The sequence below is a fragment of the Acinetobacter sp. NIPH 298 genome (assembly GCF_000369505.1).
Classification (GTDB): domain Bacteria; phylum Pseudomonadota; class Gammaproteobacteria; order Pseudomonadales; family Moraxellaceae; genus Acinetobacter.
The window spans coordinates 807,401-865,071 of the sequence record NZ_KB850055.1 but is presented as its reverse complement, the minus strand read 5'-3'; the positions used below and the strand labels follow the sequence as shown (position 1 = coordinate 865,071).

At 38.1% G+C, this 57,671-nt stretch carries 46 protein-coding genes and 7 pseudogenes (2 of these 53 running past the window's edge); 19 read left to right on the top strand and 34 right to left on the bottom strand.

Going from position 1 to position 57,671, the window contains the following annotated elements:
* The 5 genes from F903_RS09120 to F903_RS09100 form a co-directional block, all read right to left on the bottom strand.
* Positions 1-90 carry the start of a tetratricopeptide repeat protein gene (locus F903_RS09120; protein WP_005196472.1) on the bottom strand. It extends 870 nt beyond the left edge of the window, so only the first 90 of its 960 coding nucleotides appear in the window; the start codon lies at positions 88-90; the stop codon falls past the left edge of the window.
* A gap of 10 nt (positions 91-100) precedes the next feature.
* The gene (locus tag F903_RS09115) at positions 101-550 is read right to left on the bottom strand and encodes a hypothetical protein (protein WP_005196470.1); all 450 of its coding nucleotides are present in this window, start codon (positions 548-550) and stop codon (positions 101-103) included.
* A 6-nt stretch (positions 551-556) separates the two neighbouring features.
* Entirely contained in the window at positions 557-1,438 is an 882-nt protein-coding gene (locus tag F903_RS09110; RefSeq protein WP_005196468.1) for a tetratricopeptide repeat protein, read from the bottom strand.
* An 88-nt stretch (positions 1,439-1,526) separates the two neighbouring features.
* On the bottom strand, positions 1,527-6,209 hold the full coding sequence (locus tag F903_RS09105) for an RHS repeat-associated core domain-containing protein (RefSeq protein ID WP_005196466.1): 4,683 nt from the start codon (positions 6,207-6,209) through the stop codon (positions 1,527-1,529).
* Between the two features lie 72 nt (positions 6,210-6,281).
* Complete coding sequence (locus F903_RS09100; protein WP_005196464.1) at positions 6,282-9,488, bottom strand: type VI secretion system Vgr family protein; 3,207 nt, start codon at positions 9,486-9,488, stop codon at positions 6,282-6,284.
* 290 nt (positions 9,489-9,778) lie between these two features.
* Between F903_RS09100 and F903_RS09095 the strand changes: the two genes are divergently transcribed.
* Both F903_RS09095 and F903_RS09090 read left to right on the top strand, forming a co-directional pair.
* Positions 9,779-10,657: a homocysteine S-methyltransferase family protein gene (locus tag F903_RS09095; protein WP_005196462.1), complete on the top strand. Its 879-nt coding sequence runs from the start codon at positions 9,779-9,781 to the stop codon at positions 10,655-10,657.
* A 9-nt stretch (positions 10,658-10,666) separates the two neighbouring features.
* A complete protein-coding gene (locus F903_RS09090; RefSeq protein WP_005196460.1) occupies positions 10,667-11,995 on the top strand; it encodes a basic amino acid/polyamine antiporter in 1,329 nt (442 codons plus the stop codon).
* 134 nt (positions 11,996-12,129) lie between these two features.
* On the opposite strand, the gene F903_RS09085 is transcribed toward F903_RS09090, so the two are convergent.
* A complete protein-coding gene (locus tag F903_RS09085) occupies positions 12,130-14,475 on the bottom strand; it encodes a TonB-dependent hemoglobin/transferrin/lactoferrin family receptor (RefSeq protein ID WP_005196458.1) in 2,346 nt (781 codons plus the stop codon).
* A 375-nt stretch (positions 14,476-14,850) separates the two neighbouring features.
* Here F903_RS09085 and F903_RS16855 point away from each other — a divergent pair.
* Positions 14,851-15,001, top strand: a pseudogene (locus F903_RS16855) (integrase); the annotation flags it as partial.
* Between the two features lie 128 nt (positions 15,002-15,129).
* Here the strand turns inward: F903_RS16855 and F903_RS09080 are convergent.
* Together F903_RS09080 and F903_RS09075 are read right to left on the bottom strand one after the other, a co-directional pair.
* Entirely contained in the window at positions 15,130-16,305 is a 1,176-nt protein-coding gene (locus F903_RS09080; RefSeq protein ID WP_005196440.1) for an alkyl sulfatase dimerization domain-containing protein, read from the bottom strand.
* 39 nt (positions 16,306-16,344) lie between these two features.
* Entirely contained in the window at positions 16,345-17,277 is a 933-nt protein-coding gene (locus F903_RS09075; protein WP_051064200.1) for an IS5-like element ISAba12 family transposase, read from the bottom strand.
* Between F903_RS09075 and F903_RS09070 the strand changes: the two genes are divergently transcribed.
* The gene (locus F903_RS09070) at positions 17,278-17,805 is read left to right on the top strand and encodes a hypothetical protein (protein WP_005196438.1); all 528 of its coding nucleotides are present in this window, start codon (positions 17,278-17,280) and stop codon (positions 17,803-17,805) included. It abuts the gene before it with no gap.
* A 151-nt stretch (positions 17,806-17,956) separates the two neighbouring features.
* Here the strand turns inward: F903_RS09070 and F903_RS16850 are convergent.
* The 4 genes and pseudogenes from F903_RS16850 to F903_RS09055 all read right to left on the bottom strand — a co-directional run.
* Positions 17,957-18,246 (bottom strand): annotated as a pseudogene (locus tag F903_RS16850) (hypothetical protein); the annotation flags it as partial.
* A 131-nt stretch (positions 18,247-18,377) separates the two neighbouring features.
* Positions 18,378-19,880 carry a tripartite tricarboxylate transporter permease gene (locus tag F903_RS09065; protein ID WP_005196434.1) on the bottom strand — a complete coding sequence of 501 codons (1,503 nt, stop codon included), beginning with the start codon at positions 19,878-19,880 and terminating at the stop codon, positions 18,378-18,380.
* Positions 19,881-19,893: 13 nt separating this feature from the next.
* Complete coding sequence (locus tag F903_RS09060; protein ID WP_005196430.1) at positions 19,894-20,337, bottom strand: tripartite tricarboxylate transporter TctB family protein; 444 nt, start codon at positions 20,335-20,337, stop codon at positions 19,894-19,896.
* Positions 20,338-20,395: 58 nt separating this feature from the next.
* Positions 20,396-21,436, bottom strand: coding sequence for a Bug family tripartite tricarboxylate transporter substrate binding protein (locus tag F903_RS09055; RefSeq protein WP_005196427.1), 1,041 nt, complete (start codon positions 21,434-21,436; stop codon positions 20,396-20,398).
* Between the two features lie 688 nt (positions 21,437-22,124).
* Here F903_RS09055 and F903_RS09045 point away from each other — a divergent pair.
* Entirely contained in the window at positions 22,125-23,054 is a 930-nt protein-coding gene (locus F903_RS09045) for a LysR family transcriptional regulator (RefSeq protein ID WP_005196421.1), read from the top strand.
* 455 nt (positions 23,055-23,509) lie between these two features.
* Positions 23,510-24,301: a substrate-binding domain-containing protein gene (locus F903_RS09040; protein WP_005196420.1), complete on the top strand. Its 792-nt coding sequence runs from the start codon at positions 23,510-23,512 to the stop codon at positions 24,299-24,301.
* Positions 24,302-24,713: 412 nt separating this feature from the next.
* Here F903_RS09040 and F903_RS09035 read toward each other — a convergent pair whose 3' ends face one another.
* Genes F903_RS09035 through F903_RS09015 form a run of 5 tightly spaced genes read right to left on the bottom strand, consistent with a single transcriptional unit; the run spans position 24,714 to position 29,306 of the window.
* A complete protein-coding gene (locus F903_RS09035; RefSeq protein ID WP_005196416.1) occupies positions 24,714-25,583 on the bottom strand; it encodes a metal-dependent hydrolase in 870 nt (289 codons plus the stop codon).
* A gap of 32 nt (positions 25,584-25,615) precedes the next feature.
* On the bottom strand, positions 25,616-26,848 hold the full coding sequence (locus F903_RS09030; protein WP_005196415.1) for an NADH:flavin oxidoreductase/NADH oxidase family protein: 1,233 nt from the start codon (positions 26,846-26,848) through the stop codon (positions 25,616-25,618).
* A gap of 33 nt (positions 26,849-26,881) precedes the next feature.
* The gene (locus F903_RS09025) at positions 26,882-27,745 is read right to left on the bottom strand and encodes a metal-dependent hydrolase (RefSeq protein ID WP_005196412.1); all 864 of its coding nucleotides are present in this window, start codon (positions 27,743-27,745) and stop codon (positions 26,882-26,884) included.
* Between the two features lie 14 nt (positions 27,746-27,759).
* Positions 27,760-28,506: an acetoacetate decarboxylase family protein gene (locus tag F903_RS09020; RefSeq protein WP_005196410.1), complete on the bottom strand. Its 747-nt coding sequence runs from the start codon at positions 28,504-28,506 to the stop codon at positions 27,760-27,762.
* Positions 28,503-29,306 carry an SDR family NAD(P)-dependent oxidoreductase gene (locus F903_RS09015; RefSeq protein ID WP_034595003.1) on the bottom strand — a complete coding sequence of 268 codons (804 nt, stop codon included), beginning with the start codon at positions 29,304-29,306 and terminating at the stop codon, positions 28,503-28,505. The genes F903_RS09020 and F903_RS09015 overlap by 4 nt, the downstream gene beginning before the upstream one ends.
* A 110-nt stretch (positions 29,307-29,416) precedes the next feature.
* On the opposite strand from F903_RS09015, the gene F903_RS09010 reads away from it, so the two are divergent.
* From F903_RS09010 to F903_RS16960, 4 genes and pseudogenes are all read left to right on the top strand, one after another.
* Positions 29,417-30,466 (top strand): helix-turn-helix transcriptional regulator, encoded by a 1,050-nt coding sequence (locus F903_RS09010; RefSeq protein WP_005196407.1) that lies wholly within the window; start codon positions 29,417-29,419, stop codon positions 30,464-30,466.
* 150 nt (positions 30,467-30,616) lie between these two features.
* A pseudogene (locus F903_RS16425) lies at positions 30,617-30,856 on the top strand (LysR substrate-binding domain-containing protein); the annotation flags it as partial.
* A 342-nt stretch (positions 30,857-31,198) separates the two neighbouring features.
* Positions 31,199-31,561: a hypothetical protein gene (locus tag F903_RS09005; RefSeq protein ID WP_005196406.1), complete on the top strand. Its 363-nt coding sequence runs from the start codon at positions 31,199-31,201 to the stop codon at positions 31,559-31,561.
* A 520-nt stretch (positions 31,562-32,081) separates the two neighbouring features.
* Positions 32,082-32,221, top strand: a pseudogene (locus tag F903_RS16960) (integrase); the annotation flags it as partial.
* A gap of 136 nt (positions 32,222-32,357) precedes the next feature.
* Here the strand turns inward: F903_RS16960 and F903_RS16420 are convergent.
* Positions 32,358-32,553, bottom strand: a pseudogene (locus F903_RS16420) (KUP/HAK/KT family potassium transporter); the annotation flags it as partial.
* Between the two features lie 395 nt (positions 32,554-32,948).
* On the opposite strand from F903_RS16420, the gene F903_RS09000 reads away from it, so the two are divergent.
* Positions 32,949-33,728, top strand: coding sequence for a TorF family putative porin (locus F903_RS09000; protein ID WP_005089530.1), 780 nt, complete (start codon positions 32,949-32,951; stop codon positions 33,726-33,728).
* Between the two features lie 85 nt (positions 33,729-33,813).
* Here the strand turns inward: F903_RS09000 and F903_RS08995 are convergent, their stop codons facing one another.
* The 7 genes from F903_RS08995 to kdpA all read right to left on the bottom strand — a co-directional run bounded on the left by F903_RS08995 (position 33,814) and on the right by kdpA (position 43,295).
* Positions 33,814-34,038 (bottom strand): hypothetical protein, encoded by a 225-nt coding sequence (locus F903_RS08995; protein ID WP_005089529.1) that lies wholly within the window; start codon positions 34,036-34,038, stop codon positions 33,814-33,816.
* A gap of 9 nt (positions 34,039-34,047) precedes the next feature.
* Positions 34,048-35,451 (bottom strand): glutamine synthetase family protein, encoded by a 1,404-nt coding sequence (locus F903_RS08990; RefSeq protein WP_005089528.1) that lies wholly within the window; start codon positions 35,449-35,451, stop codon positions 34,048-34,050.
* A 112-nt stretch (positions 35,452-35,563) separates the two neighbouring features.
* The gene (locus F903_RS08985; protein ID WP_005196405.1) at positions 35,564-36,265 is read right to left on the bottom strand and encodes a response regulator; all 702 of its coding nucleotides are present in this window, start codon (positions 36,263-36,265) and stop codon (positions 35,564-35,566) included.
* An 11-nt stretch (positions 36,266-36,276) separates the two neighbouring features.
* Positions 36,277-38,925 carry a sensor histidine kinase gene (locus F903_RS08980; RefSeq protein ID WP_005196404.1) on the bottom strand — a complete coding sequence of 883 codons (2,649 nt, stop codon included), beginning with the start codon at positions 38,923-38,925 and terminating at the stop codon, positions 36,277-36,279.
* Between the two features lie 13 nt (positions 38,926-38,938).
* Positions 38,939-39,550 (bottom strand): potassium-transporting ATPase subunit KdpC, encoded by a 612-nt coding sequence (gene kdpC, locus F903_RS08975; RefSeq protein ID WP_005089524.1) that lies wholly within the window; start codon positions 39,548-39,550, stop codon positions 38,939-38,941.
* Positions 39,551-39,559: 9 nt separating this feature from the next.
* The gene (gene kdpB, locus F903_RS08970; protein ID WP_005089522.1) at positions 39,560-41,572 is read right to left on the bottom strand and encodes a potassium-transporting ATPase subunit KdpB; all 2,013 of its coding nucleotides are present in this window, start codon (positions 41,570-41,572) and stop codon (positions 39,560-39,562) included.
* A gap of 16 nt (positions 41,573-41,588) precedes the next feature.
* A complete protein-coding gene (gene kdpA / locus F903_RS08965) occupies positions 41,589-43,295 on the bottom strand; it encodes a potassium-transporting ATPase subunit KdpA (RefSeq protein WP_005089520.1) in 1,707 nt (568 codons plus the stop codon).
* 195 nt (positions 43,296-43,490) lie between these two features.
* Here kdpA and F903_RS08960 point away from each other — a divergent pair, with 195 nt between their 5' ends.
* The 3 genes and pseudogenes from F903_RS08960 to F903_RS16415 form a co-directional block, all read left to right on the top strand.
* On the top strand, positions 43,491-44,141 hold the full coding sequence (locus F903_RS08960; RefSeq protein ID WP_005089519.1) for a potassium channel family protein: 651 nt from the start codon (positions 43,491-43,493) through the stop codon (positions 44,139-44,141).
* 11 nt (positions 44,142-44,152) lie between these two features.
* Positions 44,153-45,487: a TrkH family potassium uptake protein gene (locus F903_RS08955; RefSeq protein WP_005196403.1), complete on the top strand. Its 1,335-nt coding sequence runs from the start codon at positions 44,153-44,155 to the stop codon at positions 45,485-45,487.
* Between the two features lie 107 nt (positions 45,488-45,594).
* Positions 45,595-45,861, top strand: a pseudogene (locus F903_RS16415) (transposase); the annotation flags it as partial.
* A gap of 143 nt (positions 45,862-46,004) precedes the next feature.
* Here the strand turns inward: F903_RS16415 and F903_RS08950 are convergent.
* The 6 genes and pseudogenes from F903_RS08950 to F903_RS16685 all read right to left on the bottom strand — a co-directional run bounded on the left by F903_RS08950 (position 46,005) and on the right by F903_RS16685 (position 50,642).
* Positions 46,005-46,232: pseudogene (locus tag F903_RS08950) on the bottom strand (helix-turn-helix transcriptional regulator).
* Positions 46,233-46,328: 96 nt separating this feature from the next.
* Positions 46,329-47,225 (bottom strand): recombination directionality factor, encoded by an 897-nt coding sequence (locus tag F903_RS08945; RefSeq protein ID WP_005089510.1) that lies wholly within the window; start codon positions 47,223-47,225, stop codon positions 46,329-46,331.
* Positions 47,226-47,339: 114 nt separating this feature from the next.
* On the bottom strand, positions 47,340-48,479 hold the full coding sequence (locus F903_RS08940) for a YqaJ viral recombinase family nuclease (protein WP_005089507.1): 1,140 nt from the start codon (positions 48,477-48,479) through the stop codon (positions 47,340-47,342).
* 164 nt (positions 48,480-48,643) lie between these two features.
* Positions 48,644-49,663 carry a DUF932 domain-containing protein gene (locus F903_RS08935; protein ID WP_005089506.1) on the bottom strand — a complete coding sequence of 340 codons (1,020 nt, stop codon included), beginning with the start codon at positions 49,661-49,663 and terminating at the stop codon, positions 48,644-48,646.
* Positions 49,664-49,702: 39 nt separating this feature from the next.
* Positions 49,703-49,936 carry a hypothetical protein gene (locus F903_RS08930; protein ID WP_005089505.1) on the bottom strand — a complete coding sequence of 78 codons (234 nt, stop codon included), beginning with the start codon at positions 49,934-49,936 and terminating at the stop codon, positions 49,703-49,705.
* Between the two features lie 544 nt (positions 49,937-50,480).
* Positions 50,481-50,642, bottom strand: a complete 162-nt coding sequence (locus tag F903_RS16685; protein WP_005089503.1) for a hypothetical protein — start codon at positions 50,640-50,642, stop codon at positions 50,481-50,483.
* 30 nt (positions 50,643-50,672) lie between these two features.
* Between F903_RS16685 and F903_RS08925 the strand changes: the two genes are divergently transcribed.
* From F903_RS08925 to F903_RS08910, 5 genes are all read left to right on the top strand, one after another.
* A complete protein-coding gene (locus tag F903_RS08925) occupies positions 50,673-50,951 on the top strand; it encodes a hypothetical protein (RefSeq protein ID WP_005089501.1) in 279 nt (92 codons plus the stop codon).
* Positions 50,952-50,960: 9 nt separating this feature from the next.
* Positions 50,961-51,110 carry a hypothetical protein gene (locus F903_RS16680; protein WP_005089499.1) on the top strand — a complete coding sequence of 50 codons (150 nt, stop codon included), beginning with the start codon at positions 50,961-50,963 and terminating at the stop codon, positions 51,108-51,110.
* Positions 51,111-51,161: 51 nt separating this feature from the next.
* Complete coding sequence (locus F903_RS08920) at positions 51,162-51,578, top strand: hypothetical protein (RefSeq protein WP_005089497.1); 417 nt, start codon at positions 51,162-51,164, stop codon at positions 51,576-51,578.
* A gap of 48 nt (positions 51,579-51,626) precedes the next feature.
* Positions 51,627-52,196, top strand: a complete 570-nt coding sequence (locus F903_RS08915; protein ID WP_005089495.1) for a hypothetical protein — start codon at positions 51,627-51,629, stop codon at positions 52,194-52,196.
* 165 nt (positions 52,197-52,361) lie between these two features.
* On the top strand, positions 52,362-53,120 hold the full coding sequence (locus F903_RS08910) for an NYN domain-containing protein (protein WP_005089494.1): 759 nt from the start codon (positions 52,362-52,364) through the stop codon (positions 53,118-53,120).
* Positions 53,121-53,237: 117 nt separating this feature from the next.
* On the opposite strand, the gene F903_RS08905 is transcribed toward F903_RS08910, so the two are convergent.
* The 3 genes from F903_RS08905 to F903_RS08895 form a co-directional block, all read right to left on the bottom strand.
* Positions 53,238-54,161: a YagK/YfjJ domain-containing protein gene (locus tag F903_RS08905; protein ID WP_005196402.1), complete on the bottom strand. Its 924-nt coding sequence runs from the start codon at positions 54,159-54,161 to the stop codon at positions 53,238-53,240.
* Positions 54,162-54,481: 320 nt separating this feature from the next.
* Positions 54,482-56,944, bottom strand: coding sequence for a hypothetical protein (locus tag F903_RS08900; RefSeq protein ID WP_005089486.1), 2,463 nt, complete (start codon positions 56,942-56,944; stop codon positions 54,482-54,484).
* Between the two features lie 246 nt (positions 56,945-57,190).
* Positions 57,191-57,671, bottom strand: the 3' portion of a protein-coding gene (locus F903_RS08895; protein ID WP_005089484.1) for a hypothetical protein. It continues 416 nt past the right edge of the window; the window shows 481 of its 897 coding nt (coding positions 417-897); its start codon lies beyond the right edge, outside the window — the gene reads right to left on this strand; the stop codon is at positions 57,191-57,193.

Below are 57,671 nucleotides of genomic sequence, written 5' to 3'. Positions count from 1 at the left end.
CTCGAGCGTAGGAAACCTATCCTGTTTTTTCAAATTTGTACAAGCAGAAATACATATAACTAGACTCACCAATAATTTCTTTTTCAGCATTTATATCAAATTATTCTTTATAATTATAGCATTTATATGAAGTTGTATTATTTGGCTTATAAAAAATTATATGCCAATCATTATTTAATTGCATTGCATTTGATCCCTCAACTAGATCTTTATTACCAACTAAAACCCTAGGTTTTATAATCTCCATTTGTCTCTTACTATCACAAAATATATAGCTTTGATTATATTTCAAATAATACTTCCAACCTATTTTATCTAATGCTTTTCTTTTGTCTTCAAAAAAAACATCAATATTAAAATCTTTCGAGGCAATTTTATAAGAGACCCTATTAGCAGTATAAGAGGAATAACTTCTCAAATCCCTCATTTTACCATTAAAGAGTATATTAGCTTCATCTACAAACTTTTGATTTACCTGATCTAAGTAAGATTTTTGTACATTATCATTCCCTACTAGAAGCAGTGAGGACATTAAAATAGATTTTTTCATAAATATCTATTTATTCCACTTACTCAATATTTGCTCACTAATCCAATCACCTTGACTATAAGCTTTCTCGTAATAATTATGTGCTTTAGTTTTATTATAAAACTCGTGATCTTCCATATAAAAATCAGCTAACCATCGATATCGCTGCGTATCACTTGAACTTAAAACAAGCCCATCTAATATTTTTTTCGCTTTCTCTGGATTATAACCTTCATAATCCTTATAACTCGAATACAACTCACTAAGCCCCAACTCATAATAATCAATATAGCCATCTGTTTTTAGTAAATTTAATTTATCTTTTGCAATGTCATATTTTTTCTCTTCTGCATAGATCTTAAACAAATAATAATTAGCCTCCTTATAACCACTTTTTATCGCGTCTTGACTATATTTCATAGCCAAATTAAGATCTTTTATCGAATTCTCTTCCACATAGATATCAGCCAATGTAACATTTGAATAAGTATAGTCATTTCCTAGACTTTCTTTTAAATAATATATAGCTTTATTTAAATCTTTATATTTTAATACATATGAATAAATCACACCTAATCTTTGCTGTGCCTCTCCATCATTATTACCAGCTGCAATATCTAAAAATTTTTTTGATTCATCAATATAATTATTAGTTAATAAAACATCTCCAGTAACAGCATAATCTTGAACTGTAAAATTATTAACATGTTTGTTTATGAGATCAAATGCCTCTTCACTTCTTCCACATTTTAATAAATCATTTAAGAGATATCCATTCATATCACTAATCTCATATCCATCTAATTTTTTTATATCACAAGAAACCTCAACACTATCTTTGTTTACATTAGCACAAGATAATTGGGTTATTACAATACTAAAAAAAACTACTAATACCTTGGAATTCATTTCACACCATATTTTCAAATTTATGTGATTCACATAATATAAAAATTTAACCCACTAAATTTATTAGAAAAAATATTTTAAAGGATATTTACTTTAATTCATTGGTTGGTACGCACATTGGTGCCACATGATTAGGAGGAACGACAAATTTTTTAGAATCGGTTATGAATATCTCAGTAATCATACACTCATCACCCTTACATTCAGAAGAATCATAACTTATACGGACATTTTTACATAAAAATTTGGATGTTCCTTTTCCCGCTAAAATTGCTTTTTCAACTTCAACTGCATAATTTGACATAAATTCTGATGCGCTATGTATTACTACACCTCTATCTTGTCGGTTAGGACTCATCCATCTAAAATATTGTGGCATAGACTCTCCATATATGTTCAAGATAGATGTACTACGACCATTAGATGGAGCAATCGGATAATTTAATAAATCCCTAAAACTTGATGGGGTCCTTACGTTTGAATTGTTTCTGGGTAAAGGATTCCTAGAAGTATGCATGCCTGTACCATAAGGTGATCCCCATCTTTGTTGAGCCCTTGTTGGCGGTACTCGAGCTCCTATTGCTCTTAATCCAAGCGGATCTATTTCCTCATGAGGATTATATACATAAATACTTGTATTAAATCCTCCCTCTAACCCAATCGGATCTTTACTCAGATATCTTGCACTATGGGGTTCATAATAACGATAACGGTTATAGTGCAATCCTGTTTCTTGATCGTAATATTGACCTTGGAATCTAAGATTACTCTGCTCAAATGGATTATCTTGATTTAAAGACTTAATCTCCAATGCAGTACCCCATGTATCTTGGGTAATTTCCCAAACACACTCACCTCTTGCATTGGTCATCGTTTGTGGCGTACCGACTTGATCGCAATGATAAAAAGTGATCTGCTCTAAATCAACTCGATTTTTACGGGTATCATTACGCCATACAGGATCCTTATAAACCGAATAAGGTTTGCTTTGATAGTCAGCATAATCAGGGGTTTCGATCAGTTGAATAAAACCTGTATATCCTGCTTGTAACAATGGAACGAAGCTATCAGGCTCATAGATATAGTGCTTGGTATAACTGTCTTGCTCTGATTTGAGGGATTCCCAAATCATCAAATCGCTATCCCAACCAAATAGGGTCAGCGCATCTACAGTTTTCTTGTAGAGTCTTCGTCCAAATACATCGTAACCATAGTCAGTGATTTTCCCATTATTGTCGCTTCGAATCAGTCGATTTTGGTTGTCCCATGTCAGTTTAAGCGTTTTGCCTGCTTGTTTAGCCTCTATGACATTGCCTTGTGCATCGTATTGGTAATGTTTTCCTTGATAGCTTCTAACCAGATTATTTTTAATTTGTGATGTACTGGATGCGGATACAGGGTCGATCAAATTACCCGCAGGATCAAAGCTAAAACTCTCTGTTTTATGTGCGCTTTGCGTTGTGATTAAACGTCCGATTGGATCGTATTGATAATTCAATTGTCCTAAACGGCTATCTTCGACTTGGCTTAGTAGATAGTTTTGGTCGTAATGGTAATGTCGATGCGCTTGGTATTGTAAATGCTCTTGTGTTTCTTGTTCAGGCTGTATCAGTTGTGAACTGAGTAAACCCACGTCATTATAATGTTTGGTTTGCATCAATCCATTTGCCAATAGGCGTGTTGTTTCTCGATGTAAGTCATCGCGTTGGAATGAAACCACGTCTTGTTTATTTAGGGCAATGGCATATAAATGTCCTGAGCCATAGCTTAAATTGGCTTGTTCCTGTCCATCTGGGCGGATTGTTTTAACCAAATTACCAAGTTCGTCATATTCATAACGTAAAACTGCTGTGAGTGGACCAAGCCCTGATATTTTGTAGTGCTGATGCTCTCTAACCAATTGCCCAAGTGCATTGCGATAAAAATCAATTTGGCTAACCTCATTACTGGCTCGGCTCAGTTGACTGTTCAGGTTGTAATCAAATTGTTCTGTTTGTTTCTTTCCCGTATTTAAATGGGTAAAGCTTTTCGATGCGATTTGTCCATCTGCGTAATAATCAAATTGGGTCAGAATGTTCGGTTGAAGGATTTGGAAGAGTCTGCCAATTTCATTGTAGCTGTAGTGTTTTTCTTCTCCATCAAAGGCTTGCTCTCTGACTAAGTATCCATATTGGTTATAGTCAAATAGATATTCCGCATTATTTTGATTGATCAGTTTTTGGATGCGCCCTTGTTTGTCCCATTGATAAGCTATGCGATGTCGATTGGCATCGATGCGTTGTTCCAGTAATCCTGTGGCATTGTATTGGTACTCAGTCACTAAACCTTTGCTATCTATATGTTTAAGTAAGCGTCCTTCTTGATCATGTTCAAAGTGTTCTTTTAGCCCATCAGGGTAAACAATACTTTGAAGTTGTCCTTTGTCTCGACCTTGAGTGCTGTAAAGGTACTGCACGACCTTATTATTTGCAGTTTGTTCGGCTGTTAATGCGCCATCCTCATCGTATTCCCAAGTACTGCTTTTGCCTGAACAATCGGTATAGGCGGTCATTTGTCCTAATTCATTGTATTGAATTTTTTTGCTGCCGCCTTTGGCATCAATCACTTCGATCAATTGATTGTCATTGTTATATTTATATTGAGTGATATGCCCCAAAGGATTTATTTCTTTGCTGATATTACCCTTGGCATCATATTCTCGTTTCCAAATATTGCCTTCAGGATCTTTTGTTTCGACCAAATTGCCTTGCTCATCGTAGGCAAAACGAATTACCCCACCATTGGGCTGTACGATTTTGATGAGTTGATCCTGATCATTGTATTCTTGTTGTGTCTCACGTCCTTCAAAATCAATTTGACGAGTAATACGTTTTTGACTATCACGGCTGTACCACGATTCACGTCCATCTGCTAAACGAGTACGGTAGGTAAATCCATTCAGATCGAAATAGTAATAGGTCGGGACATCGTAGGCATCATAAACCGCGACTTGGCGTAAACGTGGATGCCATTTGAGTTTGGTGTGGTAACTGCCATCATCCGCCCATTCTTCGATGGCTTTGGCTTTGACTTCAGTTGATTCATAACGAATATTTTGCCCACGTCCTGTACGATCTGTATAGCGTGTGAGTTGGTGGAAATGGTTGTATTCGTATTCACGGACATGTCCATTTTGGTCAATGGCTTTAATCAAGTTGCCTTGTGTATCGTAGTGATAACGCGCTAAAGGTTTGACTTGCTCATCGATAAATACCGCAATGATTTTCACTTGTTCGTTAAATGCAAATTTTAATTGGTGTTGGGCATGTTCCAATTGGAAATCAACATTTTGAAGATAGGCAACTCCATCAAATAGTAGGTAACTTAAAACGATCTTTTCCTGTGTTTTTTCATTAACCTGTTGAATCAGTTGATAGGGTTGACCAGCCGAAAACTGATGGAATTGGAAATACCATTCTCCACCGAAGTTTAGTATTAAATCACCATCTTCGAGTGGTTGTACCGTTATCCCTTCAAATGGCACTTCATAAGCTTCAAATGGGATTGAAGCAGGGAATTGATGTTTCCGCCCTTTACTGTCTATAAATAAATAGCCTTGAGCATTGGGTTGAATCATGTTGGAAAATGGCATCATCCAACGTGCGCCAATCATGCTTCGATCAAACTCACCCATTTGTGAGCTGTATTGGCGAATAAAGGAAAAACCGATTTTAGGTAAATAAAAATCTGAGTGTTGAACGCGTTCAGTACCGATTGAATAACTGATACTTTTTTTAGATTGCGAATCCTCACCCTCACATGGTGGGGCATTTAGGGCATCTGCTTGTAAGCTCACAAATTCATAGGTATTACCTTTGGTCTGCCTCTCATACTCCCCAGTTTGATTCATTGGCACACTGGCGCTGCCTTTATTTTCTAATGCCTTAATCGCACTCAAAGTTTCTTGTATTAACCATGCCAAGCTATATTTTTGGCTGGGATTTGCTTGTTGTTGTAACACTTGTGCGAGTGTAGTGATCGCCTGAGTTGCTGCTTGTTGCAATTGGCTTGTGATATTGGGTTGTATTTTAGGCGTTAAATCTGCTTGGCTCGGTGTCCCAATCAGATCGATCAATGGAACTGCCCAGTTGCTAAATTTAAGCTTGGGATCTCGTTTCTCCGCTGAAGCACCTGCTTGAGCTGCAACGCCTGTATTGAGACCTGCCGCTGGTGTAGCCATGCTCTGTAAAATACTCGTACCCATCGTCGCAGCTTGGGTCAGTAGTCCACTTAACTTCGCTTGGGTTTCTTTTAAAAATGTTTCTAAATCCCCTGCCACCATTGCATTGAGATGTAAGCCTAAACGTTTAATATCAGGTTCTTTGATTTTTCCATTTTTAGGATATAAGCTTTCTGCCATTAAGCCAAACATTGGTCGTAACGCCATTCGCGCATGTGCTTCATTATTCGGCTCAGGGAACAATCCGATTAAATTCGCCCCGAGTAAAGCACCACGCTGTATATCAGCATCGCCAGTCTGCGGTGTTGTTACATATAAGAGTAAATCTAAAACACTACCTGTTAATGCAAAAATATTAGCGACTGTTGGTACATTCGCGTTACTTTTGACTTGTTCGAGCGAGGTATTGCCACAGACCTGTAAATACAGTTGGATTTGATTTGCGATCACCTGCAAATCAGTGACATCCCGAGTACTTTCTAAGTTAAATACTGCGAGTTCAACAGCGGGTTGTTTTGTTGTTTCTGCCTGTTGTGTCTTTTCAGTAGCCATTAATATAAAACCTTTAATTCATTTAATTACATCAATACTTTGACTTAAACTCAGTATTTCTTTTCATCTGATTTACTTTTTAAGCTTTGTAAATGTATCCATAACACCATACTGAATCGGAGAATCGACTTTAGTGAATTGAGTGAGTTTTGCTGAGGCTTGGTCCTTAAAAAAATCCATTCCCTGCGCCTTAATCATTTCAACAGATTGGTTTGGGTTTTTCACAACCTGCCCAAGGCTTCTGATTTGATCTGGAGATACATTTAAATTAAGTTGATTTGAAATCGCACTAAAAGCTGTATCTGTCACTTTGCTTTTGATTTGCCCCACAGTTTGGTCAACTAAATTATTGACTGTGTTTTTTCCAAGGTTTTTTAAACTATTTTTGTCCAGTGAAAGAAGACTATCTTTTAACTGTGACATGGTATTTTGTCCCAATGAACCCAAAGCATTTTTCATCAACCCTGCAACACCAGAGACAGGCTCAGCCCATGTATAATCTCGGCTAAAATCGCTACTTTGTAACCATGCACTGTTGTCATCTTTATCAAAAATCACTTTCGCTGGACCAGGTGCAATGCCTGTCACTTGAGCAAAGCCACTTCCATCGAGCTTGCCTGTAATTTGCTTACCTAGTGAATCAATAACTTTATAACTATTTTGCTTAAAGAAGTTTTCACCGCCATAGCTTCTCAATAATTCCAATGCCCCTTTCATTGGTTTGGCCTTCGGTAACTGAGGAACATTAGCACTTGCACTCGCTCCCGCAGCAAACAAATGCTGCCCAGCTTTCACTTCAAACTTGCCGCCCGTGGACGGAAATACACCAGAGCCATTAATCTTGATCTGAGAACTGCCTGCTGTAATCACAATCTCCTTTGGACTGGTGATATAGATGGCATCTTCAGTCGAAATGATTTGTATATCTTTACGGGCAATGAAGTCAGCCCCATCATTTTGTGCCTGTATCTCAAACTTGCCTTTTGCTGCAACTTGTTTAATCCCGCCTTGCGCTGCAAATAGACTGATCTTTTGACTGGCTTGGGCAATCAGGTTCTTCTGGGTGCTCAGGTTAATGCTATCGCCTGCAAATTGGTTCAGTTGTCCATCCGCAGAAAGGTGTATGTCGTCTGTGGTACTGAGTCCAATGCCATTTGGCGAACTGAGTAGTAATAAGGCTTTGTTGAATTTGGCAATGTCCTGTTGGATGTCTTCTGCAAATGCTTTGAGTTGTTCTAAAGCTTCGAGTTCATCCGTTTGTTGGTTCTTTGCCACTTCACTCAGGGCTTTGGCATTGTTTTGGTTGCCTTCCAGTTGTTGTTTGGCTGTTTGCGCTTCGAGATGATCGCCTTCAGCTTGGTCTTGTGCATGGGTGGTGATCAGTAAGCCTTCGCCTGCTCGGATCGCTCCCCATTGGTCAGTGCGTAGTTCAAAGCCTTCACCTCGGTCTTCGCTTTCTGCTTGCGCTTTAGGATGGCTGAGTTTTCCGAGATTGAGTTGACTTGATGCATGGCTGCTTTGTAGTTGAGCGCTGATTTGTCCTGTGGTGTCGTCAAAGCGCAGTTGGTTATAACCTGAGCCTTGGTATTCTTTGGACTTAATCCCTGCGAGTTTCTTAGTGTCGGGCAGTTGTCCTTGGTTATCGAATTTTGTTGGACTGCGTTGTGCTTCGTGCAGTCGTCCTGTGACATAAGGGCGATCGATGTTACCGTCAAAGAAGTCAATGACGACGATTTCACCAATGCGTGGCAGGAAGCGTGCGCCATAGCCTTCGCCAGCCCAAGGAGTGAGTACATCAACCCAAGCTGAATCGGTGTCGTTGTCGTTGCTACCTGCACCACCATCATGACTGTGGTCATCATTTCGGGTGAACAGGAAGCGAACTTTAATTCTGCCCCATTCATCGACATGGATTTCTTCACCTGATGGCCCAACCACTTTGGCTCGTTGTGGGTGAGCTGCTGGGCGGTGTTGTAGGGGTTGGTATTCGGGTACAGTTTTGATGTTACGACGTTGTAGGGTCAGTTGGTTGGCTTGGCGTTCTGCTGTATTGGTTTGAATGTTGTTATTTTGCCATTGGCTTTGATCAATCAAGCTTTGGATTTGTTGGTTTAAGTCTTTGGGTAGGTTGTTTTGGTTGTAGTAGTTTTTGGCAGTGATCAGAAATTCTTGGTCTGATCCGCTGTGTTGGTCGATCTCTGGGTGTTCGTTCAGTTTAAACCAGTAGCCGACTTGGCTATCGCGTACTGTGGTATTGGCGATAAACTGTTTGGCTTGAGCGTCATGGTAATGACCGAGGTTTTGATTAAGTTTTTCAATTTGGTTGTTGCCTGATGCGGTTGCGCCATCTTCGCCTTTGAGGTCTTGCATCCATGCTGGGGTAAAGTGCCATGCATCTTCGAGTCCTAGACTGGCGTTGTCGTGTTGTCCGCTATGTTGATGTTTGCTTTGGACGCTGCCTGCACCGTCTTCTTGTTCTAGGGCATCGGCTTGCCAGCGTTGGATATGCACGGCTGTCGGTTGTAAAGAGCGTTCAGCAATGAGGCTGGTCATGCTGTCGTATTGTTCGGTAGCACTGCTGCGGTGGTAGCGAATCGTTCTTCGATTTAAGGCTTGGTATTGGTTGTTGTCATCGATCAAGCGGAGTTTTTGGGCTTGGATCGGGCTATTGCTGTTGGCAACAGTGAGTTGGGCTTCGTCGATGAGCCAGTTAATACCTTCGCTTCTGAGTAATCGGGTAATGAAATCGTAGTCGCTTTCATTGGCTTGCATCACAAAGGGTCGGATGTCGTAGTCTTGTGTCACGCCGCTGATATCAAGCGTAAGACTCGATGCGAATAAGGGACTGCGTTGTTGCCATTCTTTAAACAGGGTTTGAACAATATCCAGTATGGTTTTATTCATAAACACGCGGCTGTTACGGCGTTTATGCCACAGTGCAGTGGCATCTTGGAGTTTAAGTTTATATAGGGTCAGTGAACCGTCACTTTGTCCTTGTACGGCTTCGGTAATAATACCTGTGGTTCTAAATAAAGTGCCGGTGTCGGTCACTTGATCAACAGCAACTTGAGAGCCAATGAATTGTTTTAGTGGGATAGTGGCATTGGTTGATAGACAAATCAGTTCCGCAGTTACGCCCTGATTAATGGCATGCTGACCTTGTATTTTTTGTAGGAATACTTCTGTGTTGAGCGCTTGATTGGCAAATTGAATATGAATCGCGCGTTTCTGTGCGGTTAAGCCAAGTTGTTCTAAAGCAAACTGAATCGTGTTAAGCATACTTTTTATTGAGTTCTTTTAAACTTGACGCGCATTTTACAGAAAAAATTGCGCTTGTGCTCAGACAGTTTCGTCTATTTGTGACAAATTATGTTTCCTCGTCCATTATTCTATTAATGCTCACTGGTGTTTTTATCTTCAAGTTATTCATCTAACAAAAAGATATAGATCGAAAAAAGCTATCAATTTTACGTGATATAGATATAAGAATATTTGGTCTTTTTGACCCTTAACACTTTATTTAGTTCAATTATAATTGCCCTCTTAAAAATTAAATATGATTTAACTTTATGAAAATATTAGATGGCGGTTTTGGTCGAGAACTTGCACGCCGAGGAGCACCTTTTCGCCAGCCTGAGTGGTCTGCTTTAGCCTTAACAGAAGCGCCAGAGATCGTGAAAGAGGTTCACTTAGATTTTATTCGAGCTGGCGCAGAAGTCATCACAACCAATAATTATGCTGTCGTTCCATTTCATATTGGTCAAGATAGATTCGACAATGAAGTTAGAGATCTAGTTCAAGTCGCTGTGAATCAAGCCAAACAGGCGGTCTCAGAAAGTGACAAAGATGTTTTAATTGCGGGTTGTTTGCCACCACTGTTTGGATCTTATCGAGCTGATTTATTTAAACAAGAAGAAGCTCAGAAATTAGCAAAACCTATTATAGAAACACTTTCTCCACATGTTGATTTTTGGCTAGCTGAAACCCAATCCTGTATTGCAGAAGTCGAAACTGTCCATGCTTTATTGCCAAAAGATGATCGAGATTTTTGGGTTTCTTTCACCCTTCAAGATGAAATCCAACAAGAAAAGCCGCTTTTGCGTTCTGGTGAAAACATTGAACAAGTCGCAGAACTACTCAAGCGATTAAATGCAGATGCCGTGCTGTTTAACTGCTGCCAACCCGAAGTTATTTTACAAGCCATCGTAGCAATCAGACAACTTCTTCCTGACCATATACAAATTGGCGCCTATGCCAATGCTTTTCCACCGCAAAACAGTGAAGCAACGGCCAATGATGGTTTAGATGAAGTACGTGCTGACTTAAACCCTGATCTATATTTAAAATTTGCCCAAGCGTGGAAAAATGCGGGCGCAACCCTGATTGGTGGTTGTTGTGGTATCGGTCCAGAACACATTTCAACACTCTCAAAGTTTTTAAAACAGTAAGTCTGCTTTATGTCTACCTCTAAAATTGGCTTACTTTCTTTAACCGCTCTTGTTTTTAGTTCAATGGTCGGTTCTGGTGTCTTTAGCCTTCCTCAAAATATGGCCTTTGTCGCCAATGGCGAAGCTTTATTAATGGCTTGGCTCATTACGGGCGTAGGAATTCTTTTTCTCGCCTTTGCATTTTTATATTTAACACGACAGCGACCAGACCTAGATGGCGGTATCTATAATTATGCACGTGAAGGGTTCGGTGAACTTATCGGCTTCTGTTCCGCATGGGGTTACTGGCTGTGTACCACCATCGGTATTGTTGGATATGTCGTGATTGCATTCTCTGCCGTGGGTATGTTTACAGACCGCCCAGACCATATCTATTTTGGTGAAGGAAACACCCTTTATGCGCTGATTGGCTCTTCAATTTTTGTTTGGATGGTACATTGGTTAGTAAGCCAAGGCATTAAAGAGGCTTCACTGGTCAATTTAATTGCGACCATCGCCAAAATCATTCCGATTGTGATCTTCATCATTTTTACTTTTATTGCCTTCAACCTCGAACTTTTTAAGCTCAATTATTTTGATTTTTCATTACAGATGCCTGTGTGGGAACAAGTCAGGAACCTGATGCTGATTACACTTTGGGTATTTACAGGCATTGAAGGTGCGGTAGTTTTGTCATCACGCGCTAAAAAACGAAATGACATTGGTCGCGCTACGATACTGGGCGTATTACTGGCATTAAGTTTCTACGTTTTAGTCACTGTGCTTTCCTATGGTGTGGCCAACCGCGCAGAATTAGCCGATATGCATAATCCATCGATGGCAACCATTTTAGAACAGTTGATTGGTTTGCCGGGAACGATCATTATTACTTTAGGCTTGATTATTTCAGTATGTTCTTCTTATTTAAGCTGGACACTTTTTGCCACTGAGATTCCTTTCCTCGCTGCGAAAAATAAAGCATTCCCCCAGTTTTTCCTAAAAACCAATCGCAATAATGTCCCTATCGCATCATTGTGGTTAACCTCGATTGTGGTTCAGATTTCACTGATCGCGGTATGCTTTTTTGACAAAAACTACATGCAATTATTATTAATTTCATCAGTGATGATTTTATTACCTTACTTTCTCGTTTCCGCATTTTACTTAAAAGAATCATTGAGAAATAAGCGGTCTAAGCATATTTGGATCGCACTCATTGCTGTGCTATACGCCTCTTGGTTACTTTATGCCGCAGGAATCTCACTGCTACTACTTTCAGGCTGCTTGTATTTAGTGGGTTTGTTTATCTTTTTTTATAGCAGATATGCAAATAAAAGAGCGAGCTACAGCAAATTATAGCGTTGATTTTCAATTCGATAAGGATCTTTTTCGTTTAATAAAGCGGCAGTAGAAAACAAATAAAACCCCTTTTAAACAAGGGGTTTTATAACTTTTTAAAAGAAATTCAGCTCTAATTTAGCACTTAACCAAACTTAGAATTTTTGAGAAATACTGAGTTTATAATCTCGCCCTGTACCCGTCATATACTCCCCTAAATACATCTTGTAGTCTCGATTAAATAAGTTATCTATCGAAAGATTTAAGGCTGGCCCTTTTTCTCCAACAGGCTGCCAGTCGATGTAAACCCCATGCAGTGAATATCCTTTGGTTTTGGGTAAAGAAAACGAGGATGCTGCAATCGACTTATCATTATCGGAAAGACTGCGATCTTGTGCAGCAACAAATATCCCTCGCCAGCCCATCGTTAGGTGATGCTCTGGAACATTGACACCTAAGGTTGCTGTTGCTTTCTTCGGTGGAATATCCGTCATCCATGTTTTTTGATCGAACCATGGGTTCACAGGAGAATTATCACGTTGTCCCCGAATATATGAATAGGTTAAACCTGTAAACCAAGTCGGCTGATTATAGAAAATCTCCGCCTCATACGCTTTGATCGTATAGTCTGTGACATTGCGATAGAAGCCATGATGATACTTTCCATTACAATCATTGATGCTGCCATTGCCACCATTGGCATTGTTTTCTGCTTGTGCTTTACAAAAAGTCGATCGGTTACGAAAGATTTCATCGCCACCGCGATTAAGGTGATAAGTCAGACGAACTTGTAGATGATCATCTGTCGCAAAGATATCATCAAAATTCATTTCACTTCCTAGACGGATCGCCAGCATTTTCTCTGGCAATAAATAACGACTGGTTGATGGCACCGAAGTCATTGCAGATTGCACATAATATTGTTCGTCTACGCGTGGGGCGCGCCATGTTTTACTGATATTGGCAAACCACGTCAAATAGTCTGCCTGCTTCCATGCCAATGCCAACCGTGGCGACCAACCTGTATAAGTTTTACTAGAATAATCATGCCCTGCACTTGGATCATTAAAACGTGGTGCGCGGTTTGGAGTGCCTGTATTGGTAATATGATCGTAGCGAATCGAAGGAGTAATCGTGAAATCGTTGATTTGATACTGGTCTTCTACAAATGCACTCAGCATCTGCTGATGCCCTGATGGCATGTAGTTCGGCTCATAATAGCCAAAGTTATAATCAGGTTTATTGGAATTATTCTTATCATAAAGAAGTGAGTTCTGTTCCATTTTTTGATATTGCGTACCCACTTTTAATTTATGCGTACCGTATTGGGTTTCAATATTGCTAATGTTACTGAGCTTAAATGCAGTATTGGTATACTTCACCCAGCTTTCATTTCCCAATAATGCTGCAGAAGCATTAACACTAGGTAATCTTTGGTCGTGTTGATTCGTCTTGGAATAGGATGCAACGGCTTTCAAATTCAGATATGGATTTGATTCTGGATTAAGTTCATAGCCAATCGAATAGCTGGTATCGTTCTGATCACGATAAACCAGACGGCGTTTCCAAGCTTCCTCATAACCATATTTTTTAATATCTGCCTCAGTTGGTACAGCGTCTTGATCACGCATGGCCGCAAATGGTTCCCAACCTTTATGACCACTTTGCATCGCATTTAGCGTAATTTTTTGGCTGTCTGTAGGATGAAAATTAAGCTTAACCAAATAGGTATTTTGCTCTTGTGCAGAATATAGAAATTTGCTGCCATCTGGGCGTTTCACATCCCCACTATCTCGATTGGTATAGTACAACATCCCATCAGCCAGACCATTTTCAGTCTGACCATAAACTGCCCCAGTATAGGTATTTTGTGCATTATTTGAGAAGCGTGAATACTTTAAAAAAGCACCAACATTGTTATCACCAATAAGTAAATCAGCTGCGTCTTTGGTTTCTAAAGTGACTTTACCGCCGAAGCCACCATTTCCTACTTCAACATTATGTGGACCTTTATCTACAGTAATTTTCTTTAAAATTTCTGGTTCAATAAAAACCGAACCTTGACGATATTTATCAAAACTTTTAATCGAATCATCCAAGCTAATCGGCACATCCTCAACGCCACCCATCCCAAGGATATTGATCGTTTGACCACCCGGTCTTGGTGAACCAGCAGAACCAACACTTGGCATATTATCCAATAATTGCGCAACATTATTGGCTTGATAACGATCAATCGCTTTTTGGTTTAAAACACTTTGCCCAAACTGAATGGTATCTTCTGTTTCAGCTTGTACGACAATCGGAGTCATCTGATAAATTTGATTCTGAGCACTCACATTCACTACAGCGGCATTCGATTTACGTTTATCTTCAGTCTCTATCGGAGGCTTTGAGCTTCTTTCTGCGTAAGTCTGAGACATGAGCCCCATTGATAAAGCAATTGCGATAGCCAATGCATGTGGTTGGAGAAGTGTATGAGTGTTGGGAGATTTGGACATATAGGTTCACTAAATTTAATCAAGATCATAAGTTGTTCTAAACACAACTGACCTCTAAGCTAGAAAAATTGAAATCAATAACTTATTTAAAGTACGTTATCGCATCACTATTTCTTAAAGCAAAGACCGTCTGAGAATGGTTAAAAATGCATAACATTAGAATAAACAATGCAACACAGCATTAATGATATTAATTATCATTTACATTAATGTGTTTGTAAATGGATTGTTATGATTTTTAGTCCAATCTTCTTATTTTGATTACTTTATAGAGGCAAAATTAAGGCTATGAAAAAGCGAAAGAACTCTCAGCAAATTTGAAAGCTGATGACAAGCAAGCCGTTGGGAGTATTGATGGTCTATGCTTACGTATTTTTAAAAATACACATGCTTGGATACTTAATTGATTCTAAACAAAATCGAATAATTACCACATAGATCTACTTTCCGTGACTGGTCAGCAGATAAAACCGATTATCATCGTGATGTCTGTAAGCATGTAATTGCCCATAAACGACCAAAGGAATAGTCACTCGATATAACAAGCTAAAGTGTAATTAGGAAATTTCATGGCTTTAGCTTGTATATTTATTTGGCTTCTTTAATAAGAGTCCAACAGTCTCTAATAAAAATTTCCATAAATAATAACTAAAATCATTTTCTAGTGACTATAGGGAAAGTTCCAGGAGCTTTATCAATCAACGAAAAGAAACGACGCAAATCTAATCGACTCCCATCTATTTTTGTTTCTTTAGAGAACATCAAATCTAATGCTCCACTTTGCCCTGTCACCATTTTAAGGAAAAATGGTTTAGTCAGTGTCAATGTTGTATGGACATTTTCGGCTTTTGGCACAGCTTTAAAGTGCATAACAGAATTTTTAACCGAAATTTGATAGCTTTCATTTAAATCTGAAAAAACTAAATTAATGACCATATCCACATCTTTAGCACGATCTGCATTAAGACTTGCTGCCATTGATTCAAGAAAACGCTCAATAGGTGTATGTTCAAGCATTTCTAATAACATTTCAGTTGATACACCTTTTCTAGGAGCACCTGTTTCAAGTTCCATAGCACCAGTTAAATAAAAATTCCGCCAAGTGGATGCTTCCGCCATATATCCAAGTTGGCTGAATGTCTTTATCTGTAAATCTTTAGCTTGTTTATTATTTGGATTATAGTTTAGTACATGCTTCAATAGTTCTGCAGCCCAACGATAATTCGCCTGAGTATATGCCTTTTGCGCTAATTTAATCATAGCATTTTCACCACCAGCTAATTCCACATACTCTTTAGCTACTTGAGTTGGTGGCAAACTATCTAAATTTGCAGGGTTCGCATCAAACCACCCCATGTAATATTGATACACCGCCCTAGCATTATGTTTTAAAGTACCATAGTAACCGTGGATGCTAAGTTCTTGATCCAATGTTTCTGGAAATTTAATAGCTTCTGCAATTTCAGCACCATTCATTCCTGCATTGATCATACGAACAGTCTGATCATGTATAAATTTATAACTATCCCGTTGCACTGTTATAAATTTTTGGATGTTTTTATTGCCCCACACAGGCCAATGATGTTGTGCAAAGAAAATTTCAGTATCTTGCGTATGATCTAATGCTTGATCAAGATAGCCCACCCACTTTAAAGTATCACGGACTTTAGCGCCACGGAGTGTATAAAGGTTATGTAAAGTGTGTGCAACAATTTCTGAACCACAATATGCTTTCATTGATGGTATCGCGAAAGTTAACTCAGCTGGTGCTTCGGCATGTGGTACATTATAAAATACTAAGTCCAATCCATCTACAGGGCTTTGTTGCACAAAGATTTGAAATGCAAAGCGCCCCTAATTGAGCCAAATTTAAGGCGTAACTTGGGTAAGTGGTCGACCTAATTCCGTAAATCTGTTAAGGACTGCCACACGTGCATGGATCTCATTGACTTGGCTATCAAAACTCCTTGCACTGAGTTTATCTCCTAATAATTTGATGCAATGCATCTTAGTTTCAACCAAACTTCGCCGATGATAGCCTGACCATTTTTTCCATAGTGTCCTGCCTAAACGTTTAATTGTTCGAAGTAATTCATTTCGCTCTAGCGAGCTACTCTTTGTATCTTTCCATGGTTTCGCATTTTTTCTAGGTGGAATCACCGCATGCGCTTGCCGATCTGCAATGACCTGACGGCATTGCTTGGTGTCATAAGCTCCATCGGTATAAACAGAGTTAATCTGCTCATCTTGTGGAATCTGATTAAGTAAATCACCAAGCACCTGTGAATCACTGACATTATTGGTTGTAAGCTGAACTGCTCGTATTTGTAGGGTTTTAGCATCTATACCAATATGAAGTTTACGCCATTGGCGACGATATTCAGGTCCATGTTTCTTGCGTTTCCATTCGCCCTCACCTAGAAACTTCATGCCTGTAGAGTCCATGAGTAGATGCAGCCCATCGCTACTTTTTTGGTAGCTGATTACAATATCAATATGCTTTTGTCTTCTACAAAGCGTGGTGTAATCTGGAGCTATCCAATTTAATCCGCAAAGTTTAATCAGACTTTGCACAAAGCCAGTGACCATACGTAAAGACAGACGGAATAAGGATTTAATCATTAAGCAGCATTGGATGGCTGCGTCGGAGTAGGTTTGATTTCGCCCTTGTTTACCGATGGACGGAGCATACCATTGCGTAGCAGGATCAAACCAAATGGCAATATTTCCGCGACTCATGAGTGCTCGGTTATATGCGGGCCAATTGGTTGTGCGGTAGATTTTGTGTGCAGGCTTCTTCATTTGAAAATTATATCGCTGAAAAACCCTTTACAGATAGGTTTGTGCAACAAAGCCCTATTAGATGGAAAATTACCAAAAACTCCAGCAACACAAAATAACGAAGAAGTTTTAACTTCTAGTGATCTACGTTATCTTTCTATTTGTACCAATGAAATCACTTCTACTGCAACGAACTATTGCTTATATGATGGTGATTTAAGCAAGAACTTAGATGCTGAAGGAAAATATAAAATTATTGTATCTTTACCTGAAGATCGTCCAAAAAATGCTACCGAAGAATGTGGTTATAAATTCTTAGCTTTATCACCTCGTGGTAGTGGTTTAAAGAGTCCCGAAGGTCAAGATTATGGTCATGAAGATTTTGGATTATTGATTATGAGAAATTTACTCCCCAACCAAGGCTTCAATCAAGCAGTACAAAATACTGAAACTTGGGGAGATGAAAAGTCAATCATGGGTGATTATTTACCAAACATTCAATACCTTAGCCAAGATAAGATCAACAACTTAGAATGTAATGGAACCTAAAAACTGTAGAATCGGACCTATATTAATACAGTTGGCTTTTTTAGGCATAAAATACTATAGAGCCTCCTTGTGAGGCTCTATTTCAAATGTGTTCTTGTATTTTTCCAATGCTTAGCATTTTTCTTGGTGAAATCACTGCATGGAATTGTCAATTTGAAATAACTTTTCAACAGTGTTTCATATCCTCAACACCATCGGTTTAAAACAATTAATCGGTTTGTCTTCAGAGATTTTATTTAGTAAATCACTAAGTACTTGGAAATCACTAACATTGTTTGTGGTCAATTGAACTGCTCGTATTTGCCGGGTTTCAACATCTTGATTCAGCATACCATCGAGTGTTGGGATCAAACCATACCGTGATGTTCCCTCGATTAATCAAAGTTTTGTTGTAAGAAGACCAATTGGCGTACGATAGATTTTAGATACAGGATTATTCATTTGAGAATTTTTTTTCTGAATAACCCCTTAGAGATAAGTTTGTGCAACAAAGCCCAAAGTATCTAAAAAATTCAATCAGATTTAGTTTTATATTCATTAAAAAAAGGTCAGGAATCCTGACCTTAAAGACGTTACTTATGCATATTTTTCTTAATGAATAAGTATTTTCTTACAAAAGGTAATATCAAGAGCAGTCCAGACATCACCCATAACCCTATACTTATATTGCTACCCCACAAAATGCTTAACTCACCATGGGAAATAGAAAGCGCACGGCGTAGATTTGACTCCATCAATTCACCGAGAACAAAACCTAAAATTAAGGGTGCCAATGGAAAATCGAATTTCCTCAATACATAACCAACAACGCCTAAGCCAATGCAAAGTAATAAATCAAAGATCGTACTATGAATTGCATAAACACCCACAAAGCTAACAGTTGCAATCACGGGGATAAGAATATAGTTAGGAATATTGAGTAACTTGGCAAAAAAGCCAACCAACGGCAAATTCAGGACCAGAAGAATAATATTCCCAACCATGAGTGAAGCAATCAGTGCCCAGACTAATACGGGTTGCTCTGAAAATAATTGAGGACCCGGCGTAATATTATACAAAGTCAAAGCGCCCATCATAACGGCAGTCGTACCCGAACCCGGTACACCCAAGGTTAACATTGGAATAAATGATCCACAGGCAGCAGCATTATTCGCACTTTCGGGAGCAGCCAATCCTCTTAGATCACCCTGACCAAACTTACCTTTTTCACCAGCCAATTTACGTTCAGTGGTATAGGCCATAGCACTCGCAACGCTGGCACCCGCACCTGGTAAAATTCCTGAGAAAAATCCAATTAACGAACTTCGCATGATCGTTGCTAAAGAACTCATAAGCTCTTTAAAGTTGAATAAAGATCTCTTACCTTGAGCGAGTACTACTTTTCCAATGGTTGTTCTTTCAAGTAACAGAAGGATTTCACTGACACTAAATAAGCCGATCACAATTGTTGTAAATGCGATGCCATCACTTAAACCAACACTATCAAAGGTAAAGCGATAGACACCTGTGATCGCATCCATCCCAACCGTTGATAAACCTAAGCCCATTAAAGCCATGATTAATGTTTTAAAAGGTTGTGTACTCACTAAGCCAGTTAAACACACGATCGCAAAGACCATCAAAGCAAAGTATTCAGCAGGTCCAAATGCAATTGCCCAGTTTGCGAGAATAGGCGCAAAGAAAACAATTCCAATAAAGGCAACCAAGCTTCCAATAAATGAGCTTACGGATGAAAGGGATAGCGCAATGCCCGCTTTGCCTTGCTGTGCTAAAGGATAACCATCCAAAGTGGTCATAATTGCACCTGCATCACCGGGAACATTAATCAAAATTGCTGATATTCGCCCCCCATATTCGCAACCGAGATAAACTGCGGAAAGTAAGATCAAAGCACTTTCCACAGGTAAACCCAACGCGTATGCAAACGGTAAAAGTATGGCAACACCGTTAATAGGCCCTAAGCCCGGCAGCAATCCCACAATCGTCCCAATAAATGCACCAATAAATGCGATTAATAAGTTCTGTGGCTGCAATGCAACTTCAAAACCGGTCATTAAAAAACTTAATATGTCCATAAAGTTGTCATCCTTAACCCAACAGTCCCATTGGTAATGGCACATCTAATACACGGTCAAATAAATAATAAGTTGTAATACCTAAAATACAGGCGGTGATAATGGTGGGAAGTGTTTTCCCTTTAAACAGTTTTCCGAGCGCGATCGTCAGTAGTGTTGTTGCAATAATGAATCCCAACAACTCAAATAAAGCGGCATACAAGGTCAACGCAAGTGCACACAATGCAATTTTAAAAACTAAATGTTTGCTCCAACCCAGTTCAACTGGTTCAAACATAATCGAGGGTCTAACCGTCAAATAAGTTGCGCTTGCAGTGATCAGTCCCATAATCAAAATTGGAAAGGCTCTAGGGCCAACAGAGTCATAGGAAATTGGGGCATCAAAGTTACTTGCATAAATCACCAAACCCAAACCACAAAGGGCAATAATCCCCGTTAGGATACGTTCTGATTTCATCACTATTCCTTAACACAACAAAAAGTACCAAACCTGTGGTCTGGTACTTATTCATTGATTATTTTGATAATTTATATTCAGCAGATAATTGACGCATTTGGTCAGTTTGCTTATAAACATAAGCTGTGATTTGGTCGCCAGTCAGTGCAAATGGCAAAAGATCTTGATTATTACGAACGGTTTCGAATTTTTTGTTTTCCATCATTTTATCAAATGAGGTTTTCCACCATTGATAAGCATCATCACTGACTTTAGGACCCATATAAAAGCCGCGAATCACGGGCCATTCAATATCATAGCCCTGCTCTTTCGCAGTTGGTAAGTTTGAAAATTTGCCTTGTAAACGCTCATTTGCAAATACAGCAAGCACTCGTATTCTTCCCGCTTCTAAATTTGAACTGACTTCACTGATATTTCCAACCGCCACTTTGACATGCTGACCTAAAAGTGCCGTTAAAACCTCGCCACCTCCCTCCAAAGCAACAAAGCTCATATCAGTTGGATTAATTCCTGCCTTTTTGGCAAGCATTGCTGATTGCATCCAATCCTGACCACCTACACTTCCAGCACCACCAAAACTAATTCCCTTAGGATTTTTTTGTAGATCCTTTATGAGATCATCTAAAGTTTGGTAGGGAGAATCTTTATGCACGGCGACCAGACCATAATCGACGGCAACACCTGAAAGCCATTTCACATCTTTCTCTGTAAAATTTCCAAATTTACCTTGGGCGAGATTAAGTAATGACCCTGTGGAAAATGCAATCACTGCCTCATTATTGGCAGGGTCATTGCCTACAATTTTATTATAAGCAACCGCTCCTACACCGCCGGGCATATAAGTCACACGAATTGGATCATTCAAAACCTCAGTTTCTTTAAAACCTGATTGGATCAATTTGCAAGTCATATCCAGACCACCACCGGGCTTTGCAGGGGCAATACATTCAGGACGTTTAGGCTGCCCCACTTCCTTTGCAGCACTACCTGTATTACATCCAGTAAAAATCAAGCTCGAACATGCCACTAAAGCGAATGAAAGTTTTTTCATTATAAAAATATCCTTTAAGTCATCCATTACAGTTTTTCCTACTACCATTTGGGGACCTCCATGGCCTTTGTTTGGTCTTGGTGATTTGAACTTTTTTGAAATTCTTTTTTAAACAGTGGGTTTTAACCTAACAATAAAAAATGAGGCCTCAACCCAACTGAAATTGGCGTTATTAGTAACTTTTTATAGATATAAGCAAATACCGTGAATACGATAAAATTCGTATGCGTTTCTAAACTAACTTTTGTCTTTGTATGATGAGTATCCACAGCAAATTCATGTGACTTTGCACATTCACAAGCATGCAAACATTTCTGGTTTAACGCAGCATTCCCGCTGCCAACAATGAGAACATCGTGCATCGATCTCTTCCCTCTCAAATTTTCCTTACTTTAATTTGAAAAAGGGAACTTCTGTGATAGCGAGGAATTAAAGGGGTATTTAATTATTTTAAATAGTGTTGAATTTCATAGTGTTTTTCATTAATTAGATCCACAAAAAATAAAAATAAAATATTGTTTTAATTTAAGTAATATAAAAAAACTAACAAAAATATTATTTTTAAAAATATGCCCTAAATCTTTAGAACTAAGAAATTGCATTCTCTTGACTCAAGATCAATATATTTTTTGCTTGAATAATCATTAATTTTGTAGACACTGTTAAAGTTATATTACTTGATATGTTGAGTAATATTTTTTGAAAAATTTAACATGGATGCTTAGAGAATTTTTTCATGGAAATTAAACAAATAAAATACTTTTTAACAGTGGTTGAAGCTGGAAGTATTGGAAAAGCTGCCCAAAAACTTGATATTGGTGCATCGGCTATTAGTCAGCAGATCAGTAAGCTTGAGCAAGAATTAAGTATACGTTTATTACAGCGGAATGCTTTTGGAGTATCACCAACACCAGCAGGACTCGCATTTTTAAAACATTCACAATTAATTCTAAGACAGATCAACTTTGCAATTGATGCGGCACACTCAGCAAGACTTTCAGGCCATGTCAGTATTGGTTTACCCCCAACAATTACGGCTTTATTGGGAATACCATTAATGAAATTGATGTCAGAACGCTATCCTGATATCCGTCTTGAAATGATAGAAACCTTATCAGGTAATCTGATACAAGCGATTAATTCACGTCAACTTGATCTCGCCATTATTTTTACCAATGAAGTAGACAGGCAATGGTCTATACAACCATTGGTTAGAGAGCAAATGTATTTAATGGGACGTAGAGAAGTGTTAGAAAAACATCATCTTAATGACTGTATCGATAGTGGTGTGATTCAGTCTCAACACATCGGTGATATCCCCTTAGTTCTACCTCGTCAAAGACATAGTTTGAGAAAGTTCTTGGAACATAAGATTGGTGTAGTGAACGTTGCTTATGAGATTGATGGCTTACATTTACTCATGGATAGTCTTATTCATCTGGACCTAGTAAGCATTCGTCCGGGGAGTGCTTGTCTACAAGAATATAAACATAAATTACAGCTACTTAAAATCGTAGACCCAGAAATTGAACGTATCAATTATTTAGTAAGTCTCGCCGAAGAACAATTGTCCCCTGCTGCATTAGCTGCTAAATCAGCCATAAAAGCTTGTGTTAAAACGCTTATACAAAATCAAAGCTGGCCATGTTCTGAATTAATTCTCTAGAACGCCATTAATTTTTTTAAACACCTCATTAGTTTTAGCTTCTCACTCCTAACTTTTATTTAGGTTTACATTCTTGATTGAGTAATAGACTTATTTCAAATTATTGAAATATTGGTGTCATGTTCAGCGTAAACATAAAGCATCACTCTTTTACTCAAAGGATTCTCTTTAATCTCATTTAAGTTGAATCAATTTGATTAAGCATCAGATCAGTCAAAGTAAAGCATAACAATATAGAACAAGGAGGTTTCTAAATGCCAATATATCAACACCCAAGCTAGTTTCTAACCCGTATCAGATCTCATACTAATTTTTATCTTGTGCTCTTTCATAACAACAGCGCCATGTCATGATGACGCTCAGGAAATAGTATTTAAAACAAAAATTTCGTTATTTATAAATAGTGTGATCGATCTAGTCATTTTCCATACTACGTCCAATTTAAGTGATATAACATGAAAAAATTTCCAGTCATAACAATTGTTTGCTTAGCAAGTTTTAGCTTCGGTTCAGTTGATGTTTATGCAGATACACTCAAGGTGATTAGTTCTGGTGGGTTTTATTCTTCCATGGAAAAACTCATCCCTCTTTTTGAGGAAAAAACAGGTCATACGATTGAGTTGTCGTCAGGTTCATCGATGGGAACGTCAACAACCTCAATTCCGAATCGATTAGAACGTGGTGAACAATTCGATGTTGTCATTCTTGCCTCTCCAGAACTAAACAAACTGATTGATAAAGGTTATCTTGACTCAAATATGCATGTCGATTTAGTGAACTCTAGCATTGGTATAGCGATTCCCAAAGGTGCTAAAAAGCCAGATATCAGTTCTGCTGAAAACTTTAAAAAGGCATTATTAAATGCACGTCAAATTGGGTATTCTGCGAGTGCAAGCGGAACACATCTTGAAAAAGATGTTTTTCCGAGTTTCCCACCTGTTGAATACAAAGTAATTGCCAATAAAGCTGAAAAAGTTGTAGGTGATCGGGTTGCTAAACGAGTAGCAGAAGGACAATTCGATATTGGTTTTCAACAAATTAGTGAAATCAAGCCCTTCACTGGCAAATATGGGCAAGTCGAGTTAGTTGGACCTATTCCAGCCCCTTTTCAAAAAGTAACTATATTCTCAGCAGGTATGGGAAAAAATTCTAACCATAAGGAATTAGCAAAGGAGTTAATCCAATTTGTGAAGTCTCCCCTAGCAACTCAAATTATCGATGATCAAGGTTTAGAACAAATCAAATAAGATTTTTTGATCTTACACAATGTAGTTGTGTACTTTGAATCTAAGCTATTTGACCCACAAAAAACTCCATCTTTGATTGAACTACACCCTCAAAGTTAGACAACATTCGTCTAATTTGCAGGGTGCTTTTTAATGGATTGGCCGTGCCAATTTCCCTCTCGACAATCATTTTGCTTCTGTTACTTTTTTTTGAGTGGTCGGTTAGTCTGTGAGAATAGCAATTCAAATATATTTTATGAGGTTCACAAAATCCTGACTCAGTAAATTCAAAAAGTTACTCCCAGCTCCTTATTTAATCGTGTTAGATGGTGAGTGGATAAGCTAGCTTTATAGAAATGATCAAGACAAGAAATATCCAGTTTTTCATGTTTAGCTTGTGATATTGGATTCATATTACAGTTTTCCTAAAAAATCATTTGAACTGTGGCATTAGATTTAAATATGCCAATGCCTGTTCCGTTGAACCTTCATGCAAGGGGCTATGCGTAGGATTGAAATAGCGTAAACAGGCTCGTAATATATACCCCACTCTAGGCACACGATCTTGTCTTGCTGCACGGAAATAATCTTTGAATCGAAATCGATGCGGTAATTGAGGATCCTTTGCGACCAAAGTTTCCACAGCTACATAGGCCAATAAGATAAATAAAGGGAAAGTAAAAACAGCTGTACCTGTTCGCAACACAATGTTATTGCTTAAGTGTCTAAACATGGCATCTGCCACTTCACGGTGTTCAACTTCTTCAGCACCATGCCATTGCAATAGACGTAGCATTTGCACATCTACAGGTGCTTCTTGTAGCCCTTCTGCATTTAGAACCCAATGCCCTAACACACCCGTTAAATGTTCAGCAGCGGCCACCATTGCTAAACGGGTAGTTAACCAAATTGATTTTAAGCGTGGATGCTTCAATTCATAGCCTAATGGTTTTGGGCCAATCATGTCATTAAATATCCAATCCATCATCGTGGTATAACCACGTAAATCAATACCTAAAGCCTCTATATGTCGAGTCCCGAGAGTATGCCCATAACTATGAGCACCCTCTTGTTTAATAAACGCAATTGCGGCCTCTTTTAATTGTTCATCTTGAATAAATGGGAGCGCATCTCTAAATGTCTGACAGAACCAACGCTCTGATGCTGGTGTAATCGGATTAAGTGAATTTAATATTTGTGAAACTATTGGATCATCATAAATCCAGTGGTTGGGTGTTTGAGCAAAATCAAATATTGGACGTCGAGGAACAATGGTATGATTCTCTTTGAATAAACTATTCATGATAAAACTCTTTATATAATAAAGGCTGACTACTAACCCTGTGTCAAAATGTTAAACCCCATACGTGGACCAAATGCGATCAGGGTTTTAATTAATCCTTTAATGGCTTTAGGTTGCTGACCGCTACTAATTTTACGGAACTGAGCGGAATGCCAAGCCAGTTGCAGATAAGCATCTACTGGTTTATAGCCAAGATGAGGAATAGTCGCGGATTCTTTTACAGACTTCCCTGCCAATAGTTGTTTGGCTAAATCAGGTTGCAAAGCAAATGGCCGTGCCAAACCAATTAAATCTACTGTTCCATCAGCCACAATACGATTCATAAAATCAGCATCTCGCAGTCCGCCTGTCAGCATGATTAGTAATTTACTTTGTTTGCGAAGTGCAGTAGCGTAATCAAGAAAATATGCATCACGCTGTACAGAACGATCAGACGCATAGCCTAACTGCGCAGGGGATTCATAATTACCACCTGAAATCTCTAATAGATCGATGCCCTCAGCTTCCAGAGCTAAAGCAATTTTTATTGACTCTTCTTGACTCAAACCACCTTTTTGAAAATCAGCAGAGTTTAATTTGACGCTCAAGATTTTATTTTCACCAATCTCTTGGCGTACAGCTCTAACCGTTTCTATTAACATGCGTCGTCGATTTTCAGGATTTCCCCCCCATTGATCGGTACGAATGTTGGATAAAGGTGATAGAAATTGTGATAACAAATACCCATGTGCGGCATGGATTTGCACGCCGTCAAAACCCGCTTTTATAGCAAATGCAGCAGTGTTGGCAAAACGTTGAATCTGCTCCAAAATCTCAGACTCACTCATCGCACGTGGCATACGAATCACACTCATCATAGGCAAATCTAAGCCAACTGCTGAGGGTGCGATTGGTTTTTTTAACAAAGGTAAAACCGCAACACGACCAGGATGGTTAATTTGCATCATAATCTTACTGCCATTCGCCTGTGCAGCTTGCGCCCACAATCTATTTGCCTGTAAGAATTTTTCATCTTCGAGGACAACATTTCTGGGTTCAACAAAGGCACAGTGATCAATCATCACATTACCAGTGATTAAAAGCCCTGTACCGCCTCTCGCCCATGCAGCATAAAGTTGTTGTAAATCAGTAGTTGGCGAGCCATGTCGATCTGCCAACTGTTCACTCATCGCTGATTTTACGATTCGGTTTGGAATGCTGATCCCGCAAGCCAATTTAAGTGGTTGTTGCAAAGGGCTTAACTGTTTCGTTTGTGATTGTTTCATCGAATAGACCTATTTATTAAATTATGGTTGGAATTAAATAATTTGATATTTACGTTTTAACTGTTCTGCCGTCACTCGGTTATCGTGTTGCCATGGATGGAAGCCGAGTGCAAAAAAATCGAAATAATCTTGGCTGATTTGACGTACAAGTCCATTTCGTCCAAATAAAAAACGTAAACCCTCACTCCAATTTTTCAAGTTTTTGCGTTGTCCAGAATGCTTTAATAACTCAAGCGTGCCTCTACTTGTGATGAACACAAAGAATAATGTGGTTTCTAGCATCACTAATCTTAAAAAATACGGACGATTCACTAATGATTGATAGACATCAAAAGCCACTGCTTTGTGCTCAGTTTCTTCAATGGCATGCCATGCCCAGATTTTGCGTAAACCAATATTAAATTTATCCAAATCTTGGGTATTTTTACTGATGAAGTAATCAGCCATAATCGCCGTGAGGTGTTCCATACAAACGGTAGAAGCTAATTGATGTGCTGGACTAAAAGTCTGTTGCATCATCTTATTCATTTTCTTAAAACGTTTATAAATTCGATCAATCGGATAACCTCGTTTTCGCATTAAATCATTTAACTGATCATGCTCCTTACCATGATGGGCTTCCTGACCGATAAATGCCCTGACCTGCTTTAATAGCACTGGATCATCAATCTGCGATTGATAATTACGGACACTATGGATAAATTGCCGTTCTCCATCTGGAAAAGCACTAGATAAAGCAGCTAAAAAGCTTGTTAAAAAAGCATTATTTGCAAACCAAAACTCAGGAATTTCATCTGAGAAGCTTAAATTCAAACTCCGTACAGGAAAATCAATGCTTGCAGAAATCTGTTGAGGACTTAACTTTACATCTTTAGAAATCATATCGTTTGTAAGCATTGCTCATACTCCCCCTATAAGACACGTGGATTAAACTGACGCATCAGAAAAAGTGGTGTTCTAAAACGTGGAATTTGTATGGGTGGAATCAAACCACCAGATAAATCGCAACGATGTATCCGTGCCTCTACGACCTCACCTAAACCCATTTCATGCAACGGGTCATGCTCTGTACCTGTAAAGCGTAACTCCATCTCGACTTGACGGACTTCAATCGGATGTTCTTTAGGTGTGAACCGAACTTCTCTAGGTAATGCCAAACCTAAACCACCGGTGATATTACGATGCGGCAAACCTAAAATATACGGCGCATCAGCGATGACACCTCCCAGTTTTGCATTCATTTCAATGAGCATGTTCCCACGACGTGAAGCGTGAGAGAGAATATGGGTGCCATCATTATCCCAACTGATTTCCCCCATTTTTTTCGGATAACCCAATAGCTCTCGACCTATAATCATGGCGCGGTCATCGTCTAAAATCATCCAAGGACAAAAGATACCTGTTCTATTACCTACCTGAATATGTACGAATAAACCTGCTTCATGGTAAGCACCCGTATACACATTCTCTGGGAAATAAGCACAGAACAAATCAGCTCTAGCTGGTTTTGCTAATTTCATACCTGCTGGCAACCAACGTGCCATTTTCTTTTCATCGACTTCCAGTACCGCGGTTAAGTATTGGGCGTTGCGATACAGCTTATTTCCGAGGTTCGCCAAACCAATCGGTGTACTCAAATCATGAATCAACTGTCTCATGCTTTTAGCCTCAAAAAGACCTGTTTTAAAATCGGTAATAAAATGATGCGTGGTGTATATCTACCTCCCAGCGTTTGTGCTTGTGCGACCAATCCCGGAATTACAATTCGCCGATTACATTCCATCCCTCGAATCGCTTCTGTGGCAACACGCTTTGCCGTCACCCACACCAAGCTGCCGCCCATACCATCGATTTTTGAGATGCCTGCCACTTCATTAAATTCTGTGATAGTTGGACCCGGTGCTAATAAGGTACAAGTCACACCAGTTCCATTTAGCTCGCTATGTAAAGATTCAGCAAATGAGTTTGCAAAGGCCTTTGTCGCTGCATAGGTTGCATTTGCAGGTGTAGGTTGGTGACCAGAAGTAGATCCCACAATTAAGATTGCGCCACTTTTACGTTGAATCATCTTTGGTAAAACAGCTAAAGTCAGATCTTGCACCGCAACCACATTCACTTCTGTTTCTTCACGCTCTCGATCAGCATCCAATTCATGCAATCGACCAAAGGTGGCAAAGCCAGCGTTATTACATAAGATGGAAACATCTATCTTTTCTAATTCTTTTCGGAATTGTGCTCTTGCATCACGATCAGCAAGATCACATGGGCGTAAATTCACTTCAACTTGATATTTTTGGCGCAAAGTCGCAGCTAGAATCTCTAATTTATCAACTCGTCTCGCAACCAAAATCAACGAATAACCACGTGCCGCGAATTGTTTGGTAAGTTCTTCACCTATACCAGATGAAGCACCTGTAATAACCACAGGGGCATCTTTTAACGGACGAGGTAAGCTCATCATCAATACTCAAATCAACAGAATGATCAGAGTATCAACGATATAAAACTTGAGCGTGAGACGAAGTTCAGACATACTACCAATCATTTTCGGCCAATATAAAAATAGAAATGAAAGATCCCTATGGATTATCAAAAGCCAGTATTCCTATTTCCTATGCCCATTTATTGCTAGAGATCATGGTCGAAAAAGGGTTTTCAGCATCCGAGATTTTGCATCAAAGTAAAATACCTTTAGCACTGCTCAATCAATTAGATGCTCGCATCACACCTATTCAATGGTCAAAGCTAGCTTGGGTGAGTTTGACGCTAGCTCAAGATATTGGATTGGGATATGAATATGGATTAAAGCTTAGACTGACCGCGCATGGTCCGATGGGATATGCATTAATGAGTAGTCCGTCATTGCGCAATGCCCTAGAACTGGCAACGCAGTTTTTTAATATGCGATTAAAAGACTATAAAATTAATTTTTATGAAGAAAATAAAAAATCGATTATTGAAATAAAACAAACACATCCTGTTATTAGCCAACAACCTGAACAAGCTGAAATATTGAGACGTTTTTTTTATGAATGCTTAATGATTGGTGTTATTCAAACTGCTCAAGCATTAGCCAAACATGATTTATCAGATGTGGAACTTCGAGTGGACTGGTCTGAACCACCTTATCATCAATATTTCTTACAACGATTACCCAAGATTCTTTTTAACCAAGAAAAAAATCAAATTTGTTATTCTTCTTCGATTATTGATTTGCCTACAAAAATGGCAGATCAAACCGCATTCCAATCAGCATTAGTTCAATGTGAAGCTGAGCAAATCCGCTTTTCAGCACAAATCAAAGATATTGGTTTACGAGTCAAGACAGAATTAGTACTGACGCCTCATAAAGGCTATCCATCTTTAGATATAATTGCCCAACGTTTGCACATGTCTAACCGAACATTAAGAAGACATCTCAACGAAGTTGGCGTCTCATATCTTAGTTTATTAGATGAAGTAAAATATCAAGAAGCAGCGAGACTTTTATTGAGTAGTGATATGGAAATACAAGAAATTGCGATTTATTTAGGATATATCCAGCCTGCTAATTTTGCACGAGCATTTAAGAAATGGAGTGGAGTAACCCCTATTCAATTCCGTAAGCACATCAATTAAGTTGAATAGCTAGCAATTTAGTAAGTACCTTATAATTCGATAGATCCCAATTTATTTATGAACCAAAGCTTGCAAATGATCTGCCCATTTAGCGTAGTCTGTAGAGTAATCCCTAACCCCGCGCCAAAGGCCATGAAGTAATAGATAGCGTTAGCTGTCAATGAGACTGAACTTTATATAAGAATGTGCCTTGAAGGATACGGAATAGCGCAACTTGCGGAACGAATTGTATCGAAACACCTGAAAGAAAAGAGACTCATCGCGGTATTACAAGACTGGTGCCCATCGCCTGTTTTAGTGACTTTACTTTACCCACATCAGCGTTTTCTTACACCAGCGGTACGCGTATTTTCAGACTGGATGGCCGAGTTACTCAACGATAGGTACTAGACTCAGTTTAAAAATATAATCATCAAAAAAATATCCAAGCATTGAGTCCACTAGCTACTCGATTGGTCGAGCGCTGTATCTATTTTTGATATGAGCGTATTTTACAACAAATATGTCCACTCAAAACTCGATTGGTCTTTTTTATCAGCTCAGCATTAAAGTACAAGTATTTACATGATCTATAAAGATTTGTGTCAATGTTCAGCTAAAATCAAAACAAAGACGCGATTGGTCGATATGCATCATTCAAAAATCTATTGACTATAAGTATGGTGATTTATCCATTCTTCTGATGTAGCCCAACCCACTGCGTCATTTAATAAAGCAACACAGGATAATTTTATGGACAAATTAATACAATGCCCTAAATGTGGTTCCACAGAAGTTGAAAAGCGTGATCATGATAAATTGCTGAGAACAACTGGTGGTGTTTTAATGACCGCGGCTGGAACTACAGCAGGCACAGTCGGGGGTGCTGCAACAGGTGCTTCTGTTGGTGCAGCCATTGGTACGGTGGCAGGTCCTTTAGGCGTGATTGTCGGTGGTACTGTTGGAACATTTGTTGGAGCGATTAGTGTAGGCATTACAGGTGGCTGGGTGGGCAATATTTTCGGAAAAAAAGCTGGGGTGATTATTGATAAGAATATTTTTCAGGATTATCTCTGCCTGAAATGCAAATACCGTTTTAAAGAAAAGAACGAATAGAGCATCGATTGAAATTAAGCAGAAAAATCAGTTAATTAGCGAACAACCCACCCTCCTATGATATTTTTAATGAAGTTCCACGCCCCTCATAATCTACACTAAATTATTGACTCACAAAATGCCCTTCAATCGTAAAAATATTTTGCAATATAATGGGCTTACAATGACCAATCACATTTAAAACTTTCTAATGCGGTCTTCCCATTTAATTCTTATTTTATTCAATCCAGAATTTTATGGGGGCTTTTATGGGGCACAATATTGAATAAAAAAATAAGCCCTTGTAAAAACAAGGGCTTATTTAGATATTTGGCGGAAGCGGTGGCCGTCAAATTAAAAACATATACTATTGATAAGTATATATAAAATAATTTATATTTAATTTTTTACTACGATTTTTACTACAAAAAATTCAATTCATTATTTGCTGCTATTTTATTAAGTGAACTCAATTTTCTTCAATGATTTATTGATTGTACATTAAGCGCAATAATTTTCAGATATAGCTTTAGGTACACTAACTGACTACTCAAGTGAACTCTATGAAAATGTACTTACTCATAAACTACCAAATGAAGTTGAAGCTGCTAACATTCTTGAATACGTAAAGGGTTGATGGCTGACTGGGATGCATATTGCTATATAAATATTAAATGTTGAGATTATTTGCATAAAATTTTAGATTCCCAAAGAATTATTATTTATCTAAAGGCATTAGAGGTAAACTACTCACAAAATAAATAAGTGGAGGTAAATAGCCTCCACTTAAGAAGAAAAATCTTAGCATGTAATTTTATTAAATTTCGATCTGACTACCTAACTCCGCTACACGATTGGACGGGATCTGATAGAAATCACTGACTGGGCGTATTACGCAGCATTGAAATAAACAAATGCTCACGCCAAGGTGCCAAACCATCACCCACATTGTGTATAATACTCTCACGCGGGACAAAGAAGCTAATCTGCATTAAATCATATTCAAATTCTAATATTGTCTTCAAAAGATAGGATGCTATATAGTGCAATATATCATTCCCTCCAAAAATTTTTCAGCAAATCTATTTAACTACAACTTGATCATTGTTTAAGTAATCCAAGCAAATGAGTATTGATACAGCACTCACAAGCTCTTCAGAGTATCTAGATCAAATCATAGAATCAAAAAACGAGCTCTTCAATACTTTTTAATTTATTTCATGGAAAATATGAACGACCACCCAATATGACGTGTTTATGTATTAAAATACCTTTAATTATTAAAAAATAATAACCTTGTTATAATTTATACTTTATTTACGCAAATTTTACGATAACTTTATTACAAATAAATGAGTGAAAATTTAATATACATCACTCAAATTTCTATTATTTCATAGAGGATATTATGAGAAATTCTCATAAATTATTAGTTTTGATCTCAGCCCTACCATCTAGTTATACATTAGCATCAGAAAACTCTGAAAATATAAACTTTAAATTATCTGGGAATGCTTCACTCGCAAGTGAATATCGCTGGCGTGGTCAAACGCAAACAAAAAATGATACTGCTTTCCAAGGAAACTTTCTCTTAAACCACTCATCTGGATTCTATATTTCAGCATTTGCATCAAATGTAGATTTTGGCGATGAAGCACATCTAGAGCTAGACCCTTTTATAGGTTATAGCACCTCATTTAATATGGGTAAAAAACAACCAACACTAGATGTAGGCATGCTTAGATACAATTATGTTGGCAAAAGTGATTTAAATTATAATGAATACTATATCAAAGTTTTTCTTACAAATTTATTAAGCGAAAATGACAATTTCATTCCTAGTATAAGCTACACAAACAAATATGGTGGGGAAGCAATGAGCAAAAATCTCGGTGAGGATATAAATAATTGGTACTTTAACATTTTATATACGACCCCTTTTGCTCAATCTAACTTTGGCGCAATTGCAAACTTAGGCTACTCAAAAGCGAATAAAGAAATTTATGGCGGAAAATCAGAGAATAATTTTTATGATTGGAAAGTTGGAACAACTTACAACTACAAACCAATGAATTTAAGTGCAGAGTTAGCCATTATTGGTACAAATATAGATACTAGTGGATTTACAGAAACTAATAAAAAAGGTGTTAAAAATGCTGCTGTATTTACTTTAACAAAATATTTTTAGAGCCCACTAATATAGTTTCAGATAATTAAAAAATTTGCTAGATGCCTATTTGCATATAAATACAAGTAGGCTTCTAACCTTTAAATTAGTTTTTTTGATTAGATTTCAACAAACTTTCAATTTCACTTCGATCAAAACCTCTCTCTTTCAAAATTGCAAAAATTAATTTCTGCATCTTTTTTGAAGCCGTTGAATACTTCTGTGCTAGTTTTTCTGTATCAATCATTTGTAAATCGTACTTCGCAAACAGATCTTTTGTGAGTTCCTGATTTTCAATCATATCCTTAGAGGAACTTAGACTATGGTACATCGTAAACTCCTAGATATCCCAATTTTGTTCAATCGCTGTAATTTGATTATAAATATTCTGATATTCAGCATATTTAACCGTACACCATAAATCAATAAAATCTTTTCCAAGATATTCTTTTATAATATTATTTCCCTTAAAAAGTGCTAAAGCTTCTAACTGATTTGTCGTTAAAAAAATATGTTCTTCTTTACGTTTTAACTGATTAGCTTGCTTAGGAACTTCTAAGTTTTGAGTTAAACCATGTAATGTCCCCATTAGAATCATTGCGACTGTTAAGTAAGGGTTACAATCAGCTCCAGCAACACGATACTCTAAGCGTTGGTTAGCAGTATCTGAACATGGTATCCGAATCGCAACATTACGATTATTGACGCCCCAATTTGCTTCTAAAGGAACATGATTGCCAATTCTAAATCGTCTAAATGAATTTACATTGGGTGCATTGACTGCCATTGAAGAAGGTAACAATAGAATAAGTCCACTAATTACTTTTAACAACTGGGGTGATAATAAATCTTTTACTTCTGTGCTAAAAATATTCTGTTGATTCTGATCTAAAATACTCATATGAAAATGCATACCACTACCAGCTTTATGCATATCAGGTTTTGCTAAAAAACTTGCACTCAAGCCATGCTTTAATGCGACCTGTTTTACTGTTCGTTTCAACAACATCACTTGATCACATAATTCCAGCACATCATCACTATGCCGTATATTAATTTCATATTGCCCAGAGGATGACTCAGCAACCACCCCTGTAATATTAATACCTTGTAAAACTGCTATACGTTCGACTTCGTCAAGGACATCTTGATAACCACTTGGTGTATTGATATCAAAACACTGGCTATTAGTCGCAATCTCACTCTCTGAGCCATTATTATTGAAAAGGTAAAATTCTAGTTCAGCAGCCATACAAGGGTAATAATTTTTCTCATGTAATTTGCTCAATATACCCTTTAATAGATTTCTAGGTTCAAATTGACAATCACACTCATTATCTTTCATTGTTAGGAACAATTGTGCATTGTGTTCAGGGTCTGTTGGACAAGGTTTTAAACTACCTAGTATTGGCTTACATAAGAAATCTGGCTCTCCAATAAACTTACCCAAACCAGTTTCTTCTATTACTTTACCATCCAGACTCATTGCATAAACAGATAATGGGAAATAACAACCATCAGCTAATTTATTTAAACAACTTATGTCTATACGCTTTCCTCGTATATGACCATTAATATCATGCAAACAAATATCAATATGTTTAGTGTTTGGATAAGAGCAAAGATAATTTTTCACCTCTTCTAAAAACAAAGCACTTTCTACATTATTTAAAGATTGAGTATTAAATGGCATTTCAATTTTAATACTTTTCTCTTTATTTTTTAACATGAGTGCAGTACTCATAATTTTAAACCTTACTAACTTTGGTATAAATACGATAAATTAGGGCAAGCTTAATGTAACGTAAAAAGATCGTAAATTTTATAAAGTATTTAAAAAGAAAAGTTATAAAATATCATAATGTAGAAAACCGTAACCCTATACCTGCTATAGTCGCAATATATTTTGGTGTAACAGCAGAATCCCCAATTTTGGTTCTCAGTTTTTTCACCAAGATGCGTAGATAATGAGTATCTTCTTCATGGGTACTTCCCCACAATTCTGTCATAATTTGCTTTTGTGTAACCACTTTACCTTGATGGCTTATTAATAATGCTAAAAGCTGGAATTCTTTTTTACTTAAAGCAATTTCTTGCCCAGCCAATTTTACGACATGCTCTACCACATCAACAAATAATGTCCCATCATCAAAAGTGTAAGCTTGCTCCATCTGTAGCGGCTTAGTCCGAAACATCACTCGAATGCGTGCACACAGTTCCTGAATGCTAAACGGTTTGGTGACATAGTCATTAGCACCCGCATCAAGCAATTTAATTTTTTGATTTTCATCAGGACGAGCTGATAACACAATCACAGGAATATCTGACCATTGTCTCAACTCAGTCAAAACTTCCAATCCATCCATATCAGGTAAACCTAAATCTAAGATCAATAAGCTAATACGTTGTGTCACCAAAATTTCTAGGCCTTTCAAGCCATTTTCAGCCACCTGCACCTGATAGCCCTGCGCACGCAAAGCAATATCCAAAAATCTACGAATTTGCGGCTCATCATCAATAATAAGAATTGATACTTGATGGTTCAATGTTTGTGGCATAAACGATGATTTTAATCCTGATCAAGTGGTAATCGTATCTTAATTAAAGTACCTTGACCATGTGTCCCAGCCAAAGCCTCTATACTCCCCATGTGTGCGCCAATAATCGCTTTTACAATTGAAAGACCCAACCCTGTTCCTGTTTTACCGCGATCTCCTCTCTGCATGGTATAGAACATGTCAAAAATCTGCTCACGTTCATCTTCAGGAATACCAACACCTTGATCTTCAATCTCGATCTGTAAATAGGTTTCGATCTGCTGAATATTCACTTCTATAGGCACATTTTCTGGAGAAAATTTGGCTGCATTTTCTAAGACATTAAAAATAGCTTGCTCAATCAAGGCAGGATGCACATAAAGCTGAGGCAAATCATCTGCTAAAGTCACGTTGATTTTGACATTCGGCTGATAACGTTTAAGCCGTTGCGTTGCAGAGCCAATCAGCTCATCCACACCAATCCAGTCTCGAGCCAAAGTGAGTCCCTGATGCCCTAAGCGAGTCATATCAAGTAGATTTTGAATATAACGATCAAGCCGTTCCCCTTCAATGTGAATGGTGTCTAATAATTCATGGCGATCACTTTCAAGCATCTGTTCGCCATAATATTTTAAACTGTCCGCTGAGCCAATCATTGCAGCCAACGGTGAACGCAAATCATGTGAAACGGATGAAAGTAAGGCTGAACGCAGCTTCTCCGTTTCAGCCACCACACGAGAGTTTTCTAACTGCAATGATAACTGTACACGTGAAGCAGTTTGAGCAATGTCATCAATCATCAACTCAACTAGGCGTTGTTGTTCAAAATCAATTCTTTCAGGATTTTGATTAAATCGAATGGCAATGACACCATACCCACCCACTAGATTCAGTGAATTAAACCACCATTCAGATTGGGTTAATGTTTTAGTAAAACGTCCACATGATTGCACATTTTTCTGAGTCCAATTTGCAGCGATCTGATCTTTTTCATTAAATAAAGTGGCATCGCCTAATTCAAATGTTCCAATTCTAAGCCAAACGGCTGCATTTAAAGCACTTTCCAAATGTTGCTTTGCAACTGTCATGACCTGTTCAATATCCACACAACTGGAAAGTTTACGTTCTAATTCTTGTAATTGTAGCGCAATAGAATTTGCAGCACGTAGGCTAAGCACCTGAGCACGTAATTGATTGGCTAAACGCCCGACCAATAAAGCTGAAACGATAAATGTGATAATAGTAATGACACCACGCTCGGCACTGATTCGAAAGGTAAATCGTGGTTCGATAAAAAAGTAGTTATAGAGTAGAAAACAAATAAAAACGCTCATAATCGTAATGAGCATGCGTGCCCGCATTGCGACCAGCAGCACCGCCACAATGAAAATTAAGGCTAAATCACTATAACCAATAAACCGATCACTGATTGCCGCAACCATAAGACCGAGCAGAACTATTGCAATACTTTCAATGACTTCTCGTTGATTAAATACTAAGCCCTGTTCTAACCAAGCATGATGAGAGAGATTGATCATTGCTTTATGGTCGCTATGTATTAACGTTAATGGCTGAACAAAAGTAATCTCAAAAGGATGTTGTTTTTCTAAAAGCTGATCAGCAATATGATCTGAAGATAAGCGTTGCCATAATGATTTTTTAGCGCTCTTGCCCAATAAAATATTAGATGCGCCATAATCATAAGCAGCCTGTAAAATCGTTGCTGCAATTTGATTGCTATACAATAAATAGGTATCTGCACCCAACTTACGTGCCAAATTAAATGCTTTAGTAACAGCAAAAGTTTGCCTGTTTTCAATTTTGCTTTTTTGAATTGAGATCACACTCCAAGTCGCATTTCTCCTTTCAGCAATTCGATGTGCTCGTCTGACTAAATCATCTGAAAACTCAGTTCCATCAATGGCTAACATCACATGATTTTGAATCGGAATAATTTGTCCTTGAGCTACAAATTTCTCCCGATAATCAATATCCACCTGTCCTGCAACTGTTTGAATTGCAAGGTCTCGTAAAGCTGTGAGATTGGCTGGCTTAAAAAAGCCTTGCAAGGCATGTGGAGCGACATCCGCTAAATAAATTTTGCCATGATTCATACGCTCTAATAGTTCAGGTACAGGAAGATCGACCAGCCGAATATCTTTTAATCTTTTTAATAATGCATCAGGCACGGTTTCTGTCACCCGAATGCCCGTAATTTGATAGACCACATCATTCAGACTTTCAAGATGCTGAATATTCAATGTGCTATACACATCAATACCTGCATCTAGTAACTCATTCACATCTTGCCAACGATACTCATGACGGCTATTGGGCACATTTCGATGTGCGAGTTCATCGACCAAAACTATTTCAGGTTTTAACTTCAGAATTTGATCAAGATCCATTTCATCTAAAAATCGATCTTGATATTCAACAGTCCTTTTAGGAACAACATTCAGCCCTTGAATCAAAGCTTCTGTATCAGCTCGACCATGCGTTTCGACCACGCCCACCAGCACATGATGACCTTGTCGCATCAACTCATGTGCTCTCGACAACATGGCAAAGGTTTTGCCCACGCCAGGTGCCGCCCCCAAGAAAATGGTTAAACGTCCAGATTGTTCACGTTGGCTATGTGCCAACCATGCATCTGCTTTGTTATTTCGGTCGATCTGCATAGGTTAAGCTCTATCAACGTGAGGTTGATGATAATTGATCTAAAGCGATGTTGAGCTGAAGCACATTGACTCGTGCCTGCCCATACAAGCCCAATTGAACAGGTTGAATCTGTTGTTGCACTAAATCTCTGACTTTCTGCTCGGATATAGCACGTTGTTGTGCCACACGTTTCACCTGTAATAGTGCACTTTCAGGTGAAATATCTGGATCAATCCCGCTACCCGATGCAGTGATCATCTCTGGTGGTACTTGTTGCTCAAGGATTTGATTGTTTTGAGCAAACTGCAAGGTTCTTTCTTTAATTTCCTTTTGCAATTCAGGATTAGACACTGCCAAGTTACTCCCCCCAACCGCATCCGCATCATACGCGATGGCACTTGGACGAGCATGAAAGTATTGATCACTCGCAAAGTCCTGTCCAACCAAGCTTGACCCGACAATTTTTCCATTTAACTCGATAACACTACCATTAGCCTGTTTTGGAAATAACAATTGAGCCAAAGATACACTCACACTGCAATACAATACGCCTGCAATCAAGAACCCAACCAACACTAAACCTAGGCTAGACCGAAAGAGTGATTGTGGCTCAGAAGATAGCGGGAAATTTTCTAATGTATTCATGATGTACTCCTAAATCCACAACGACACAACAAGGTCAATCAATTTGATGGCAATAAACGGAAAAACCACACCCCCTACGCCATAGATCAGCATATTACGACGTAACAATTGCAACGCACTGGCAGGTTTAAATTGCACTCCTTTAAGCGCTAAAGGAATCAACATCGGAATGATCAGTGCATTAAAAATCAATGCAGAAATCACCGCACTGCTTGGACTACCCAACTGCAAAATATTCAAGACATCAAGCTGAGGAATCGCAACGGCGAACAGTGCAGGCAAAATCACAAAGTATTTAGACACATCGTTGGCTAAAGAAAATGTGGTCAATGCACCGCGGGTAATCAATTGCTGCTTGCCAATTTCTACCACATCAAGCAGTTTGGTTGGATCAGAATCTAGATCAACCATATTTCCCGCTTCTTTTGCAGCTTGCGTGCCAGAGTTCATTGCCAAACCAATATCTGCTTGTGCCAAAGCGGGTGCATCATTGGTTCCATCGCCAACCATTGCGACCAATTTCCCTGCGGCTTGCTCTTTACGAATACAAGCTAATTTATCTTCAGGTCGAGCTTCAGCAATATAATCATCCACGCCTGCTTCAGCGGCAATTGCGGCTGCGGTCAAAGGATTATCCCCTGTTACCATGATGGTTTTAATCCCCATCTCTCTCAACAATGCAAAGCGCTCTTTAATCCCTTGCTTAATCACATCTGAAAGTTCAATCACACCTAAAATTGTATGATTCGATGCAACAACCAATGGTGTTGCGCCTTTAGACGCGACTTGTTCTACACGGGCTTTCAGCTCAATATTGTCTTTAATCTCTTGCTGGGTAAATTTTAGAATCGCATCCACTGCGCCTTTGCGAATTTTTTGCCCTGTCGCTAAATCAACCCCAGATAACCGTGTTGAAGCACTAAACTGAATAAATTCTGCGTCTTTAGGTTCACGGATACTTTCACCCATTTCTTTACCTAAACTCACGACAGATTTACCTTCAGGCGTTGGGTCAGCAAAAGACGTGAGCATTGCTGCTTGGCGTAATTCACTTGGACTCACACCAGCCAATGGGTAAAAAGCGGTTGCTTGGCGATCACCATAGGTTATTGTGCCTGTTTTATCCAACAGCAATACATCAATATCACCAGCAACCTCAACTGCCTTACCTGACTTCGCCAATACATTGGCTTTTAAGGCTCTGTTCATCCCTGCAATCCCAATCGCAGGCAACAAACCACCAATTGTTGTTGGAATGAGACAGACCAATAACGCAATCAACATTACCAGACTGATTTTGATCCCAACCATAGAACCAATAAACGGTAATGTTGCAACCACAACAATAAAAGTAATGGTCATGATGTTCAGTAAAATACTCAGCGCAATTTCATTCGGTGTTTTTTGACGATTTGCACCCTCAACCAAAGCAATCATGCGATCTAAAAAACTATTGCCTGCCTCATTACTGACACGAACAATAATTTGATCTGATAAAACTTTGGTACCCCCAATCACACCTGACCGATCCGTATTGGCTTCACGTAATACAGGTGCAGACTCACCTGTCACCGCCGACTCATTAATGGTGGCAAAACCTTGAATGATTTCACCATCTGCAGGCACGATTTCACCAGCTTTGATGATCACCAAATCATCTTTTTTTAATAAATTTGCAGAAATCACCATTGGAGTAGCATTTAGATCAGCAATTTTATTTGCCGTTAAGTTTTCACGAGCTTGGCGTAAAGAAGATGCCTGTCCACGTCCTTTGGCTTCTGCTACTGCTTCTGCATAATTGGCAAACAAAACGGTTACCAATAAGATCAAGCTGAGTAAAATACCAAATCCAAAACTGGTGCTCCCCATCACAGTTGCCGCGATGGTTAACACCGTTCCAATCCAAACACATGCCATGACTGGATTTTTAAAAGCGTACTGTGGCAATAATTTATGGAAAGTTTGCTGAATAATTTCTTTATTCAAAATATCCATTTGTTGTGTCGCATTTGAATGTTTCATTGTTGTCGCTCCACGCTTAAACTTTCACAGATAGCACAGATAAATAATCGGCAATTGGTCCAATGACCAACACTGGCATGAATTGCAATAAGGTCAAAATCAACACGATCCCAATCAAGGTCAACGCAAAGGTTGGGGACTCGATATGTAAAGAGCCTTTAGTTTCCGCTGCTTGTGGTTTGGTTGCCAAACTCACTGCGATTAAAACTGGAATGATGAGGACGCTATAACGACCTGCCAATAAGGCCACACTGGCACTGAGATTCCACCATATAGTGTTGTCGGCTAAGCCTTCAAAACCAGAACCATTATTGGCAAACGCAGACACATATTCATAAAACACTTGGCTAATACCATGCGATGCAGGATTTGAATTTCCTGTTAAAGATGGGAAAGCGATGGCGATCGCCGTCAAACCAAGAATCACCACTGGTTGTAAGAGAATGACGAGTGCCAATAACTTAATTTCAGTGACTTCAATTTTTCGTCCAAATAACTCAGGCGTACGACCTGTCATCAAACCCGCGATAAATACGGCTAAAAATAGATAGATAAAAAATTGTAATAGACCACAACCAATCCCACCCCAAATGGCATTGATTAGCATATTGCATAACTCAACCAAACCCGTTAATGGCGAAGCTGAGTCATGCATCATATTGACCGAACCATTATTCACCTGTGTAGTTAAACTTCCCCATAATGCAGAGGCTTCAGCTCCAAAACGAACTTCTTTACCTTCCATTAGCGCCGTATTTGGAACCAATGAAGATTTTTCAGTCCATAATGTGAATACAGTGGAAGCCAATGACATCAACAACATCGTACCCAAAATCATCCACATTAATTTTTTGCGTTGGACAAAGCGACCAAGCATAAATACAACCGACATTGGGATTAGTAAGATCGCAAGCATCTCCAGCACATTGGATAATGGCGTTGGATTTTCTAAAGGCACACTACTGTTTGGACCATACCAACCACCGCCATTACTGCCTAATTGCTTGATCGCCACCATCGGTGCAACTGGACCCAATGGAATATGTTGAGTTTTGACTTCCGTGCTTTGATCCAAGACTTGTGCTGTTGGACCCGCCGAGAGTGTTGCAGGGACACCTTGAAATGTAAGCAGTAAAGAAAAAATTAAACTTAATGGAATAAAAAATCTAAATAATGGTCGGATAATATCCATCCAATAATTACCTAGATTAATCGTATTCCAGTCTTTCTTATCTGCACCTTCTTCTCTGCCTGATTGCAGGAATAAAGCCCTTAACATCGCAGCAAGCAATGCCAGCCCAATAATTGGCGACAAATATTGCAATCCCACAATGGCTGTCATTTGTGCAAAATAAGACAGTTGTGCTTGCCCTGAATAATGCTGCTGATTGGTATTGGTTAAGAAAGAAATCGCTGTATGCACAGCCAAGTCCCATTTCATGTTTGGAATGTTGTCAGGATTGAATGGCAACCACGCTTGAGTCATAAAGACGGCAACACTCGCCACCACCAGTAAGATATTACTGAGCACAAAAGCCCCAAAATATTGACGCCAATTCATACCTACTTGTTTCACATTCAAAATAGCGTAAATTGGTTGTTCGATCCATTTAAAGAAACGATCGCTTTTCATTGGTTGAGCTTGCATCACATCTGCAAGATAGCGTCCTAATGGATAAGCTAAAACCAATGCAAGGATAAATACGGAAATAAATTCCCACATAGCACATGCCATTTAAAAAAATAAGTCAGTACTAGTATGGAAAATGACTGCGTAAATTCTCTATATCTAAAATGGCAAACAGCGTAAATTTTCTGTAAAAAATTAATCAAAAGACTAAATTTAATGTAATGAACTTTTAACCTTGCCAGATTGTACTGTAGACTTTGGCAATCAAAACAATTAAGACTTGAAGAAATGGCCTTATTTGCAATTATTGGATTAGGAAGTTTCGGTACTACCATAGCTACAGAATTGATGAGGCTAGATCATGATGTGATTGGTATAGATACAGAAAAAAAATATGTTGAGAATATTTCAAATAAGATTACACATGCTGTGATAGCTGATGCAACTGATGAACACGTGCTAGAAGAATTAAATATTCAAAATTGTGAAGCTGTAATTGTAGCTATAGGTGAAGATATCGAAGCGAGTATTTTATGTGTTTTGAATTTAAAAAACTTAGGTGTTACAAAAATTTGGGCTAAAGCTAAGACAAAATCTCACCATACAATTCTATCTCATTTAAATATCGAAAAAATTATCCACCCAGAAGAAGATATGGGGATTCGAATCGCACAATCTTTAAATTATCCTATGGTAAGTCGATATATGTCTTTGAGTGATGATCACTTTATTGTTCAAATTCCTATTCAAGAAAACTTTTTTCAAGATAATATAATTAAAAACATTTATAGATTTCCAGAAGTTAAAATTTTATTAGTTAAACGATTTAAAGATGTATTCTATACTATAGATCGAGACTTCCCATTAGCTGAGGGAGACACTCTTATTCTAGAAGGGCCACTCGCTAAACTTAAAATAATTTGTGAATTAATGATTTAAAGTGACTTAACATGAAAAAAATAAACAAAATCAAACCTATTCACTTAAATCCTCCTACTATTTTGGCTCTTGGCTTTCTAAGTTTTATTGTTTTTGGAACTTTCTTATTAAAATTACCAGTGGCTCACAACATTGAAATAACATGGCTTCAAGCATTATTTACAGCTACGTCTGCTGTGACAGTAACTGGGCTTTCAGTTATTGATACAGGTACTGCTTTCAGTCATTTTGGACAATTTATTATTCTTTGTCTAATTCAATTAGGTGGTCTTGGATTTATGACTTTTGCTATTCTAGCAGCATTAAGTCTCTCGCCAAAAATAGGACTTAAACAACAAATTATGGCCCAAGATAGCTTAGATCAAACTAGCTTATCTAAAGTAACATTTGTTGCTAAAGGCGTTGTCATTTATTCAATAATTTTTGAATTGATTGGTGCTATTATACTATCTTTTTGTTTTATACCCGAATTTGGAATCGTAAAAGGTATTTATACTTCTATTTTTTTTAGTATTTCCGCATTTAACAATGCAGGATTTTCTATATTTCCTGATAGCTTAATGAGTTTTCAAAGCAATTATCTTATTTGTATTTCAATTAGTTTCTTATATATATTGGGTGGTTTAGGGTTTATAGTATTGATGGATATAAAAAAAAATAGAAAATGGAAAAAACTAACAGCTAATAGTAAAATTGTTATTTTAACTACTATGTATCTCAATATCATAGCCTTTGTTTTAATTTGGCTACTTGAAGCTAACAATCCCCTAACTCTTTCCCCTATGCAAACAAGTGATCAACTTTTAAATGCATGGTTTCAAGCCACAACTCCTAGAACAGCTGGTTTCAATACACTAGATACGGCCTCTCTTAAAGATTCTACCACCCTGATAATTATGATCTTAATGTTTATTGGTGGTGGATCATTGAGTACAGCTAGCGGTATAAAAATAGGCACATTTATAATATTAATTCTCAGTGTTATTTCATTTCTACGGAGGAATGATGAAGTAACGATATTTAACTATTCCGTTTCTCAAGATAATATTTTCAAAGCTCTAGCAGTTAGTCTGATTACAGGACTTTTTGTAATCCTGAGTTTTTTTATTTTACTTATCTCAGAACCAAAATTAAATTTCTTGGATTTGATGTTCGAAGCTATATCAGCAATTAGTACTGTAGGTCTATCTCGAAACACAACAGGTTCATTGCATGAAGGAAGTTTGCTAGTTCTAATACTATTGATGTTTGCAGGTCGTTTAGGTGCTTTAACAATTGCGTATCTCATTGCGACCCCCAAAAAGAGTCGTATAAAGCACCCCAATACGCATATTCAAATTGGTTAGTTATTCACCTAACTTTTCGGATATAGTTAAACGAAGAGTAAATATCATAAATAGGCTTTTTTGCACAAACCTTTTCATTACGGCTTATTCAGCAATATAATTTCCAAATGAATAAGCCTACGCTCAAAATCTATCGTACAACGAATTCGTCATCCTACTATCGAGCTTTGATCAATCTTGGCAATTTAACAATTTGGTTTGATTCTGAGACTCAATGGTACGCTTACCCTAAAGGTAAACATGATCGAAATCAAACTTATTCAGACGCAGCCATACAATACTTTTTAATGATCAAATCTTTATTTCGTCTTTCTTTGCGTATGGTCACAAGCTTTGTTCAAAGTCTCATTAAACGGTATAGGTTAAATTGGACAATAGGCCTACCTCACACCTAAGTTGTAACTTAAATCTGAATGGTTGGGGCTATGCTCAACTTTTGAATATTTGTGCAACAATGCCGTTTAAAATTCAATATATTTTTCTTCAATTTATTTTTAAAAGAGAGCCTAAACCCTCTTTATCGGTATGCCATTTTGAATTTAATCCAAGCATGCAGTTCACTGGCAATCCACCCTACTCGACTGGTAGAGAGCTTTATTTATTTGGGAAAATTTGAATCATACGTTACTGCTTTAGGGTCTAGCATATTGTAGATTGTTGCACGGCCTAATTGAATAATTCGCATTACATTCTTAAGGCTGATTAACTGATGCATCTGAAAAGTTTGACCTGTAAACGCATTCATGATGTTTAACTCCTAATCATTGATGCGAGCAGTAATTGCTCAAATGATAAGTCTCCTGAATAAAAAATTACTTGATCCAGTCTGATCCAATGCCGTCTAATTCAAAGCCTGTACCGATTGCTGTAACCCTTTCTGGATATCCTGAACACGGTCATCTTGATTCGCTGCATCTTGGGCTTGCTGGTTTGATTCATCCGAGTAGAACTCATCAACAATATCCAAGCCCTCTTCGCCATCCACTTCCAAGCTCGCATTGCCATAACCTTGTCTTGCCACATGATCTAAAGCCTCTTGATAAAACCCTGCTGCCTTACTTTGTTCACTGATTTGCTTGGCATTGATTATCGCCTCCTGCAAATTGACACCATCACGTAAAGTCAGATCCACGTAATAAATCGGGGTACGATAACTTTGCGTGGTGCTCTTGCCTCTGAGTGTAAGTTGCAATGGCAAACAAGAAAGTAAATCACCTGAAGCCGAACTGTAATAACGTAATCGTGCTGCCAAGGTACGGATGCTATTAAATCCTGTGGTTCTAAAGATGAAGGTACCAAACTCATCGGATTCATCTAGGTTGACGTAAAGTCTGCCATAAGGTTTACATAGTCCGCCTTGAGCCAAGGGACATAAATCAGGGGATGGACATGAATGTTGTTCAATCCCGTTTTGTCCAAGTCGCTGACAAGTTTCTCCATTACCTGAGCAGATTAATCGTCCTGTTTGGCGATCAAATAGACTGTACTCTGCCCGTAGATTCAGTTCAGGATCGTTAAAGATCATCCTCACTGGAATGCTTCTAAGTTTTTGATTAGATGCTTTAGCTCGGAGCTGTTCATCCAAGGGATGCTTGATCCACCCTTCCTTTCCTTGAATTTGACTGGTAATCGTAAATTGATCATCCTTTTCAGGGACACGTTTACCGTTCTTTTCCACGATCTTGCCGATACTGATACGACCAAGAACAGGCGGAGTAATTGCTAAACCTTTAATCATAATGAATTCCTTTAAATAAAAATTGAACATAAAAAAATCCCACACCTATTGGGGTATGGGATCGATTGGTTTTGGGTTGGTTGTGTTAGGTAATAAATGTGGATAAAGAATGAGTTATCCACCATTCGGATAAATCTGAAATCTTCGTGTCCCTACTTTGGTTTGTGGGAACTGCTGTAGATATTCAGGGTGTTGTTTCAGTAAAGCTTTGCTATTTAATGTGGTGGAGTCTTGTGCCTTCTTCCACGTCACTGAACCGCCTGTAAATACCGCACGTTCCGCATCTTTCATCAGCATCTGTATTTGATGTTTTAACTCATCGAAATACTGTTGATGCTGTTCAAGCCTATGTCGCTCTTCTAACAGTTGGTTAAAGAGATAGTTGGCCTGTTCGTTTTGGCTGAGGTCTTCTACAGTTAATGGACTTTGTTCAGGATAAAGTTGCTGTAAGGCTTTGGCTGCTGAATCCGAGGCATCGACACTCGGTGGAATACTCGACTCAACACATTGCCAGAAGTGACGCTCCGCATTGATGATGTGCTGAATCACCGTTTCGCTTCGTGTCACTTTAAAGATTTTAGTTTCATGTCCACAGATCAAGGCACAGATATGCGCAGCCTGTTTACCTGTTACCGCCAATTGATGTTGGACTTGGCACAGCACATATAAAGGCACACCATCTCGCCAGAGTTTTGAGCCATATTCTCCGACTGTTTTACATTCCAAGATTTGCACATCTGGGTTGCCCACCACGGCATAATCCAAATTGGCGAGCATAAACTGCTTATCCTCGTCAGGGTGTTGCAGCACCGCATTGACTCGACGGACTTTGTGGTTAGTGTGCATGCTATAGTATTCCGCCACCAATGGTTCAAGTTGTTTGCCCCAGTACAGTGGCGCATAGCCTGCGCTTTCATCTTCGATGTTCTGCTGCATTCGACCTGTTTTGATCATCCACAACTCTAGCATCGACATATAGGGATTGAGTCCGCAGGCAGTAGCGGCATCACTACTACCGATACCTTGTTTACGGATTTCTAGCCATTGTTGATAGTTGAGTTGTTTAGTGTTGGCGAGGCGTTTGGCTGCGGGTGCTTTGGATTTTCTTGGCTGTTGATTGGGTCGGTCGCGTTTCATTCGTGTGCCAACTTCAACTTGAGTTTTTGACTTCTGTGTGGTCGGATTGAGCGGTTGAGGATAAGGTTGTAAAGGTGACTGGTTTAAGTTGTTTTGAATGTGGTGATGACTGTTCATTGCTATGTTCCTGTATCGATAAAATCGTAAAAGCTGAATTTCGGGCATAAAAAATGCCACATCTGGAGAATGTGGCTAAGGGGGTATGCGTGTGTTTGTACGGTTTGATCGGTAAATGTAGATTAAAAGGACTAACTTAAATCAAACTGAATAGTAGCTTTAGTTTAAGCCACCATTCTGAGTGCTTGTTCTAGACCACGTTGTTTAATGGCTGCGCCTGCTCCGAACCATGCGGAATCGAGTCGATGATCAGTACTCATTGCCCGACGCTCATGATCAATAAATTCCGTGATTGAGCACAGTAAACCATAAGCTGTATCTTTGGCTGAACTGAGTTCTGCACCACGGCCATGCCCGTTAAACATGGTCATGACTTTTGACATAGCACGGCCATTCGGTTCAGTTTTATTGCTCGGGTTATTGCGGTTGAAGTGAATAATGCTTGGATCAGCATAGTAGTTGCTCTCGTTAAAGACGCGATCAAAGAAAGCAGCAGCTTCTTGCTGAGTCACTTTACGTTCGCTGAGCTGTTTCATTTGGTACATGTGTTCGTCCCATGCTCGAACTGAAATACCGAGTTGGTGTTTGACCTTCTCTGCATCAAAGCGAGTGCTGTGAGGTACTTTGACCACTCCAGCATTGTTGGATGTATGGTTGTGGGTTTTCAGTGCAATCGCTAAGGTGTTGTTACACACCACGCGAATAGACGTGAATTGTGCTGTTGTGGCAAGGGTGCCATCACAAGCCGTAGCTAATAGAATATAGCCGTTACTCACATCATTACCTTTTAATGCTTTGCTTTGTCCTGTCTTCGCCAAAGCCCAGAATTTCTTGCCACCTTTCAATACTCCTGCTGTTTCCAGCTCAAAGCCTGATTGTTCGGTCAGGTCTCGATAGAATTCAAGAATCTCTTTGGGTTGCACTTCTTGGAAGCGTTGGCTCACCACGGACAAAGGTGCATGGGTATCTGAGCGGTATAAAACACGTTGTTCTTCAAAGGGCATAATGATGTTCTGCCCCCGATGGTTTTGCGCCATATAACTAACATCTGAAGATTCGATGCGCCAATCCATGCCTGCTTGTTGTGCCCACACTTCAATCGGTTGGTGTGGAGTGAGTGGATTGCCTAAACCATGCCAAGGGGTTTGTCCTGTAAAAGCCATTGTTTCTACTAAATGTGCCATAAGATATGTCCTTTAATTTTGCTGTAAATTGTGTCTTGTTCAGTATTTATGTGTGCTAATGCTAGATCGGGTTTGATCTGCCAGAACTAGAATCATCCCACCTAAGGCTGCGCCTGCTACACCACCCAGCATCGATGAAAAACCCATCGACTTGGCAAGGTTCATGCCCAATATCGCCAAAGTTGTGGGAGCACTTGCAAGGCTGAGTTGCGGTGGTTGTGGTTCTCTAAAGCGAGGACTATACGGTTCTTCTTCTGTTTCCAAATACGACATGGAAGTTCTCCAAGAGTTAAGAAATGAGTGTTTAAAAACGCTATAGCAGAGACCATTAGTTCAATGCTTGGTTTTACTTCATTTCAGTAATATGTATTTGAAATAATTTGGAATCGTATGGCTGGTTATTTTTTACTGGGTTATACAGAACATCGGGACAAATCGAATTGACCTGTTAAATCGTTATGATTATGATGAGCTTGCTGACCCTCATGGTCAGTCGGTTTTAGCAGACCGTTTCATACAGCGCATCAGGGTTTACTCGTCTGAGTATTACTCTTGTGCGTAAAACCTTCTCGTCCCCCTTTGCGGTAGAACGGGAGGGGGACGCGTCCGCGCGTGCTGGTTCTGTATGTCCAGTCTGCTAACCCCTTTTCGTTCTGCCACCATTATTTAGCAGTGATGCGGTAGAACTTCTATACATACAGGAGTCAATCATGACTGTTTCTTTTTTAGCGTTTAGCTTTATTCCAATTTCATCTCGTTCATTCAAGTCGTACAGCATACCTTTGCTTTGACTTTGAAGATTTTTGCACGTCTGATTTTATTGATTGGTATCGTGATTTGGCTCGGCCCTGCCTTTCTTGGCTTCGTCATCCTTATGATCTTGTTCTATATATTGATGGAATTGGCTGGATGGAATAAACAACCACCACCCTAGTCCATGTAATTTTAGATAGAAAAACCAATTTTTTATATTAGACATCATTCATCCTCTTTAATGACGAGAATTACTATGTCTATTTCTTATCGCCTGTCTTTTGTAGGGCTTTCCTTACTGACGGCTATTTCTCTTGCAGGTTGTGAAAGTAAATCCAAACGTGACTTTAATGCAGGTTGCCAGTCTGGTGGTACAGATCGTTCAACCTGTTCCTGTGTCTATGACAAGTTAGAAGCTCACTACTCCCCTCAATTTATGGAACAGCTAGGTGAGCAACAGGTTAGTCAACTTGACCTTCCCCATGATTTTAGTGAGCAAATGCTTCGTGCAGCTCAAGCTTGCCAGTCAAGTTAGGAGTTCAACATGCAAATCAAACATATTGTTATCGGTATTTATATCGTGATTGCCCTGCTGTTCTCTGCCTATTTAAAAGGTTGCAGTGCCACAGCAGATCGGAGTTATGCCTACAACTTAGGTAAAGCGATCGTCTGGCCAATCTCGATGTTTAACTAACGGAACTAAAGCAAAAGTCTATTTAACAACAATAATCAGGATTTAATTTTAATGAACAAACCAATTAAAGCATTCTTCAAATGCAGTGCTATTGCAGCATGCCTATCTACTGCCACGCTGAGTCATGCGGATATGAATACAGTGATGATACTCGTCAATGACCCCTCTTCCGCCCCCATTGTTAAACGTTGTGATGGCAACGTGAATTGTAATGCCTTTGTTGCACTGAGCAGAGAATGGCAGCTTATTCCTAAAGGGGATCGTTTACGTTATTTCATTTATAGCGGTGATTTAAATGCAATGATTCGAGAAGGAAAGGATTTAAAAGAACAGAAGTTAATTGATCTTGATGACTTTGCTTATCAAGTCTTTGATTATCATGCCGAGAATTTTAATGACCGTTGGTTGTACATCAAGGGGCTAGCCGTTCTGAAGTATGTTCAACGTACTCAGTTTGACCCTCAGTAAAACAAGCGATGTATCTCTTCCAGACTTAAATTAAAAGGAAAACCCGTCATGAAACAAATATTCATCACGGCTGTCATTTTATCGATCTTAACAGCATGCCATAAGACACCAGAACAATCCTCATCAGAGACGACCAATGAATCAACCACCGCTCAATATCAAGATAACTCTAAACAGCAATTGAAAGAGCAAGAAGCAGAAACTGCTGCAATTGCTCATGATCGTTATGATCCAGACAGTATTTATGAAGGTGCTGACAATGCTGAGATTCCTCCACCACAACTTAAACGTGAACTATTACCAAGTGAAACACTGGAAGTAAAGTTTCGCCCTGTTGACTCGTACCCAAACTTTACCGTCGTCACACAAACCACATATGACATCACCCGATTAAAAGTGGTGTCCGAAATTAACGATGTGATTGATAAAGTCGAAACTGACAATCAAAATTGTATTGTGGCTGGAGTAGAACCTTATACCGTCAAATTTCCGACTCCAACCAATTATGGCGATTTATTTAAGCTGGTTTTAGATGGCTGTAGAGCAGATGAAATCAATGAAGTTTATCTCTATACCACACGAGGAAAAATTACCTATCGTGCCCTTGCCGAAGATTGATTCGATGAGAATAGGTACACACTAATAAAACTATAATCCCTACTATGTTAATTTGATAAAATTAACATAGTAAGAAAATATATTTGAAACAATAAAAACAACAAGATATTGTATTTATTATCATTTCATTATAGATTTGATTAATTTCTTGATAAAAATCAATCAATGTCTGAAACAAATAATTTAAAACTTGCAGTCTTAATCGATGCTGACAATGCTCAAGCTTCTGTTTGTGAAAACTTACTAAAAGAAATCGCTCGTTTTGGAACAGCCCACATCAAAAGAATCTATGGTGATTGGACTAAACCAAACTTAAAATCATGGAAAGAAGAATTACATAAACATGCAATTCAACCAGTCCAACAATTTAGCTATACGTCTGGGAGAAATGCGACAGACTCTGCTCTAATTATTGATGCAATGGACTTACTGCATCAAAGTCATTTAGATGGGTTCTGCTTGATCTCTTCAGATAGTGACTTTACAAGATTAGCAACAAGAATTCGAGAAAATGGATTAGTTGTATATGGGTTTGGAGAAAAAAAGACTCCTAATGCCTTCATTGTTGCATGTGATCAATTTATTTTTGTTGAAAATCTTACACCTAAAGTTGAAGAAGTAGCATCTACAGAAACAGAGGATCAGAAAGAGCCCAAGGTACCTAAAAAAGTTGCCTTATCTAAAGATAGAAAGTTAAAAGATGCACTAAAAGTTGCCATTAATGCTTCTTCGAAAGATTCAGATTGGGCTGCTTTATCTGGAGTAGGTGGATATATGATTAAAAGTGATCCATCCTTCGATCCTCGTAGTTACGGTTATGAGAAACTAAGTGCATTAGTAGAAAATTTAAATTATTTAGAAATAGATAAACGTAAACCAAATGACTCTTCTCAAATTTATCATATGTATATTCGATTTAAATAGTTTCAAGACCCAAATAGAGCTATATTGATTAGATTAATTAATATTACATAGGATGTGTATTGCTGTAATACGTAACACATCCTACTTTCTTATAGAAATCTTGTTGAACTCTTTTATTCAGCTTAAACAGCTCCCCCTACGCTTGTTGATCTCATACCGCCCCCTACCAAAGCTACGCATGTTTGACACTCTTGCCCGAAGGTGTTGGTTATCTTTCTCAGGATTCACAAGATACACAGCTGCATTGATGGCATTCTGTACCTGCTCTGGTTTAGATCGATGTATCATACCAACCCCCAATTTACCTTTCTTTAGAAATTGCTTCTTGTAGTCAGGGGAGTTAGAGGTAAAGTAATAACCTTGGTTAGCCGTAATCTCACTCCAGCACTGCCCAACCTGTATTGCCATACCAAAGTCTTTTTGATGTTTATGCCCATCGTAGATTAGTAGAAGATGGCAGTGATAACCCTTAGTTGCTCCTTGTTCTAAAGCCCACGCATAACCTTGTAAACCTTTAAAGCATGTATCTTGGTTCTGCACTCTATTTATGAAAGTTCGTAAATAGGCATTAAACTGCTCAATGCCTACGGTATGCTGATGTTTTAGCTCGATACTCAAATCTATTCGAATGAATAATAGTTTGGCGTAGTGTTTAGTAAGTTGTTCTAGATACTCACGAAGACTACGCTGGTTACGTTGCTCTTGAGCTTTTAACCCTATAACCTCAAGTGCAAAATTTAACTTCCCGTAGTGTAGCAACTCTAATAAACGAGACATTTGCATAGGAGTAAGATGCCTTACAACAGAGATATCTTCACCATTCAACATTTCATCAATAGCTTTCGTCAAAGAATGAAAGGTTTCAACACTCTGAGCATATTTTAAGTGGGGTTGATAGATTGCTTTAAATTGAGGAATGAGCTGCATTAGACCATCTTTAAAACCTTGCTCAGTGTAGTTCTCATAAGTCATTGAGATAATAAAGTTCTCTATATCCATTAACACTTTAGATTCATTAAAATTAGGAGTAGATGCATTCATAGGTATTTCCTAGTTAGTTTTGAAGTACATATAACTAGGAAGTTATTTAAGTTTTACAGAGTGTGCTTATGTTATGTAATGAGTTACTTAGATATAGATAATTATGAATTGATATAGATAGAGCAATACTACTTAAGATATTAAAGATATATTAATTATTAAATAGATTTAATAAATATATTTATTAAAAAGATGTATTTATTATATTAATAACCCAGTAACCCTTATAAATTAAAAGACTGTAATACACGGGCACTTAAACTATATGCATTCCCACATATCACAGAAGTCTATAATAAATCTTACAAGCTTAAGTTACGTTATGGTTCATCTGCATCCTTATGAGCAGCTAATGGTGAACTGGAGATTTTCTTCTTATTTAGCTTCTTTGGCACAACTTTCTTTCTTCCAACAACAGCAATGCTACTTTTAATCAGCAACTTAGCATCGGGGTTCTGATATTCAAATCTTCTTCTCTTAATCGAATTTTCTATAAAAATACTGTGACTTAAGAATGTTGGAATAATTTTTTGTAAAAAATCAGATTTCCTATGTTTATTGGTTGACTCAATAACCAATCGATCTAATGAATATTCTTCATCAGACTGCATTATTGGTTTTCCCTGTATTTTAAAACTTTTAAGCTCAGATAAATCAACCAGTTCCAACTCTGACAGTGCTTTTTCTTTTACAAATTTACGCCATCTCATATTTAACAATTGAATTATAGATGTTGGATCAGTGAATACTCGATGGTCAAATGTAATAAAGACATCGGCATAGAAATGCCCTTCTTCATTTTGACTCCATAATCCAAAGTAACCTGTTTTCCATGATAAAGGTTTTGCCCTTTGTGCCTGATGTAAAAATGCAGTCCATAAAACTGCTAGTTTTTCTTGAGGTATAGAGCCAAACTTTGGAATCAACTCAACAGTTAGTCTAAATACTAAACAATCCTGTTTCAACAAATATTGAAATAAATTAGTAGCTACTTCTAAACGTTTTTTATATTTTCTATAAGCATTTATTCTAATCTCTTTAATTGATTTACCGTTATTACCAAGAGGTATTTCAGTGAATATATTCCGTAAAGCAAAAATATAGCGATTAATATGCATAATCGATGTTTTAGAGGTAAATAAACTTGTGAGCATTTTTGACGTCTCTTTGCTTTTTTCAAATAGCCCATTCTCATGTAATTGGAAATCTTGTATTGTTCGTATGGCTTGATTCTCTAATTCACTTTCACCTAACAAAATAAATTGTCGGCCAAGGCTTGTAACTGCCTTACGTAAAATCGACCTTGACAGCAGTTCGTGATCACCCGATACACTGAGCTCAAATGCATTTAATTTTGTTGTAATTAATGTTTCAATAAATATTTCAATATGCATCATGGATTGAACTTTTTTGGGATCAGATTCAATCTCACGAAAATAATGTATCACCGCTTCAATGTAGGCTTGGCTAGTTTTAGGAAGGTTACGCATCGTCCAAACCGATTTAAGCTCCTTTTCACACAAAAAGGGCTGACATGCTTTATTTGCTGCCTCTAGCACTTTTTCCATAGAATTAGAATCTTTAACATAGCCATCATAATTATTAAAAGCCTCTGGCGGATTGCTTCTTACCCGGGCTATTTCTCCACTTAAATTGTGATTTACACTTAAATTAGTTTTAAAAAGATTTGATAAAACAGGCTGGATATATAAATCTAGCCTAAAGAAAAAGCTAAGTATCCAATATTTAAATGCTTCAATATTTTTAGGTTGTGAACTTTTAATTAAACCTACAGCAATCTTTGAGTAATTTCTTCTAATGACCTCATTCCAATTGCGAATCCTAACATGGTATATATCCCCCACTGCTTTCTGAATTTGTTGTTGTAGCATGGAAATTGAGTTTTTCTCAGAAAAGTTTTTAGATGGTTTCAACGTCAAAATACAATGTAAGTTTAAATCATCTTTAGTACTATAAGTTTCAACCTTGGTGATTGCACTGAGAAGATGTGGGAAACTAGCTAATATAAGATTAATATCAGCCAATGGGCTGACTGGAATAATTCCAACTTGAGCCAATAAGTCAGAACGTGGTTTTAAAAAATCTTGTATCTGAATATCTATTGCGAATACATAAATGGTGGAGTGAATTTGTAGTAAATGATCAAACCCTTTAGCTTGTTGATTTAACTTATCAAATGTATTTATTTCCTGCTTACGATGTTCATTTATACCACGATCAATCTGATCTCGGACTTGAGTTATCAGTTGAGCTATGCGCTGATAAGGGATTCCTCCGATTCTCCATTGCGTTAATTGTTGGTGACTATCAAGAATGAATGCATTTTTAGCATATTCATCATTTTTCTCTTTAGGGAATGGTAAGTACACACTATTACCATCTTTCGCCCTTATTTCAAATCCTAAGTTTTGGTCAAGCAGCTTAAATGTCTCATACACACTCCTAAAAAAGAGATGAACAAACATTTCAGGATGTGGAATTAAACCTTTTTGCAAACGTATTCCATTAAAAAAATTACAGAACTCCTCAAGCTGATTCTGATCCTTTTTATTGCTGAACTTCGAAATAAGTACTTCGGCATCCCAGATATCATCGCTGACTTCTTGTGCAAAATTATCTATCCGCTTCAAAGTATCAATTGTTTCTTTAAAAGCTACTTTCTCAGCCAACCCATCTACATAGCGCATTGAATATGAGCTGTGAACTTTATGTTTTAGTAATTTAAAAAAATCTTCATTCGAAATTTCGAAAGGTAAATTCATACTAAACTCTGCTTAGATCTTTATATAGCAATACATAGAAATATAATTCTAAATTTTATAATTTCACATTAATCACCTATTGTATTTATAAAAATATCATAATATACAGTAAAAATCACTTAATAAAACTTTATTTTGCACCGATTTTTCTTCTTAAAAACACAAAAAAAAATGCACAAATATGTGCATTTTTGTCCCCTATCAGAGCCCAATTTCTCTACTTTAAAATGAAATTTATTCAATTTTTTACTCTGGCCCAATGATTTGAGAGAGCAAATCTTCATGCCTTCGTAATAGGTTTTTGATGACTTCTGGCTGATAAGCTGTATTAAATGGAAGTTTCTTCTTCAGCAAAATTGATGGGTCATCCATCTGCAAGGCATTTTGAAGCTCTCGACATGTAACCTGAAGTTCTCTAATTTTATTGATAAAGGTCTGCTCTCGAGTCGCTGTGATTATGATACCTGAGCCTATTTTATTGCTTGGTGGATTTACCTTATACTTTTCGAACTCTCGTTGAAGTTCTGCTAACAATTTCATTTTTTCTTCTAATTGGGTTTCTATCCATTTTTTATCAAATTGCTTAAGTACAAGGTCTAATTCTGGTAAGACACTGTCTACAGCTGTATTCAGATTATCCCATTTGCCTTGGGTTTGAGCTTTATTCAGCATAAAGTCAAAAATCACTTGATGCTTTTTATATAGGCTCTTTTGATACCGTTTATTT

What these genes read in the sequence shown, in the direction of transcription:
- F903_RS09115 (WP_005196470.1), bottom strand. Translation starts at nt 550, where the DNA reads ATGAAAAAATCTATTTTAATGTCCTCACTGCTTCTAGTAGGGAATGAT.
- F903_RS09110 (WP_005196468.1), bottom strand. Translation starts at nt 1,438, where the DNA reads ATGAATTCCAAGGTATTAGTAGTTTTTTTTAGTATTGTAATAACCCAA.
- F903_RS09105 (WP_005196466.1), bottom strand. Translation starts at nt 6,209, where the DNA reads ATGGCTACTGAAAAGACACAACAGGCAGAAACAACAAAACAACCCGCT.
- F903_RS09100 (WP_005196464.1), bottom strand. Translation starts at nt 9,488, where the DNA reads ATGCTTAACACGATTCAGTTTGCTTTAGAACAACTTGGCTTAACCGCA.
- F903_RS09095 (WP_005196462.1), top strand. Translation starts at nt 9,779, where the DNA reads ATGAAAATATTAGATGGCGGTTTTGGTCGAGAACTTGCACGCCGAGGA.
- F903_RS09090 (WP_005196460.1), top strand. Translation starts at nt 10,667, where the DNA reads ATGTCTACCTCTAAAATTGGCTTACTTTCTTTAACCGCTCTTGTTTTT.
- F903_RS09085 (WP_005196458.1), bottom strand. Translation starts at nt 14,475, where the DNA reads ATGTCCAAATCTCCCAACACTCATACACTTCTCCAACCACATGCATTG.
- F903_RS09075 (WP_051064200.1), bottom strand. Translation starts at nt 17,277, where the DNA reads ATGAAGAAGCCTGCACACAAAATCTACCGCACAACCAATTGGCCCGCA.
- F903_RS09065 (WP_005196434.1), bottom strand. Translation starts at nt 19,880, where the DNA reads ATGGACATATTAAGTTTTTTAATGACCGGTTTTGAAGTTGCATTGCAG.
- F903_RS09060 (WP_005196430.1), bottom strand. Translation starts at nt 20,337, where the DNA reads ATGAAATCAGAACGTATCCTAACGGGGATTATTGCCCTTTGTGGTTTG.
- F903_RS09055 (WP_005196427.1), bottom strand. Translation starts at nt 21,436, where the DNA reads ATGGTAGTAGGAAAAACTGTAATGGATGACTTAAAGGATATTTTTATA.
- F903_RS09045 (WP_005196421.1), top strand. Translation starts at nt 22,125, where the DNA reads ATGGAAATTAAACAAATAAAATACTTTTTAACAGTGGTTGAAGCTGGA.
- F903_RS09040 (WP_005196420.1), top strand. Translation starts at nt 23,510, where the DNA reads ATGAAAAAATTTCCAGTCATAACAATTGTTTGCTTAGCAAGTTTTAGC.
- F903_RS09035 (WP_005196416.1), bottom strand. Translation starts at nt 25,583, where the DNA reads ATGAATAGTTTATTCAAAGAGAATCATACCATTGTTCCTCGACGTCCA.
- F903_RS09030 (WP_005196415.1), bottom strand. Translation starts at nt 26,848, where the DNA reads ATGAAACAATCACAAACGAAACAGTTAAGCCCTTTGCAACAACCACTT.
- F903_RS09025 (WP_005196412.1), bottom strand. Translation starts at nt 27,745, where the DNA reads ATGCTTACAAACGATATGATTTCTAAAGATGTAAAGTTAAGTCCTCAA.
- F903_RS09020 (WP_005196410.1), bottom strand. Translation starts at nt 28,506, where the DNA reads ATGAGACAGTTGATTCATGATTTGAGTACACCGATTGGTTTGGCGAAC.
- F903_RS09015 (WP_034595003.1), bottom strand. Translation starts at nt 29,306, where the DNA reads ATGAGCTTACCTCGTCCGTTAAAAGATGCCCCTGTGGTTATTACAGGT.
- F903_RS09010 (WP_005196407.1), top strand. Translation starts at nt 29,417, where the DNA reads ATGAAAGATCCCTATGGATTATCAAAAGCCAGTATTCCTATTTCCTAT.
- F903_RS09005 (WP_005196406.1), top strand. Translation starts at nt 31,199, where the DNA reads ATGGACAAATTAATACAATGCCCTAAATGTGGTTCCACAGAAGTTGAA.
- F903_RS09000 (WP_005089530.1), top strand. Translation starts at nt 32,949, where the DNA reads ATGAGAAATTCTCATAAATTATTAGTTTTGATCTCAGCCCTACCATCT.
- F903_RS08995 (WP_005089529.1), bottom strand. Translation starts at nt 34,038, where the DNA reads ATGTACCATAGTCTAAGTTCCTCTAAGGATATGATTGAAAATCAGGAA.
- F903_RS08990 (WP_005089528.1), bottom strand. Translation starts at nt 35,451, where the DNA reads ATGAGTACTGCACTCATGTTAAAAAATAAAGAGAAAAGTATTAAAATT.
- F903_RS08985 (WP_005196405.1), bottom strand. Translation starts at nt 36,265, where the DNA reads ATGCCACAAACATTGAACCATCAAGTATCAATTCTTATTATTGATGAT.
- F903_RS08980 (WP_005196404.1), bottom strand. Translation starts at nt 38,925, where the DNA reads ATGCAGATCGACCGAAATAACAAAGCAGATGCATGGTTGGCACATAGC.
- kdpC (WP_005089524.1), bottom strand. Translation starts at nt 39,550, where the DNA reads ATGAATACATTAGAAAATTTCCCGCTATCTTCTGAGCCACAATCACTC.
- kdpB (WP_005089522.1), bottom strand. Translation starts at nt 41,572, where the DNA reads ATGAAACATTCAAATGCGACACAACAAATGGATATTTTGAATAAAGAA.
- kdpA (WP_005089520.1), bottom strand. Translation starts at nt 43,295, where the DNA reads ATGTGGGAATTTATTTCCGTATTTATCCTTGCATTGGTTTTAGCTTAT.
- F903_RS08960 (WP_005089519.1), top strand. Translation starts at nt 43,491, where the DNA reads ATGGCCTTATTTGCAATTATTGGATTAGGAAGTTTCGGTACTACCATA.
- F903_RS08955 (WP_005196403.1), top strand. Translation starts at nt 44,153, where the DNA reads ATGAAAAAAATAAACAAAATCAAACCTATTCACTTAAATCCTCCTACT.
- F903_RS08945 (WP_005089510.1), bottom strand. Translation starts at nt 47,225, where the DNA reads ATGATTAAAGGTTTAGCAATTACTCCGCCTGTTCTTGGTCGTATCAGT.
- F903_RS08940 (WP_005089507.1), bottom strand. Translation starts at nt 48,479, where the DNA reads ATGAACAGTCATCACCACATTCAAAACAACTTAAACCAGTCACCTTTA.
- F903_RS08935 (WP_005089506.1), bottom strand. Translation starts at nt 49,663, where the DNA reads ATGGCACATTTAGTAGAAACAATGGCTTTTACAGGACAAACCCCTTGG.
- F903_RS08930 (WP_005089505.1), bottom strand. Translation starts at nt 49,936, where the DNA reads ATGTCGTATTTGGAAACAGAAGAAGAACCGTATAGTCCTCGCTTTAGA.
- F903_RS16685 (WP_005089503.1), bottom strand. Translation starts at nt 50,642, where the DNA reads ATGTCTAATATAAAAAATTGGTTTTTCTATCTAAAATTACATGGACTA.
- F903_RS08925 (WP_005089501.1), top strand. Translation starts at nt 50,673, where the DNA reads ATGTCTATTTCTTATCGCCTGTCTTTTGTAGGGCTTTCCTTACTGACG.
- F903_RS16680 (WP_005089499.1), top strand. Translation starts at nt 50,961, where the DNA reads ATGCAAATCAAACATATTGTTATCGGTATTTATATCGTGATTGCCCTG.
- F903_RS08920 (WP_005089497.1), top strand. Translation starts at nt 51,162, where the DNA reads ATGAACAAACCAATTAAAGCATTCTTCAAATGCAGTGCTATTGCAGCA.
- F903_RS08915 (WP_005089495.1), top strand. Translation starts at nt 51,627, where the DNA reads ATGAAACAAATATTCATCACGGCTGTCATTTTATCGATCTTAACAGCA.
- F903_RS08910 (WP_005089494.1), top strand. Translation starts at nt 52,362, where the DNA reads ATGTCTGAAACAAATAATTTAAAACTTGCAGTCTTAATCGATGCTGAC.
- F903_RS08905 (WP_005196402.1), bottom strand. Translation starts at nt 54,161, where the DNA reads ATGAATGCATCTACTCCTAATTTTAATGAATCTAAAGTGTTAATGGAT.
- F903_RS08900 (WP_005089486.1), bottom strand. Translation starts at nt 56,944, where the DNA reads ATGAATTTACCTTTCGAAATTTCGAATGAAGATTTTTTTAAATTACTA.